Below are 55759 nucleotides of genomic sequence, written 5' to 3'. Positions count from 1 at the left end.
GCAGGGCGTGAAGGACGTCTGGGTGGTCGCGGCGCCTTGAGTCACGCGTACTGCGCGATCCCGTTCCCGAACGACCAGTTCTCCTTCACCACCTCCACGAGGGAGACGAGGACGTCCTCCCTTCGGACCCCGGGTGACGTGGAGAGCAGCTCGGCGATCCGGGCGTAGAGCGCCTTCTTCATCTCCACGGTCCGTCCCGTGTTGAGCGTGATCTGCACGACGACGAGATCGTCGCTCCGCGCGATGTCGAGATAGGACCGGTCGTAGACGAGCCCCGCGGCGTCGTGCTCGGTGATGACCTGGAAGCGATCCTTCGCGGGGACGTTCATCGTCTCCACCATGGCGCGGTGGACCGCGTCGCCGAGGGCGGTGCGGTAGGCCTCCGGCTTTCCGGCTCTGAGCGAGATGCGAACGAGCGGCATCGGGATCTCCTGGGGAAAGGACCGGGGATCTATCGCCACGCATCCCCCTGCCGAGGGCCGCACTTGGGGCACGTGGAGCGTCCCTGACGCGCCCGGCCGGCTCCGCCGCTCCTCCCGTCGGCCGAACCCACGAGAGCTGGCGTTCCCGGGCGCCGAAAGCTCGACGGCCGCAGGACGGGGCGTAGCGTTGAGCTCGGCGTCCGAGGGGAGGACGGCATGGTCGAGCGGACGGGTGGCGTGGTGATGGTGGTCGACGACGACGAGGACCTCCGGGAGCTCGTCGTCCAGGTCCTGACCGACGCGGGCTTCGAGACGGTGACGGCGAGGCACGGGCGCGAGGCCCTCGCTCGGCTCAAGGCGGGCGAGCTCACGCCCGAGCTCATCCTGCTCGACCTCGAGATGCCGGTCATGTCCGGCTGGGAGTTCCGCCGCGAGCAGCTGCGCGACCCCGTGCTCGCCCAGGTGCCGGTGCTCGTCACCTCGTCGGCCGAGCCCGGCGCGCTCGCCGCGAGCGGATACCTGGCCAAGCCGTACGCCGCTTCCGACCTCCTCCGCGCCGTCGCCGCAGTCCGGGCCGGCCGCGCGATCGCGGCCTGAGCCGCGCGCGCCGCCCGGCGGCTCGCTCGCTCGCCCGGCCGCCGGCCGCTCAATCCTTCCGGGGGCGGGTCCGCTCGCCGAGCAGCGCCTCGACCTCCGCGGCCGATCCCAGCTCCACGGCGCGCTGCGCGAGCTCCCGGGCCGCGTCGAGGCGGGTCTCGCGGATGGCGTTCTTCACCTCGAGCATCTCGCCCGGGGCGACGCTGAACGCGCGCAGGCCGAGGCCGAGGAGGAGCTCGGTGTGGAGCGGATCGCCGGCCATCTCGCCGCAGATGGTGAGCTCACGGGCGGCGGCCTCCGCGGCCTCCGCGACGGAGCGGATGAGGCGCAGCACTCCCGGGTGCAGGGGCTGGTAGTAGGGGGCGATGGTCTCGTCCTCGCGATCGGCCGCGAGCACGTACTGCACGAGGTCGTTCGTCCCGAGGCTCAGGAACTCGACCTCCCGCGCCAGCGTGCGCGCCATCAGCGCCGCCGAGGGGACCTCGATCATCGCGCCCAGCGGGACGTCGGGGTTGAAGCGCAGGCCCTCGGCGGCGAGCTCCGCCTGCACCTGCCTCACCATCCGGCGGGCTTCCCGGACCTCTTCCAGCCCGCCGACGACGGGGAGCAGGATGGAGGCCGGGTGGTCCGCGCTGACGCGCAGGAACGCCCGCAGCTGCGGCTTCAGCACCTCGGGGTGGCGGAGCAGGAGCCGGACACCGCGCTGCGCGAGCGAGGGGTTGCGGGCGGGCGGCAGGGGGAAGTACGGCAGGACCTTGTCGCCGCCGAGGTCGAGGAGACGGAAGACGACCTTCCGCGGGTGGAAGCGCTCCGCCGCCCGCGCGAGGTACTCGTACTGCTCCTCCTCGGTGGGGAACGCCGGGCGGATCGAGAACGCGAACTCGGTGCGGTAGAGGCCGATCCCCTCGGCCTCGAAGCGCAGCGCGGACTCCGTGTCCGCGAGCTTGTTCACGTTGGCGTAGAGCGGGACCGCCGTGCCGTCGCGCGTCACCGAGGGCACGCCGACGAGGTGCGTGAGCTCCTCCTTGCCGGCGCGGAGCTCCGCCTCCAGACGATCGTACTCGCGCTCCAGCGCCGGCTCGGGGTTGACGAAGACCACGCCCCCGATGCCGTCCACGATCAGCCGATCTCCCGTCCTGATCCGGAGCGACGCCTCGGGCACCCCGGCGACGGCGGGGGTCCCCAGGGAGCGCGCCAGGATCGAGCTGTGCGAGAACCGGTTGCCCCGCTCCGTCACGAGGCCGCCGACGCGGTCGAGCTCGAGGCGCGCCGTCACGGACGGCAGGAGCTCCTCCGTCACGATGATGGCGCCCGCGGGGATGACGAGGCTCGAGGGGCCCCGGCGCTCGATGAGCGTCGACAGGACCCGGCGGCCCACGTCGCGGACGTCGGCCGCGCGCTCGCGGAGGTAGGCGTCCGGGATCGCCTCGATGATCCGCAGGTACTCGTCGATCACCTCCGAGAGCGCCGCCTCGACGTTGATGAGCTTCTCCCGGACCCGGCGGAGGACCCGGTCGCGCAGCTCCGGATCGTCCACCGCGAGCGCCTGGGCACCGAAGATGTCGGCCTGGCTCTGGCCGAGCCGCTCGGTCACGTCCGCCTGGAGCGCGGCCAGCTCCGCGCCGGCGGTGGCCAGGGCTGCGTCCAGGCGCAGCCGCTCGCCCTCCACCTCGGACGGGTGGATGCTGCGCCGGGGGGCCGCGGACCGGTAGCCGCACGCGATGACGAGGGCCTTGCCCCGCGCGACTCCCGGCGACACGCCCGTGCCTCTGAGCATCTGAGGGATCCTTTCCTCGCTCATAAGCGGCGGCGGGCCGCGGCCGCCACGAAGACGGGCCGCGCCGTCCGCCCCCGCTCCCCACCCGGTCGGGCGCGCGAGCGACCGGGGAGCCCGCCTCGCGTGGGCCCGAGCGTGCACGGACATGGGGCGCGCCGCTGCCGCCGGGCCGCGCCCGGCCTTATCGAGCAGGGAGATGGAGCTCCTGCTCATTCGCCACGCCATCGCCGAGCGGGCCTCGTCGCGCGGCGAGGCGGCCGACGCGCGCCGGCCGCTGACGGCCGAGGGACGCCGGCGCATGGCCCGGGGTGCGCGGGGGCTCATGGCGCTCGTCGCGGAGCTCGACGCCGTCGTCCCGAGCCCCCTCGTCCGGGCCGTCGAGACGGCGCGGATCGTCGCGGAGGCGTTCGAGCTCTCGCCCGAGGAAGGGCTCCCGGCGCTCGCGCCGGGCCATCCGCCCCAGGAGCTGCTCGAGTGGCTCCGCGCGTCGCGCCACGGCGGCACCGTCGCGCTCGTCGGGCACGAGCCGCACCTCTCTGGCCTCGCGGCGCTCCTCGTCGCCGGCGATCCCGAGCCGCTGTTCACCTTTCGCAAAGGTGGCGCGTGCCTCCTCGAGCTCGACGGCGCCCCGCGGCCGGGGGGCGGGCGGCTGCGCTGGCTCGCGACGGCGAGGCTCTTGCGCCTGCTCGGGGCGCGGAAGGCGAGGTGACGCGCACCGTCGAGCGCGTCCAGGGAGGCGCTCGCTCGCCGCCCGCCTCGCCGGTGGCGGGTCAGGACGCCGGACCGCAGATTCGAGGCATGCCCATCTCGTCCGTTCCCGCCCGCACGGAGGGCGGATTCCACGTCGTCGTCGAGGCGCCGCGCGGCGCGACGCTCAAGCTCAAGCACGATCCGGAGCTCGACGTGATGATCGGCCACCGGCCGCTGCCGCTCGGGTTCGCCTACCCGTACGACTGGGGCTTCGTGCCGGGGACGAACGCCTCCGACGGCGACCCGGTGGACGCGCTCGTCTACTGGGACGTCGCGAGCTACCCCGGCGTCGTCCTCCGCTGCCGCGCACTCGGGGTCCTCGCGCTCGAGCAGGACGCGAAGGGCGGAGGACGGGAGCGGAACGACCGGATCCTCGCGCTCCCGCTCGTCCACCCCCGCGGCGCCGCGCTGCGCACGCATCGGGACCTCGACGGCCGGGTGCTCGAGGAGATCGAGCACTTCTTCACGTCGTCCGTGTTCTTCGAGCCGAAGAACCCCCGCGTCCTCGGATGGCACGGGCCCGAGGACGTGGAGCGGCTCCTCGCCGGGAGCTAGCGCGTGGCGAAGCCGACGGAGATCCCCGGGCTCGAGCCCGGCACGCCGCTCTCCGTGGCGGGTCCGCTCCTCGTCCGCGCGCGCCTCGACGACGTGCGCCGGTACGAGGCCGCGGCCGTGGGGACGGGCGAAGGCGAGCCGGACGTGGACGCGGTGCACGACATGCGGATCGCGTCGCGGCGGCTGCGCGCCGCGCTCCAGCTCTTCGGCCGCGGCGACCTCGCGGCGCTCGAGGACGAGGTGAAGGCGCTCCAGGACGCGCTCGGCGAGGTCCGTGACGGCCAGGTGCAGCGGCGCTGGTTCGAGCGGCACGCCCGGAAGCAGGATGGCGGCGGACGGCTCGCGGCGTGGGCCGGCGGAGGCCTGCCGAGGGCCAGCAAGCGGCTGCGCCGCGCGATCCGTGGCTGGCAGGGCGCCGTCGCGCCCTCGATCGCGCGCGCCGCGGAGGACGCGGCGGGGAAGGGGCGGCTCCAGGGGAAGCGGCTCGCGAAGGAGGTGAGGGCGCGGCTCGCGACCCTGAAGCGCCGCCTCGCGGCCGCGCGGGACGCGCGATCGCCACGGAAGGTGCACCGCCTCCGCATCGCGGCGAAGAAGCTCCGCTACGTCGCCGAGCTCGTGGAGCCCGGCTTCCCGGGCGCGGCGAAGGGGATGCTCGCCGCGCTCGTGCCGCTCCAGGAGCGGCTCGGCGATCTCCACGACACGGACGTGCGGATCGAGCGGCTCGAGCGCCTCGCCCGCCGGGGCCAGCGGCGCGAGCGCCGGGCCGCGCGCGCGACGCTCGCCGTCCTCCACGAGGAGCGCGCCCGCGAGGCCCGGGCGCTCCGGCGCGAGCTCTCGCGGTGGCGGGAGGAGAGGGTGGTCCGGGCGCTGCGGCGCGGGTTCTCGCGCGGCGGGCGGCGCGTGAAGCTCAGGGTGAAGGTCGCGGCGGCGGCGAACGGGCACGCGGCGGACGCGCCGGCGGCGTGACGACGCGGCTCGAGGTCGCGGTCGCGGCTCGCGACCGGGCCCTACCTCCGCGCTCGCTCGACGTGGATCGACGCGTGGAAGACGGCGCGGAAGAGCGACGCCTCCCGGGCCACGTCCCACAGCTCGAGGTCCACGGGGCCGCGGGTCCGCGCGAGCACCCTCACGACGCCGTTCTTCCGGGCGGCCCGGACGGAGACGACCGGCTGGTGGTGGCTCCGGTCGAGCGCGTCCGCGACGCGCAGCAGGGCGACGAGCCGCCGCACGAGCCGGAACTCGCCCGCGGGGAGGTCCTCGAGATCCGGGCGGTGTCGCTCCGGCGGGCTGCGCCGGTGATAGCGGGCGACGAGCGCGACGAGGAGCCGCTCGCGGTCGGACAGGCCGGGGATGTCGGCGCTCGAGACGAGGTAGAAGGTGTGCTTGTGGTGGCGGGTCGGCGAGACGGCGTGCCCCACGTCGTGGAGGAGCGCCGCCGCCTCGAGCAGCCCGCGCGCGCTCGCGGGGAGCGCGTGCAGCTCGGCGAGCTGATCGAAGAGATCGAGCGCGAGGCGCGCCGTCTGCCGGGCGTGGCCCTCGTCGAAGTTGAACCGGCGGCCGAACGCGAGCGCCGCCGCGGCGCGAGAGGCCTGGGCGGCCGCGACCGCCGCCGGCGACCGGCGCGCGAGGTCGACGAGGATGCCGTTGCGGAGCCCGGTGTCGACCGCGGCGATCGAGTCGAGGCCGAGGTGGCGCATCGCCGCCTCGAGGATCACGGCGCCCGCGACGATGATCTCCGCGCGGCGGGGCTCGAACCGCCTGCGCCGCTCCGCGATGGAGTCGGAGGCGAGCTCCTCGACCGCGCGCTTCACGTCCCGGAGCGTCATGCGGCGGCCCTCGCCGTGGGCCGCGACGATGGCGTTGATCGTCCCGGACGACCCGAGCGCCACGTTGCCGTGCGGCAGCCGCCGGGGAACGGAGTCGCGGAACGCCTCGTCGGCGAAGCTGCGCATGGCCGCGAGCCGCTGCGGCGAGACCTTCCCCGCCGAGCCGAAGATCTCGGTCAGCCGGACCGCGCCGAGCCCGACGCTGTAGAGATCCTTCGCCTCCTCCCCCACGGCGGTCGCGACCTCGGTCGACCCCCCGCCGATGTCGAGGACGAGCGAGCGCGCGCGCCGGGGCCGGCCGTTCAGCACGCCGCGGCAGATGAGGCGGGCCTCCTCGCGCCCGGAGACGACCTCGAGGTCGAGCCCGGTCTCGCGCTTCACGCGCTTCACGAGGTCGTCGCGGTTCCGCGCCTCGCGGACGGCGCTCGTCGCGACGGCGCGCACGGTGGCGTGGTAGCGGCGGCAGAGGGCCGCGTACCGGCGGAGGGCCGAGAGGAGCCGGTCGGCGACCTCGCGCGACATCGAGCCGGTGGCGAAGACCCCCTCGCCCGGGCGCACCGGATCGCGCTCCTGGTGGAGGGTCTCGAGCGTGCCGTCCGGCAGCGGGCGCGCGATCTCGAGGCGCACCGCGTTCGTCCCCACGTCGATGGCCGCGAGGATGCGCTGTCCTTCGTGGTCGTGCGCCAATCGGCCTCCCGCGTCGAGTCTATTCGCCCGCACGGTCGCAGGAACGGCCGGGATGCGAGTGGGCTCACACGGGCCGGGTGGCGGACCGCGCCGCTCGGCAAGGGTTCTAGCACCGGGAGTGCCCCGAGGGTCCTCGATCCCCCTTACGTTCCAGTCCGGAACGGCGTGGAACACGCGGGGCCGCGATCGTGCGCCGGCGCGCCGGGCGCGCGGTCGGAGGCGCCCCGCGGGAAATCGCTGGGCCGGAGCGGCGAGCGCAAGAGCGCCGCGCCGGTGTGTCGCGCCACGCGCGGAAGGCACGCGAGGTGCACCGCCCGGCGACCGAACCCCGTCCCGAGGAGCCTCTCCCGATGACCGGATCGCCCCGTGAGCTCGACCTTCGCAAGCTGCCGCCGGAGCTGCGGCACGGCCTCGTGTTCCAGACCTTCGACGCGCTCGGACCGGGCGAGGCGCTCGTGATCGTGAACGACCACGACCCGGCGCCGCTGCTGCAGCAGTTCCGGTTCGTGCGGCCCGGCCAGGCGGTGTCCGAGTACCTCGAGCGCGGCCCGGCCGACTGGCGCGTCCGCATCGCGAGGAGAGCGAGCCCTGACCACGGACGGCGCGGGCCGGCCCCGCGCTCGCGGAGCCGGCCCGGACTCACCGCGCGCCAGGCGTCCTCACCTCGACGCGCTCTTCGGCGCGTCCTTCACGAGCTCGACGTCGAGCGTGATGGCGATCTCGTCCCCGACCGCCGGGCCGGCCTCGACGAGCTTGTTCCAGGAGAGGCCGTAGTCCTTGCGGCTGATCTTCGTGACGGCCGAGACCGCGCGGCGGGTCTCGCCGTACATGCCCTTCACCTCGGGCGACGTCGTCACGTCGAGGGTGACGGGCTTCGTGACGCCGTGCAGGGTGAGGTCGCCCGCGACCTTCAGCTTGTCCTTGCCCGCCTTGGTGACCTTGGCCGACTTGAAGGTGATGGCCGGGTACTTCGCCGTGTCGAGGAAGTCGGGCGACTTGAGGTGCGCGTCCCGGTCGGCGACGCGGGTGTCGATGCTGTTCGCGTCGATCGTCACCTCGACCGTGGAGCGCGCCGGATCCGCGTCGTCGAGCTGCGCGACGCCCGAGTACTTCGTGAACTCGCCGCGGACCGTCGAGATGACGAGGTGCTTCACGGCGAAGCCGACCTGCGAGTGGGACGCGTCGACGTTCCAGGCGGCAGGCGCGGCGAGCGCGAGCATCGGGGCGACGGCGAGCAGCGAGGCGAGGAGCTTCTTCATGTTCGGCCTTCCTTCGGGAGAGCGTTGGGGGCCGCGGCGGCGGTTCTCAAAGGCGGGGTGGGGGACCTTCTCTCGGCCCTGTCCCGCTGCCGCTCGGCACGGGAGCATTCTTGGCGGCGTTCCCGATGCGGCGCAATCGGCACGCGAGCACATGTCTGTTCCAGCGGGGGAACGGTCGGTCCTGCCCGGTCGGCGCGACCTGCGGACGGTCGTGTTCCGCAAGTCCGCCGTGACCGGGTGGTGGTACGGGTTCGGCGTCGTAGAGGCGCCGCAGAGCGCCCGCGCCGAGACGCCGCCGGGGAAGGCGGGCGCGACGCGGTGACGGCGGGGCGCGGCGCGCTCGGCGCGACGAGCCGCGCCGCCGTCAGGGCTTGATGAACGTCCCCGCGCGGAGCTCCGCGAGCGCCTCGGCGATCTCCTCGCGGGTGTTCATGACGAACGGGCCGTAGCGTGCGTACGGCTCGCGGAGCGGCTGCGCCGACAGGAGCAGGAAGCGCGCGCCCGCGCCGCCGGCGTGGACGCGGACGACGTCACCGTCCTCCAGGATGGCGAGGTGCGGGGCGCGGATGGCGGGCCCGCGCGAGGGCGCGGCGCCGCCCACGCTCACCTCTCCCTGGAAGACGTAGAGGATCGCGGTGTGGCCGCGCGGCACCGGCTGCTCGAAGGTCCGGCCGGCAGGGAGCGCGATGTCGAGGTAGGTCGGTCCCGCGAAGATCTCGCGGACCGCGCCGGGAACGCCGTCCACCTCGCCCGCCACCACGCGGATGCGGGCGCCGTCGGGGCGCGCGACCTCGGGGATCGCGCTCGAGGGCACGTCCTGGTAGCGCGGCCGGGTCATCTTGAGCTTCGCGGGCAGGTTCACCCAGATCTGGAAGCCGTCGAGCCGGCGCGGTCCGATCTTCGGCATCTCCTCGTGCAGGATGCCGCTCCCCGCGGTCATCCACTGCACGTCGCCCGCCCCGATGACGCCCGAGCTCCCGAGGCTGTCCCGATGGGCAACGCTGCCGTCGAGCATGTAGGTGATGGTCTCGATGCCCCGGTGCGGGTGCATGGGGAAGCCGGCGACGTAGTCGTTCGCGTTTTCCGACCCGAAATGGTCGAAGAGGAAGAACGGGTCGAGGTGGTCGAGCCGCTCCGTGGCGATGCTGCGCTGGAGCCGCACGCCTGCGCCGTCGCTCGTCGCGACGGGGGTCACCACGTCCTTCAGTCCTCGCTCGATCATGGGTCTCTCCGACGGGATCCATAACCGCCGAGGCGATCGGGACAAGTCGCGCGCGCGCACCACCGTGTCCCGCGGCGCGGAACAATCCCGGCTCGAGGCTCCTCGCGCGAGGGCCGTTCGCTCGCCCCGCGCGTCGCACCCGGCGGCGCGGCCCTGCCCGCCAGCCGCGATTGCGGGGCCCCGCGAGACGCGAGGAGCGTTACCCTTCGCCCGAGGAACCGCATGCGCCTTCCCGGAAATGGAGCTCGAGGCCGCCGGACCGAGCGCGAGACGAGCGTGGAGGGGCGCCCGCGGCTCGGCCGGAACGTGATCGCGCTCGCGGTGGTGAGCTTCCTCACCGACGTCTCGAGCGAGATGATCTACCCGCTCCTGCCGCTCTTCCTGTCGAGCGTGCTCCACGCGAGCGCGAGCGCGGTGGGGCTCATCGAGGGAACTGCGGAGACCACCGCCGCGCTCCTCAAGCTCGCCAGCGGGTGGTGGTCGGATCGGGTCCGGAGGCGCAAGCCGCTCGTCCTCCTCGGCTACGTGATCTCCTCGTTCGCGCGCCCGCTCGTCGCCGTCGCGCAGGCGGCCTCGCAGGTTCTCGTCATCCGGGTCGTGGACCGCGTCGGCAAGGGCGTGCGGACGTCGCCGCGCGACGCGCTCATCGCGGACTCGGTCGCGCCGTCCATCCGCGGCAGGGCCTTCGGCCTCCACCGGGCAGGCGACCACGCGGGCGCGGTCGTCGGGCCGCTCATCGCATTCGCGATCCTGACGTGGTGGACGGGCGCGCCGCTCCGGCGCGTCTTCTGGCTGGCGGCGATCCCCGGCGTGCTCTCGGTGCTGGTCCTCGCATCCGCCGTGTCGGAGGTGCCGCGCGAGGTGGACGGGAGGCGCGAGGCCCCCGCCGCGTCAGGCCCGCTGGGTCGAGGGTTCTGGCGCTACCTCGTCGTGCTCCTCGTCTTCACGCTCGGCAACGCGACCGACGCGTTCCTCCTCCTGCGCGCCTCCCAGCTCGGCGTGAACCAGGCGCTCACCCCGATCCTCTGGGCGCTGCTGCACGTCGTGAAGTCCCTCTCCAGCACCCCCGGCGGCGCGCTCTCGGATCGGGTCGGACGCAAGCCGCTCATCGTCGTCGGCTGGGCGGTCTATGCCCTCGTCTACTTCCTCTTCGGCCACGCGAGCGCAGCGTGGCACGCGTGGGCCCTCTTCTCCCTGTACGGCGTCTACTTCGGGCTCACCGAGGGAGCGGAGAAGGCGCTCGTGGCCGACCTCGTCCCGCCCGACCGGCGCGGCGCCGCGTTCGGCTGGTACAACCTCGCGATCGGGCTCGGCGCGCTCCCGGCCTCGGTGATCTTCGGCGTGATCTGGGACCGGCTGGGATCTCCCGCCGCGTTCGCCTACGGCGCGACGCTCGCGTTCGTGGCGGCGGTCGCGCTCCTCGTGGTCGTGCCCGGCAGGCGCGAGGCTCGTGGACGCTGACGGGCGAGGGGGTCGAGCGCCGGCAGGGCGCGCGAGAAGGCGAGGGCGGAGCGGTGGGGCGCTCGGGTCCCGGGACGCGGGGCCCGCCGACGGTCGTCAGGGACGCGTGGCGGCCTTCGGGCGGGCCTCTCCGAACCGGAGGGCGGTGTCGACGGGGAGCTTGCGGAGCTGCTCGATCCGTAGCACGGGAGGCGACCACGAGACGGCGATCCGGACCTCGACCTTGTCCCCGACGCGCACGTCGTCGAGCGCGACCTCCGGCGAAACGTCGAACGGCATCACCATCGAGCCCATCCCCACCACCGTCCCCGCCTCGTTCGCGAAGTCGTCGATGGGCTCGTGACGGATGGAGACCTGCCGCGCCGCGGCGGAGAGCCGCACGATCTCGCCGCGCACGGTGTAGCGCCGCGCGTTCGCAGGCGCGGCGTCTCCGGAGCGTGCGCCACCCTCGCGGCAACCCGGGCCCGTCGCGAGGAGCGCGCCCGCGAGCGTCAGCATCACCGGAGAGAGCCACTTCAGCCACGCGGTGCGGGTCGGACCGGAGGTCATCCCGTCATCTTCATCGCCGCCTGCCGCGGCCGCATGCGGCATGGTGTCACCTCGCGTGCTCCCCCGGCCCCTCCGCGATCAGGTCACGCAGCACGACGGCGCCGTTGTGCTCCCGGTCGCGCGCGCCGTAGACGAGCGTCACCGTACGGTGCGCTGCGCGGCGGCCGAGCTCCGCGAGGAGCGCCTGCGCCGGGCCCGTCCCGAGCTCGGCGTGGTAGCGCCGCGCGAACTCGCGGAAGCGGGCGGGGTCGTGCCCGAACCAGCGCCGGAGCCCCGGGCTCGGCGCGAGGTCCTTCGCCCACAGGTCGAGCGCGAGCGCCTCCTTCTTCACGCCGCGCGGCCAGAGCCGGTCCACGAGCACGCGGTAGCCATCGCTCCGCTCGGGCCCGTCGTAGGCGCGCTTCAATCGGATCATCCGCTCCTCGCCCGCGTTATACGGGGGCGCACACCGTCGCGCGCGAGAAACGCGACCGCGAGCCAGGAGGAGTGCGTTCATGATTTCCGAGGAGATTCGCGCAGCGCTGACGCAGGAGGGCTCGGCCGCCTTCGTGACGGAGGGGCCGGCGGGGCCGCACCTCGTCGCGACGTGGAACAGCTACCTCCGCGTCCTCGACGACACCACCCTCGCGTTCCCCGCCGGCGGCTACCGGCGGACGGAGGAGAACGTCCGGAGCGGCAGCGGGGTGCAGATGATCCTGGGGGCCAAGCACCCGAAGGGCGTCGGCTTCCGCCTCTCCGGACGCGCCGAGTTCCAGGTGGGCACGCCGGTCCACGAGCAGCTGAAGCGGGACTTCCCCTGGTGCCGGGCCGCCGTGCTGCTCCACGTGGCGCAGGCGGAGAAGGTCCTCGGGTAGAGCGTCGGGAGTCGGGGCGCGCGCCGCCCTCCCGGGCGGCGGACGCCAAGACCTCGCGCGCGTGAGATGCGGCCGGCTCCTGCGGCTACGCCAGGGCGGCCGTCGCGCTGCACGCCTCGGCGCACGAGCGGCACGCGTCGGCGCAGGCCATCATCTGCGCGTCGCCCGCGAACTCCTCGCAGGACTCCTCGCAGGCCTTGCAGATCTCCGCACACGTCGCGCACTGGTGGGCGTGGAACGCGGACTCGCGTGACATGAGCGCCACGCTCATGCGGCAGCTCTCCGCGCAGTCCATCAGGAGCTTCACGTGATCGGCGGCCGCGTGCTCGCCGCCCTTCTGCAGGCAGTGCGCGAGGGTCTGCTCGCAGACGCTGAAGCACGACAGGCATTCCTGGATGGACCGCCGCATCTGCTCGGCCATGTGGCTGAAGTGCGGCGTCGCCTGGAAGGTCGCCTGGAAGCCTTGCTGCCCGCTGACGGTGGCCATGTCCCCTCCGCTGGGGTTTCGAGGGTTCGGAGGGGAACATTGGGGGGACGGGCCTTCGGGACAAGCCGGGCGGAGTGCCCGGCCCGTGCGTGAGCGCTCCGGCGCCGGCTCCCTACTGCTTCTCGACCACGCCGCAGGCGATGCGCGCGCCCGAGTTGCCGGCGGGATCGGTCTTCTCGTCGTCGGGGTCGGCGTGGATGACCAGGGCCGTGCCGTCCGGGCCGAGCAGCGAGCCCTCGCCGGCGCCCAGGGTGGCGCCCTTCGCGGTGAAGGTCGCCTTCGCCTTGCCGTTCTTCCCGACCGTGAGGTTCGGCAGGTCGCCGGCGTGCACGCCCTCGGGGTTGTGGACGCCGTGCTTCTTGCCGAACGGGTTGAAGTGACCTCCGGCCGACTTGAAGTCGGGCGGCTCGCACTTCGCCGCTCCGTGGAGGTGGATGCCGTGCTTCCCCGGCGGGAGCCCGGCCACCGCGACCGCGACCTTCACGCCGCCGCGAGTCGGCGTGAGCGTGGCCGTCCCGACCTCCTTGCCGTCGGCGTCCTTCAGGACCGCCTTCGCGGCGGGAGCGGCGGCGGTGACGGTGAGTGGAACGGCGAGAGCCAGGAACAGGGAGAACGCTCGAGTCGTCATGCGCGACAGGTACGGCGGGCGTGTTGCCGCGGCTCGGACCGGAAGGGTGCGCCCTTTCGCGGGCAGTGCACCTCGATCCAGGGGCCAGGATCCGCCGAAGATCACGGCCGGCAGACCCGTGTGGCGGACGTCCGCAGAGTGTGGCGAACGGTCGCGGGCGCGGCAGAGTGTCGCGTCGTCCGATGATCCCGAACAATGGATTGGGCAATCACCGCCGATCCTCGGGCCTGACGCATTGCAATCGGGCCCCGTTCCTCTGCTACTGTCCGCCGCACGCCGCTCGGACCACGGTCACCGTTCTCCTCACAGTGCGCTCCCACGCGCACCCGCCCCGCGAGGAACACCCCATGGCGACGCCCGCCCTGAAGGCTCATCCCGACACGCTCCGCACCCTGCCCGGCGACGACGTCCGGCAGCTCATGTGGCGGTTCGCGGAACGGTACGACCTGCAGATGCTGGTGCAGTCCGCGCGCGGCGTCGCGCGCGGCCCGGTCGCGCGCCTCGTCGCGGAGGGAGGGAGGAACGAGCACGAGTGGACCGCGCGCAAGAACGAGCTCCTCGCCCACTACGACGCGTCGGGGATCACGGCGGCGTTCATGGAGCCGGAGGAGGGCGGCTTCATCGCCGGCCCGAAGAACCTCGCCCTCGCGCTCGCCGCCTTCGAGCTCGCCTGGGTGGACGCGGGCGCGGCGACCGGCGCCCTCGCCGGCTTCCTGGGCCTGTCGCCCATCCACGAGCGCGGCACGCCCGAGCAGGTGCGCCACTACATGAGCCTCGCCGCGCCCGCGAAGCCCGGCGAGGACCGGCGGCCGTGGCGCGCGGCGTTCGCGCTCACCGAGCCCATCCCCTACGTCGGCGTGGACACCGGCATGCTCTCCGGGAAGGTGAGCGTGGCGGAGTGGAAGGAGGGCGAGGAGCCCGTGCTGCGGGTCGAGAAGCGCGGCCGGTTCATCACGAACATGGGGTTCGCGAACTTCGTCACCGCCGCGGTGGACACCGACGATCCGCGCATCAAGTCCTCGTGCCTCGTCATCCTCGAGGAGACGGACGCCGGGACGTTCGACCGCGGCACCCCCACGAAGAAGCTCGTGCACCAGCTCTCCTCGACGAGCGATCCGATCTTCAGCCTGCAAGTTCCGGCGAGCCGCATCGTGGGCGGGTACACCGTGAGGGACGGCGTCATCGTCCCGAGGTTCGACCACTCCGAGGTGATCGAGGCGGTGTTCCGGCGCACGCGCGTGACGGTCGGCGTCATGACCTCCGCGAAGCTGCTCAGCGCGATCGAGCCGGTCATCCGCTACCAGCGCGGGCGGTTCCGCGGCGCCGAGCAGGCCGCGCCCGGATCGGTGCGCTACGAGCTCGGCATCCAGCAGCGCGAGGACGCGCTGCACCGGCTCGTCGAGGTCTGGGCGGCGGGCGAGGCGGGCGCGTCGCTGGGCTTCGCGACGGCTCGCCTGTTCGACGAGCTCGATCCGCTCGAGCGGCGGAAGGACGCCGCGCTCGCGGCCCAGGGCATCTCCGGCATGAAGGCCACCCTCAAGTGGACGAAGGCCCTCGAGCAGAAGGGGCTCGAGCTCCTGGAGCTCGAGGCGCACCCCCGCGGCGAGAAGCAGGAGGCGCGCATCGCGGAGCTCCGCGCCGACGAGCTCGTCCGGTTCGCGCTCCTCGACGCGCAGGCGAACGTCCTCTGCCCCGCGACGAAGCTCTGGAACACCGGCGTCGGCGCGAGCGTGATGCGCGAGGCGGTCTCGCTCATGGGCGGCTACGGCATCACCGAGGACTGCCCGGGGTTCCTCGGCCAGAAGTGGATGGACGCCCAGCTCGAGGCGACCTACGAGGGCCCCGAGGCCGTGCAGCGCCGGCAGCTCTCGGTGACGATGGCGAACCCGCTCTTCCTCGCGCAGCTGAAGGCGTGGGTCCGCGAGCTGCGCCACGTGGCGGGCGCGCACCCGGGCACCGGGGCTTGCGCGCTCGCGTCGGCGATGGAGCTCTGGCTCTGGACGTTCCGGCACCTCGAGCGGTCGACGGACGCGGACGGCGCGAAGCTCGTCCAGTCGCCGCGGCAGGGGGTGACCTTCAAGCTCGCGGACGCGCTCGGCTGGCTCATGGCCGCGCGCAGCCAGATCCTCGACGCGGTCGTGCTCGCCGAGGAGGGCGCGCCGGTGCTCGGCGAGGCGCACGCGGGCACGGCCCGCTTCTTCGCGGACCTCTGCCACGTCCAGGCGGCGCGCGCCGCGGGCGAGGTGGGGCGCATCTGCGCCGAGCTCGTCCACGGCTACAACCGCCACCCGTCGTGGGACGCGGAGGGGTGCGCGGCGTGCTGGTCGGCGAGCGACGCCGAGGCGCTCGAGGGGATCATCCCAGGCCTCGCGGGCTGCACCGGCGACGTGGTCGCCGAGGGCGGCCACCCGGACAAGGAGGGCCCCTGCGCCTCCTGCCAGGGCATCAGCGACTTCCGGACGATGCGGGTGAAGATCGACGGGTGCCTGACGGGCGCGTTGCTCGCGAAGGACCGCGCGGCGGAGGCGCTCTCGAAGGTGATGATCCCCGAGGCGCTCGACTACCCGCAGTAGCCGCGGCGGCCTTCGTCGCCAGGGAGACGCCATTGCAGCCCCTCGGGACCCAGGAACAGCCGGAGCGCCAGACGATGTCCGTGGACATCGCCTGCGTCGGCTTCGGGCCGGCCACGGCCGGCTTCCTCACCACCCTGTCGCGCCGCCTCTCCGCGGCCGACCTCCCGCCACTCGAGAGCGCCGCGGCGCCGGGCCTGCCGCTGCAGGTGGTCTGCTACGAGCGCGCCGACGACCTCGGCTTCGGCGTGTCGGGCGTCGTGACGCGCGCCCGCGGCCTGCGCGCCGCGTTCCCGGACCTCGACGGCGCGCAGATCCCCATGGCGGCGAGGGTGAAGGACGAGCGCGTCCTCTACCTGCTCGATCCTCTCGGCGCGAGCCGCCGGTCGGCCTCGCTGCGCGCGGCGGATCGGACCATCCGCGCGCTGCGCGGCGTGCTGCCCTTCGCCGACGAGGCGCTCGAGCTCCCCTTCACGCCCGAGTTCCTGCACAAGCAGGACGGTTTCGTCTTCTCGATGGGCCAGCTCATGCAGTGGATGAGCGCCCAGGTGCTCGCGTCCGGCGCGGTCCAGCTCTGGCCGGGGACACCCGTCGCGCGGGCGCTCGTCGAGGACGGCAAGGTCCGGGGCGTCCGCCTCGTCGACCAGGGCGTCGATCGCCAGGGGCTCCCGGACGCCGCGTTCATGCCGGGCATGGACGTCCGGGCCGCGCTGACCGTCGTCGGCGACGGGCCGGTCGGCGCGGTCGGGCGCCAGCTCGACGCCGAGCTCGGCATGCCCCCCGGGAACGCGCGGCGCGAGTGGGCGGTCGGCATGAAGTTCGTGGTCGACCTCCCGGAGGACACGCGCCTCGAGCCGGGCACGGTGCTCCACACGCTCGGGTTCCCGGAGCCGGAGATCTTCGGGTTCCTGTACGTCCACCCGGATCACGTCGCGTCGGTCGGCATCTTCGTCCCGAGCGGCTTCGCGTCGCCGGCGCGCACGACCTATCGCTACCTACAGCACTACGTCCAGCACCCCGCGATCTGGCGGCACCTCGAGGGCGCGCGCCTCCGGTCCTGGGGGGCGAAGTCGCTCCTCGAGTCCGGGCGGCGCGGCGAGCCGTTCCTCGCGGGCGACGGGTTCGCGCGGATCGGCGAGGGCTCCGGCTCGACGAACGTCCTCACGTCCTCGGGCGTGGACGAGGCCTTCACGACGGGCGTCCAGCTCGCGGAGGGCGTCATCGCGCTCCTCGAGGCGGGGAGGCCGCTCACGAAGGAGGGCCTGGAGGAGGCCTACGTCGCCCGTCGCCGCGCGAGCTGGATCGAGGCGGAGGCGAGGATCGCCGAGAAGGCGCGCGACGGCTTCCAGCGCGGGTTCGTGCCCGGCCTCGTCGGGATGGCGCTCGCGGGCCTCACGCGCGGCAGGGTGTCGCTCGGCCACGAGCCGCCGCACCCGGCCGACGCGGTCGGCACGCTGGAGGACTTCTACGCGGGCCGGATCCCGGCCGAGGAGCTCGCGCGGCTGCGGGCGGAGTGCGAGGCGAGGGGCGTCCCGCTGCACGACGCGCTCATGGATCGCGCCGGCTGGCCGGCCGTGCCGCTCGACGGGAAGCTCCTCGTGTCGCAGCAAGACGCGCTCCTCATGGGCGGCAAGGTCCAGGCGCCCCCCGGCTACGCGGATCACGTCGGGTTCCGCTCCGCCGAGCGCTGCCGCGCCTGCGGCAAGCGCGTCTGCGTCGAGATCTGCTCGGCCGAGGCGCTCCGGCCGGGCGCCGACGGCGTGCCGAGCTTCGACCGCGAGAAGTGCGTCCACTGCGGCGCGTGCCTGTGGAGCTGCACCGGACGCCTCGAGGGGACCGACGAGGTGAACCTCGAGCTCCGCGCCGGGACGGGCGGGCTTCACTCCGCGGAGAACTGATCGCAAACCCCCGCCCCCGCCGCTCGCCGGCGGGCGCGCACGACGAGGAGCCCATGAGCACCGGATACCAGATCGTCGTCCTCGGGAGCGTCGTCCCGGACCCGCTCCAGACCCTCGAGCCCGCCCAGACGCCGCAGGGGCCGGGCCTCAAGAACGAGCTCATGCTGCCGCACGTGCTCGACCCGTGGGCCGCCCACGCGCTGTACGAGGCGGCGAACCTCGCGGCGCGAACGCCGGGCTCGAAGGTGACGCTCCTCTCGCTCGGCCCGAAGGCGAAGCTCCAGCAGGTCATGATGGCGGTCGGCCAGCGGGTCCCCTTCGAGCTCGTCGCGCTCGACGGCCCCGCCGGCGGCTTCACCGATCCCCACGAGGTCGCGGCGAGGCTCGCCGACGCCGTGAAGGCGCTCCCCGGCCTCGATCGCTCCCGGCTGCTCCTGTTCGGCGGCTGGGAGTCGGCCTCGCGCGGTGCGGGCGTCACCCTCCAGCTCGTCGGCGAGCGGCTCGAGATCCCCGATCAGTTCCAGGGCGTCGACCAGCTCACGCCAGGTCCGGACGGCGCGTTCGAGGTGCTCGAGCGCGTGGAGGGCGGGAGGCACCAGGTGTCCTCCTGCGCCGGCGCCCCCGCGGTGCTCGGCTGGGCGACCGGCAGCCTCGGCGAGCCCAAGAACAACCCGCAGGTCGGCATGGCCAACATGCGCGCGATCATGCCCGCCCTGCAGAAGGCCGCGCCCGCGCCGGTCGGCACGGGTCGCGTCGAGTACCTCTCGGTCGCCGTGCCGAGGACGCAGCGCGAGACCCGCATCGTGAAGGACATGAGCCCCGACGACGTCGCGCGCGAGCTCGTCGAGTGGATCGCCCAGGACTAGCGCGAGGGAGCCCGACCATGGACACCGTCCTCCTCCTCACCCACACCGAGGCCGATGGCGGCCTCCCGCGCGCCGCGCTCGAGGCGCTCTCCGCGGCGCGCGCTGTCGGCGGGCCGCTCGCCGTCGGCCTGTTCGGCGCCTCCGTCGAGCGGGCGGCCGCGGCGCTCGCGGGCGCAGGCGCCACGAAGGTGCTCGCCGTCGAGGGCCCCGCCTTCGACGACCCGCGTTACGGCACCGACGCGGCGGCCGCCACGGCGCTCGCCAGGGCCTCCGGCGCGACCGTCGTCGTCGCGCCCGCGACGAGCCGAATGGCGCGCGTGGCGGCCGGGGTCGCGCAGCGGCTCGGCGGGCGCGTGGACACCCACGTGACGCAGGTCGCGTCCGACGGCGGCGTCGCCATCACCCGCTGGTTCTACAAGCAGCGCATCGAGGCGAAGCTCCGGCGCGAGGAGCGCCCCTGGGTGCTGCTCGTCGATCCGGGCGCGTACCCCGCGGCGACGGTCGAAGGCGGCGCCTCCCCCGTGGTCGAGCGGCTCGCGCTCTCCGCCGACGGCCTGACGCGGACCAAGGTCCTGGGGCTGCGGGCGCCCTCGTCGGGCGAGCAGACGATCCGCCCCGACGCGAAGCTCCTCTTCGTCGCCGGGGCGGGCTGGACGAAGAAGCAGGCGTCCGGGAAGCCCGAGCCGGAGCGCGCCGAGCAGCTCATCCTCGGCCTGCTGCGAAGCGCCGGCGCCTCGCTCGGCTCGTCCAAGTCGCTCGTGGATCAGGCGGGGGAGGGGCAGAAGGTGTTCGAGTTCATGACACACCTGAACCAGGTCGGCCAGACCGGCTCCACCCCTCGCCATCCCAAGGGGCTCGCGACCTGCTGCCACGGTGAGGAGCCGCACGTCGTCGGCTGGCGCTTCATCCGCGAGCGGCGCGCGGTGAACCTCGACGCGGGCTGCGGGTGGGCGAGGGGCAAGGCGGACGTGCTGTACGTGGCGGACGCCTTCGCGGTGATGGAGAAGGTGAACGCGCTCCTCGCCGCGAAGAGGTGACGAACCTCGACCGGCCGGCGCCGGACCAGCCCCGCTCCTCTCGCGTCGCCGGGTTCGCGGAGCCGGCAGACGAGCGCTCGCGCCAGGCAGCCCTTTGCCGACACCGCCCGGACGGTGTATGGCTACGCCCGCATGAAGACGCTCACCGAGCTCAGCGGATCCCTGATTAGGACGGCGGCGGCCGCGGTCGCCCAGGCCCGGCGTTCACTCCCGGCCGAGGAGAAGCCGGCCGCCCCCGTCGCCGCGGCCGCCGAGGCGCCGGCCCCGGCCGCGCCGGAGGGCGCTGTCGCCGAGGCGCCCACCGAGGCGCAGGAGGCCGCGCCGGTCGAGGCCGCTGCGCCCGCCGAGACGGCGGAGGCAGCGCCCGCGGCGACGGCAGAGGCGCCGAAGCCCGCGGCGGAGGGAGAGAGCGAGGCGGTCAAGGCCGCGCTCGACGCCGCAGTGGCGACGGCCACGGGCCTGTCGGGCGATCGGCTCGCCATGCTTCGCGCCGCCGTCGAGGTGGTGGGGCGCCGGGCCGAGGACGTGCGGCTCGTCCGCGTGTTCGGCGTCGAGGAGCCGGTCCCGGGCGCGAAGACGAGCGGCGGTCACCAGTACCTCGTGGACTTCTTCCCGCAGAGCATGAAGCAGACCGTGAGCTCTCCCCGCGACGAGCGCGGCGGCCGCGGTGGCCGTGGCGGTCGCGGTGGACCCGGCGGCGGTCGGGGAGGCGGCGGTGGCGGCCGCGGCGCTGGCGGCACCAAGGCCGGCGCGACCGGCGGCTTCTCGATGGACTCGCTCCGCGAGGATCGCAAGAACGAGCGCGGTCGCGGACGGCCGGGCGGCGGTGGCCGGAGGCCGGGTGGCGGCGCCGGTGGCGGTCGTCCGGGCGGTGCCCCGAAGAAGTAGCCTCGCGCAAGGACCCACCCGACGAGCATGCACGATCCCCTCGCACCGCTCCTGGCGGACGGCGTCATCGAAGAGGTCTGCGCGCGCCTCAAGAGCGGCAAGGAGGCGGACCTCTGGCTCGTCCGCCACGGCGGCGAGGTCGTCGCCGCCAAGGTCTACAAGGCGCGCGAGGCGCGGAGCTTCCGGAACAACGCCGGCTACAAGGAAGGGCGGCAGGTCCGCGACTCGCGCATGCAGCGCGCGATGGACCGGGGCAGCCGCTTCGGGCAGGCCGCCGCCGAGGAGGCGTGGAAGGCGAAGGAGGCCGACGCGCTCCACGCGCTGCACGCCGCCGGCGTCCGGGTCCCCAGGCCGGTGATGTTCTACGAGGGCGTGCTCCTCATGGAGCTCGTCGTCGACGCGAACGGACACCCAGCGCCGCGCCTCGTGGACGCGCAGGTCGCGCCCGAGGAGGCGGCGGCGCTCTACGCCGACCTGCGCAGCCAGATCGTCCGGATGCTCGGCTGCGATCTCATCCACGGCGATCTCTCGCCCTACAACATCCTCCTCGGCTGGAACGGCCCGGTGGTGATCGACTTCCCGCAGGTGGTCGGCGCCGCGCACAACAGCCAGGCGGAGTCGTTCTTCCAGCGCGACCTCGAGAACGTGCGGCGGTTCTTCGCCGGCATCGCCCCCGAGCTCCACGCGGCCTCCGGGGACGGGCACGAGATCTGGCGCGCGTACGTACGGCGCGAGCTCAGCTCCGACTTCGTGCCGAGTGGCCGGCCGCCGGAGCCCGCCCCGCGGGGAGGCGAGAGGCAGGGACAGCGGCACGGGCGCGGCCACGGCGAGCGTCACCCGCAGCGGCCGCAGCAGCAGGAGCCGCGGCGGGATCGCGTCTGGCAGGAACGGCGGGAGCGGCCGGCGCACGCGCCCCCGGCGCGCGAGACCCACGCGCCCGCGCAGCCGCGCGCCCACCACGAGCCCTCCGGGTCCGGGGCGCGGCAGATTTCGCACCTTTCGCCCGGCGCACGCCACGAGCCGACCACGCAGCAGGCCGGACAGCGTCCGGCGCAGCCCGGACAGCGCCAGCAGCAGCCCGGACAGCGCCAGCAGCAGTCCGGGTCGCGCCAGCAGCAGCAGTCCGGGTCGCGCCAGCAGCAGCAGTCCGGGCCGCGCCAGCAGCAGCAGTCCGGGCCGCGCCAGCCGCAGCAGCCCGGGCCGCGCCAGCCGCAGCAGCCCGGACAGCGCCAGCCGCAGCAGCAGTCCGGACCGCGCCAGCCGCAGAACGCGCCGCGCGCGGGCGGACCGCGGCAGCCTGGACGTGGCGGACCGGGCCGTCGCCGCGACGCTCCCGCGCCGGAGGTGATCCGCGTGAGTCGTCCGCCGCTCGGCCCGGCTGCACCCGTCGCACCGCAGCAGGGCAGACCCTCCGGTCCGCCTCCCGGCGCTCCGCGCGGGGAGGGGCCGTCCCCCCAGCACGAGCGCCGTCACCCGCACCGCAGGCGCGGGTAGAACACCGGTCGAGCCGGCGAGGCGCCCGGCGCGTCAGCGTCGCTTCGGCTTCGCCTGGAGCTCGATCGCCACCGGCGTGCTCTTGTCGAAGTCGAAGCGCGCGCGGATCTCGTCTCCCTCGCGCAGGTCCGACAGCTTGGCCGGACGGTCGTCGAGCGTCACGCGGGTCTCCTCCGCCACGTGAAGCTCTGCGGCGGGCGCGCCCTCGCGCGCGATGGTGACGCTGCGCCCCATCCCGAGGAGCCCATCGCCGACCGACTTCACGGTGCCCTTCACCTCGAACGGATGGTCGCTGGCGATGGGCGAGCGAGCGGCCGCCGGGCTGGCGGGCCGCTGGGTCTCGCGCGTGGACGTCGCGCAGCCCGCGAGCCCCGCGGCGAGGACGAGCGCCGACACGAACAGTGACAGTCGCATGATCTTCTCCCTCCCTGCAGAGAAGGTGGCCTCGCGCTCGGCGGGCGGCCACCGGCGCTGGCCCGTGCGCCCCGCGGCGAACGCTTCAGGCGCCCTCGACGCGGTCGCGGAGCCGGTAGCCGACGCCCGGCTCGGTGACGAGCAGGCGGGGCCGGGCGGGGTCCGCCTCGACCTTCTTGCGGAGCTCGGCCATGTGCACGCGGACGTAGTGCGCCTCCGTCGCGTTCGGACCCCACACCTCCCGCAGGATCTGACGGTGGGTGAGCACCTTTCCGGCGTGTCGCGCGAGCAGCGCGAGGAGGCGGAACTCGGTCGGCGTGAGCCGCACCTCGCGACCGTCCACGGTCACCTCGCGCCGGGCGAGGTCCACGCGGAGCGGTCCGGCCTCGATCACGGCGGGCTCGCCGGGCCGCGCCTGGGCATGCCGCAGCGCGACCCGGAGCCTGGCGAGCAGCTCGTTCACGCCGAACGGCTTCGTGAGGTAGTCGTCCGCGCCCGCGTCGAGGGCGTTCACCTTGTCCTCCTCGCGGCCTCGCGCCGACAGCACGACGATCGGCGCCGTCGTCCACTCGCGCAGGCGCCGCGCCAGATCCACCCCGTCGCCGTCCGGCAGCGTGAGGTCGAGGAGGTAGACGTCGGGGGTGTGGCTCGTCGCGAGCTGCTCGGCCTCGCGCGCCGTCTCGGCCTCGAGGAGCCGGTACCCCCGCGAGGTGAGGGCGGCGCGCAGGAACCGGCGCACCTGCGCCTCGTCGTCGACGACGAGCACGAGCGGTCCGGTCGCCGTCATGCGCTGCCTTCCGCGGGCTCGGCGGGCGGCGGCCGCTCGGACGGCAAGGGCAGGGTGAGCCGGAACACGGCGCCCCCGCCGGGGCGATTGGCGGCGACGAGCCTGCCCCCGTGCACCTGGGCGATGGCGCGGGCGATGGGCAGGCCCAGGCCGACGCCCCGGACCCCGGCGTGCGCGCCGCGGTGGAACCGCTCGAAGATCCGCTCCTCGTCGCCCGAGGGGATCCCGGGGCCGCGGTCCGCCACGTCCACGGAGAGCGTACCCCCGTCGCGCTCCGCGCGGATGTCGAGCGGCGAGCCCGGGGGCGTGTACTTCGCGGCGTTCTCGAGGAGGTTCCTGAACAGCTGCTCGAGCAGCACCGGATCGATCGAGACGAGCGGCAGATCGTCCGGCAGCGTGGTCGTGACGCGCCTCCCCGCGAGCCGGCGCTCGAGCCGGGTGAGCGCCCCGCCGATCACCTCGACGAGCGGCACCCACTCGCGCTTCGGCTCCACGGTGCCGGAGTCGAGCCGGGTCATGTCGAGCAGGTTCGCGACGAGCCGCTCGAGCCGCTCCGCCTCCTCGCAGATCGCGTCAGTGAGATCCCTCCGCGTGGCGGCATCCAGCTCCGCCTCGGCGCGCAGCGTCGAGGCGGCCCCGGTGATGGCCGCGAGCGGCGTCCGGAGATCGTGGGAGACCGAGGAGAGGAGCCCGCTGCGCAGCTCCTCGGTCTTCGCTCGCAGCGCAGCCTGACGCGCCTCCGCAGCGAGCCGCACGCGATCGAGGGCGAGCGCCACCTGGCGCGCGAGCGCCTCGAGCAGCGTGTGCTGCTCTGCGCCGAGCCCGCGCTCGCCCTCGGTCCGCAGGGCGAGCACCGCGAGGACGTCGCCCCACGCGCGCACGGGTGCGCAGATCACCGGCTCCCCGGGGAGGGTGTCGGTCCCGCGCCCGGCGGGCTGCCCGTGCGCGGCGACCCACTGCGCGACCGCGCGCTCGGACGGGCTGAGCGCCGCCTCGCGCGGAACCGCCGCGAGGTCGGAGAGATCGCCGTCGCCACGTACGCGCAGGAACACGACCTCGACGTCGAACGCCTCGGCGATCGCCCTGGCGCACACGGCCGCGACGCCCTCGTCGTCGAGGGCCGCGCCGAGCTCGCGGCTGATCCCATACAGCGCCGAGGTCCTGCGCTCGCGGCCGACCGCCGCCGCCTGCTGCTCGCGCAGCCGCAGCGTGAGGGTGCCGATGACGACGCTCACGCCGAAGAGCATCACGAAGGTGAGGAGGTAACGCGCGTCGGACACGTTCAGCGTGTACGGCGGCGGCACGAAGAAGAAGTCGTACGAGACGACCGCCAGCGCCGCCGCCAGGACGGAGGCGCGGCGTCCGGTGGTGAGCGCCGCGATCATCACCCCGAGCAGGAACAGCATCTCGACGTCGGGGACGCCGAGGAGCGCCCGCGCCGCGCGCGCCACGGCGGTGGTCAGCGCGATGACGACGAGCGCCCGCAGGTATCCGGCGCCGCGCGCGGGCGCTCGCTGCACCGCAGAAACGCGCTCGTGATCCTCGTCGGCCCCGCCGGCGAGCACGGTCACCTCGATGTCCCCGCTGCCGCGGATGATGTCGTCGAGGAGGGAGCCGCGAAGCCGGTCGCGCCAGCGCGGGTGGCGCGGCTTGCCGAGCACGATGCGCGTGACGTTGCGCCGCCGGGCGAACTCCAGGATCGCGTCCGGGACGCCCACCCCCGTGAGCCGCGCGACCTCCGCGCCGAGCGACTCGGCGAGGCGCAGGTGGGCCTCGAGGCGTTCGCGATCCTCGTCGCCGAGCGGCGGCCTCCCCGAGGCCTGCACCGACGCGGCGACCCAGGGAGCTCGCAGGCCCGCCGCGATCCGGCGCGCGGCGCGGACGAGCCGGGCCGAGTCGGGCGCGGGGCCGACGCACACGAGGACGCGCTCCGCGGTGGGCCAGGGCACGTCCACCCCGTGCTCCGCGCGATACTCGAGGACGTCGGAGTCCACGCGCTCCGCCATGCGGCGCAGGGCGAGCTCGCGGAGCGCGAGCAGGTTCCCGCGCTGGAAGAAGTGCTCCCGGGCGCGCTCCGCCTGCTCGGGCAGGTACACCTTGCCTTCCCGGAGGCGCTGGAGGAGCTCCTCCGGCGCGACGTCCACGATCTCCACCTCGTCCGCGCGCTCCAGGATGGAGTCGGGCACCGTCTCGCGCACGGGGACGTGCGTGATCTGCTCCACCACGTCGTTCAGGCTCTCGACGTGCTGGACGTTGAGGGTCGTGTACACCTCGACGCCCGCGTCGAGCAGCTCGACCACGTCCTGCCAGCGCTTCGCGTGGCGCGAGCCGGGGGCGTTCGTGTGCGCGAGCTCGTCGAGGAGGAGGATGCGGGGGCGGCGTGCGAGCGCGGCGTCGAGGTCGAACTCCTCGAGCACCCGGCCGCGATACGGCAGCGCACGCCGCGGCAGCATCTCGAGCCCGAGCATGAGGCCGGCCGTGTCGTAGCGGCCGTGGGTCTCGATCGCGCCGATCACCACGTCGACCCCCTCGGCCTCGAGGTCCCGCGCGACCTGCAGCATGCGATACGTCTTGCCCACGCCGGGCGCGAAGCCGAAGAAGATCTTGAACCGCGTGCGCGCCTCGCGCCGCGCCTCGGCCGTGACGCGCGCGAGGAGCGCGTCCGGATCCGGGCGCCCCGGCTGCCGCGTCATGGCCGCGCTCCAGTCACCTCCGAACCCAAGCCATCACTGACCGAGCCCGTCAAGCGCCAGGTTGAGCGCGAGGACGTTCACCCGGGGAGCCCCGAAGAGCCCGAGGAGCGGCCGCTCGACGTGCGCCTCGACGAGCGCGCGCACCCGGTCCGGCGGAAGGCCGCGCGCGCGCGCGATGCGCCGCACTTGATAGAGCGCCGCGGCGGGCGACACGTGCGGGTCGAGCCCGCTGCCGGAGGCGGTCACGAGATCCACCGGCACGGGCGCGACGTTCCCGGGGTCGGCCGTCCGGAGCGCCTCGACGCGGCGGCGAACGGCCGCGACGAGCGCGGGGCTCGTCGGGCCCAGGTTCGATCCCGCGGACGCGAGGCCGTCGTAGGGCACGCGGGTCGTCGCGGAGGGCCGGCTCCAGAAGTACCGCGGCGAGGTGAAGGGCTGCCCGACGAGCGCCGAGCCGGCGGGGCGAGCGCCGGCGCTCACGACGCTGCCGGTCGCCTGCGCGGGGAACAGCACGCGCGACAGGCCGGTCACCACGGCCGGGTAGACGCCGCCGAGGAGGAGGGTGAAGGCGGCGAGCAGCACGGAGACGGCGCGGATCACGGGCACCTCTAGGCCAGGTGGAGCGCAGCGAGCGCGAGGTCGATGAGCTTGATGCCCGCGAAGGGCAGGACGAGCCCCCCCAGCCCGTAGAGCAGCAGGTGCCGCGCGAGGATCGCGCTCGCCGGCGCGGGACGGTAGGCGATGCCGCGGAGCGCGAGCGGGATGAGCGCGACGATCACGAGCGCGTTGAAGATGACGGCCGACAGGATCGCGCTCGCGGGCGAGTGGAGCCGCATGACGTCGAGCGCGCGGAGGGGCGGGTAGGTCGTGGCGAACGCCGCGGGGATGATGGCGAAGTACTTGGCCACGTCGTTCGCGATGCTGAAGGTCGTGAGCGCCCCGCGCGTCATGAGGAGCTGCTTTCCGATCTCGACGATCTGGATGAGCTTCGTCGGGTTCGAGTCGAGGTCGACCATGTTGCCGGCCTCCTTCGCCGCCTGCGTGCCCGTGTGCATGGCGACGGCGACGTCGGCCTGGGCGAGGGCAGGCGCGTCGTTCGTGCCGTCGCCGGTCATGGCCACGAGGTGGCCCTTCGCCTGCCAGCCGCGGATGTGCGCGAGCTTCATCTCCGGCGTGGCCTCGGCCAGGAAGTCGTCGACGCCTGCCTCCGCGGCGATGGAGGCCGCGGTGAGGGCGTTGTCGCCGGTGATCATGACGGTGCGGATCCCCATCCGCCGCAGCTCGGCGAACTTCTCCGCGATGCCGCCCTTCACGACGTCCTTCAGCTCGATCACGCCGAGCGCCCTGCTCCCGTCGGCGACCACGAGCGGCGTCGCCCCGCGGCGCGCGACGTCCTCGGCGATCGTGCGCACGGTGTCCGGGAGGCGTCCACCCTCCGCCTCGACGAACCGGGCGACGGCGTCCAGCGCCCCCTTCCGCACGCGGCGGGCGCCGACGTCGACGCCGCTCATCCGCGTCTGGGCGGCGAAGGGGACGAACAGCGCGCCGGGCTCGAGCGTCCGCCCGCGGAGCCCGTGCCGCTCCTTCGCGAGCACCACGATGCTGCGCCCCTCCGGCGTCTCGTCCGCGAGGGACGCGAGCTGCGCCGCGTCGGCGAGCGCTCGCTCCGCGACGCCGTCGCCCGGCAGGAACGCAGTGGCCTGGCGGTTCCCTAGGGTGATCGTCCCCGTCTTGTCGAGGAGGAGCACGTCCACGTCGCCGGCGGCCTCGACCGCTCGGCCTGAGGTGGCGATCACGTTCGCGCGGATCATCCGGTCCATCCCGGCGATCCCGATCGCTGAGAGGAGCCCGCCGATGGTCGTGGGGATGAGGCACACGAGGAGCGCGACGAGCACCGTCAGCCCCACCGGCGCCCCGGCGCCGGCCGTCCGGACCGCGTGGACCGAGAACGGCAGGAGCGTGGCGGTCGCGAGGAGGAAGACCAGCGTGAGCGCGGCGAGCAGGATGTCGAGCGCGATCTCGTTGGGGGTCTTCTGGCGCTTCGCGCCCTCCACGAGCCCGATCATCCGGTCGAGGAACGACCCGCCAGGCTCGGCGGTGATGCGGACCACGAGCCAGTCGGAGAGGAGGCGCGTCCCGCCCGTGACCGCGCTCCGATCTCCGCCGCTCTCGCGGATGACGGGGGCGCTCTCGCCGGTGATGGCGCTCTCGTCCACCGACGCGATCCCCTCGATCACCTCGCCGTCGCCGGGCACGATCTGGCCAGCCTCCACCCAGACGACGTCCCCCGGGCGGAGGCGAGCGGCGGGGACGTCCTCGCGCGGCGAGGCGCGGGACGGGGTCGCGAGCCGCGTCGCCACCACCTCGCGGCGGGCGCGGCGCAGCGTGTCGGCCTGCGCCTTCCCGCGCCCCTCGGCGATCGCCTCGGCGAAGTTCGAGAACAGCACGGTGAACCAGAGCCAGGCGGCGGCGGCGAGGATGAACCCGGCGGGCGCGTCGCCCCGCCCAGTCACGAGCGCGTGGAGGAAGAGCGCGGTCGTGAAGGCGCTGCCGACCTCCACCGTGAACATCACGGGGTTGCGGACCAGGGTTCGCGGGTCGAGCTTCCGCAGCGCGTCGAGCAGAGCGGCCCCGACGACCGTTCGTGGAAGCAGCGTCCGGCTTCGGGCAGGCGGATGGGCGGCGACGTCCATGGATCACCAGGAGTGGAGCTGCAGGTGCTCCACGATCGGCCCGAGCGCGAGCGCAGGCAGGAACGTGAGGGCGCCCACGAGGAGGACGGTCCCCACGAGCAGCCCGGCGAAGAGCGGGCCATGGGTCGGGAGCGTCCCTGCGCTCGGCGGAACGGTGCGCTTCTGCGCGAGCGCTCCCGCCATGGCGAGGACGGGGACGAGCACCCCGTAACGACCGACGAGCATCGCGACGTCCGTCGCGCGCGTCCAGAACGGTCCGTCCGCGGTCAAGCCGCCGAACGCGGAGCCGTTGTTGTTCGCCGCCGAGGAGAAGGCGTAGAGGAGCTCGCTGAACCCGTGGGCCCCGGGGTTCGCCGCCGCGGCCGCCGCGGAGGGGACGAGGCACGCGAGCGCCGTACCGCCGAGGACGACCGCCGACGGCAGGAGGATGGCGACGCTCGCCAGCTTGATCTCCCGAGCCTCGATCTTCTTGCCGAGGTACTCGGGGGTGCGGCCGACCATCAGGCCGGAGACGAACACCGCCACGACGACGAACAGGAGCATCCCGTACAGCCCGGAGCCGACGCCGCCGAACACGACCTCGCCGAGCTGCATGAGCCACATGGGCCAGAGGCCGCCGAGCGGCGTGAGGCTGTCGTGCTGCGCGTCGACGGAGCCGTTCGACGCGGCCGTCGTCGCCGCCGCCCAGATCCCGGCGTCCACCGGTCCGAGGCGCGCCTCCTTGCCCTCCATGTTTCCGCCCGCCTGGAGCGGCCCGGGCTGCTCGTCCACGCCGACCGCCGTGATCGCCGGGTTACCGGCCTGCTCGGCGGCGACGGTCGCCATGGTGAGCGGAACGAGGATGACGAGCATGGCCGAGTACAGCGTCCACGCGTGCCGCCGATCCCCCACCCACCCGCCGAAGGTGAAGCACAGCGCCGCCGGCACGAGGAGGATGGCGAGCGCCTCGGCGAGGTTCGTGAGCGGCGTCGGGTTCTCGAAGGGATGCGTCGAGTTCGCGGCGTAGTAGCCGCCTCCGTTGGTGCCGAGCTGCTTGATCGCGACCTGCGAGGCCACGGGGCCCATCGGGATGGCCTGCTCGACGACCGGCCGACCGCTCGCGTCGGGCACCGGGTCGCGGAGCGGCCATCGCCCCACGCCACCGAAGGACTGGACCACCCCCTGCCCGGCGAGCAGCAGGGCGAGGCCGAGCGACAGGGGGAGCAGGACGTGCAGCGTGCTCCGCGTCAGGTCGACCCAGAAGCTGCCGAGCCCCTGCGTCGAGCGGCGCACGAGCCCGCGCGTGAGCGCGGCGAGCACCGCGATCCCCGTCGCCGCCGAGAGGAAGTTCTGGACCGCGAGCCCTGCCATCTGGACGAGCGGGCTCAGCGTCGCCTCGCCGCCGTAGCTCTGCCAGTTGGTGTTGGTGACGAAGCTCACGGCGGTGTTCACGGCGACGTCGCGCGGGACCGCGGCGAGCCGCCCCGGGTCGAGCGGCAGCGCCGGCTGGAGCCGCTGCAGCGCGTAGAGCAGCAGGAGCCCGGCACCGTTGAAGGCGAGCACGGCCGCCGCGTAACGGCGCCAGCTCATCTCCTCCGCGGGATCGACGCCGGCGAGCCGGTAGACCGCGCGCTCCACGGGGCCCAGCAGACGTCCCACGAGCGGGGCCTCGCCGCGCATCGCGCGGCCGATCCAGCCGCCGAGCGGGACGGCGAGCACGGTGAGCGCGCCGAAGAACACCGCGATCTCGGCGTACGCCGCCCCGGTCACGAGAGCCTCTCCGGGAAGAGCAGCGCGAACACGAGGTACACGGCCAGGCCGAGCGCGAGCGCGCCGGCGATCGAGGTGAGGATCGTCACGCGGTCCTCCGGGCGCGGGCGAACGCCCGGACCTCGAGCCAGAGCTCCCGGCCCGTGACGAGCACGCACGCCGTCGCGAAGCCGAGCGTCGAGCCGCCCCAGCGGCCAAGGTGAGCGATCTCCCCGATCACGGGGACGAGGTTCACGGCGAGGAGCATGGCCAGGAGCACCAGATCTCCGCGGGCGGGCACGGACGCGGCCGCGGTGCCCTCTCGCGAGGTGACGACGAGTCGAAGTCGGCCGGGTCGTGACGGCATGGTCTCTCCTCACCCTGGAGCGTACGGGCGGGGAGGTCAGCGCCGGGTCAAGCTTCGTCGCCGCGCCGTCAGCGTCCCGTCAACGAACACGGCGGCCGGCGGAGGTCGCGCTCGCCCGGCACCGGGCACCTTGACGCCGCCTTGATACGGGCATGCGCAGTCTTGATGCCGGGCCGAGGTCCCGGCCGCGAAGCTCTCCGTGCACATGGCAAACCCCCCGCTAGAGCCCCTCCAAGGACGCAAAGGGAACGGCGCACCGGCGCCGGCCGAGACGGCACCTTCCCAGGCGGAGAGCCCGGCGACCCTCGGCGCCCGCCTTCGACGCGTGCTGTTCGGAGCGCCGAGGGACGTCCAGGACCCGCGCACGCATCACGGCATCTCGCTCGTCGCGCTCCTCGCGTGGGTGGGCCTCGGGGCCGACGGGCTCTCGTCGTCCGCCTACGGTCCCGACGAGGCATTCCGGGCGCTCGGCCACCACACGTCGCTCGCGGTCGCGCTCGCGCTCGCCACCGGCCTCACGGTCCTCATCATCTCGGTCGCCTACGGGCAGATCATCAAGCGCTTCCCCTTCGGCGGCGGCGGGTACGTGGTCGCGACCGAGCTGCTCGGGGCGCGGGTGGGGGTCGTGTCCGGGGCGGCGCTGCTCGTGGACTACGTGCTCACGATCTCCGTGTCGATCGCCTCGAGCGGGGACGCGATCTGGAGCTTCCTCTCCGGCGGCTCCAGCCCGTGGAAGCTGCCCGCCGAGATCGCCGCCATCGCGCTGCTCGTCGTCCTCAACCTCCGCGGCGTGAAGGAGTCCGTCTCCTTCCTCGCGCCGATCTTCGGCCTGTTCCTCGTCACCCACGTGATCCTGATCGCCGGCGGCGTCGGCTCGCACGTCACCGAGGTGCCCCGCGTCGCGGGGGAGGTCACGCATGGCCTGCGCGCCGGCGTCGCCGAGCTCGGCGCGGTGGGCCTCTTCGCGGTCTTCCTCCGCGCCTACTCGATGGGCGCCGGGACGTACACCGGCATCGAGGCCGTCTCGAACGGCATCCAGATCATGCGCGAGCCGAAGGTCGCGACGGCCCGCCGGACCATGACCTACATGGCGGTCTCGCTCGCGGTGACGGCCGCCGGGATCCTCGTCTGCTACCTGCTCTTCCGCGCGGCGCCGGAGCCGGGCAAGACCATGAACGCCGTGCTGCTCGAGCGGTTCGCCGGCGGCTTCCGGCCCGGCGGTCTCGCCGTCGGCCACGGGTTCGTGGTCGTCACGCTGCTCGCCGAGGCCGCGCTCCTCGTGGTGGCCGCGCAGGCCGGCTTCATCGACGGTCCGCGCGTGATGGCGAACATGGCCACCGACTCATGGCTGCCGCACCGGTTCGCCCAGCTCTCCGACCGGCTCACCACGCAGAACGGCGTGCTGCTCATGGGCGCGGCGTCGCTCGCGACGCTCTACTACACGCGGGGAGACATCACCCGGCTCGTCACGATGTACGCGATCAACGTGTTCGTGACGTTCTCGATCTCCCAGTTCGCCATGCTGCGCTACTGGCGTCGCACCCGGACGGCCGGCCGCCGGCGCGGGCTCGCCATCCACGGGGTCGCCTTCGCGCTCTGCGCGTCGATCCTCGCGGGCACGATCTACGAGAAGGGCGAGCAGGGCGGCTGGATCACCATCGCCGTGACGGGGCTCGTCGTCGGGCTCTGCTTCGTGATCCGGCGGCACTACCGGGCCGTGCAGGACAGCCTGAAGCGGCTCGACGCGATCCTCGAGGTCCTGCCGCCGGCGCCGGGTGGTCCCCGGCCGGCCATGGACCCGCGCGCGCCCACCGCGGTGCTCCTCGTCGGGGGCTACAGCGGCCTCGGCGTGCACGCGCTCCTCACCGTGCAGCGCACGTTCCCCAACTTCTTCAAGAACTTCGTCTTCATCTCGGTCGGGGTGGTGGACTCCGCCGCGATGAAGGGGATCGAGGAGGTCGATCGCGTGCGGGCGCGCACCCAGGCGAGCCTCGAGCAGTACGTGGAGCTCGCGCACCGGCTGAAGCTCGCCGCGGACTGGCGCATGGACCTCGGGACCGAGGCGGTGGACGTGGGGGAGCGGCTCTGCGCGTCCATCGCCCAGGAGTTCCCGCGCGCGGTGTTCTTCGCCGGCAAGCTCGTCTTCCAGAAGGAGCGCTGGTTCCAGCGGCTGCTCCACAACGAGACCGCCTACGCGCTCCAGCGCCGGCTCCAGTTCCGCGGGCTCTCCGCGATGGTGATGCCGGTGCGGGTGCTCGCCGACGGGGGGTGAGCCGGCGCGGCGCTCCATCCCCGAGCCGCCGCGCCCCGACCGCCCCCCGGGAGCTCGACCGCGACGAGACCGCAGCCGACGTCGCGGGTCGCGTCAGGTGGTCGCCGGGATGCCGCCGGGCGGCACCCGGTGGGCCGGCGAGCGGCCCCAGGCGCGCAGGCGCAGGCCCAGCGCGAGGAGCAGCGCCCCGAACAGCACGGCGTACGCGCCCACCCAGAGCGCGAGCGCGAGCGCGCCGGCCGCAGGAGCGGCGAAGAGCAGGACGCCGAACGCCACGGACAGCGCGCCGGAGAGGCCGAGCAGCCACTCTCCGCGGATGCGCTTGCGCAGGCGCACGGCCGCGACGATCTGGGCGAGCCCCGTCACCACGGCCCAGCTCGCCACGACGAAGACGAGCGCTAGGGCGCCGATGCCGGGCCAGCCGAGCGCGACGGCGCCGGCGAGGATGCTCAGGATCCCCTCGAAGGCGAGCGATCCCCAGCGCGGCTCGCCGCTCGGGCGCCGGAAGGCGAGCGCGAGGAGGATCGCCCCGTTCACGATCGCGTACACGCCGAAGAGCACCACGAGGGCGAAGAGGCTCGCCTGCGGAGCGACGAACGTCAGGACGCCGAACACGATCGCCGCCACGCCGCGGAGCGCGAGGGCCCACCACCGATCCGCCAGCAACAGGTACGTCATGGCCGCTCTCCTCTCGACGAGGCGAGGCGGCCGGGGCACGCGGCCTTGGCGACCGCCGCGCGAGCGTCGTGTGGTTTCCGTTGCGAGGGGATCCTGGGGACGGGCGCGGGGCCCCGCAAGGCAGCGAACGCCCTGGCGCGCGCACGCGCCGCGGCCTGTCCGCGCGCTCGGGCGCGGTCGAAGCGGTGCGGGACGGAGCGAAGGGTCCTACGAGCTCACGACGGCGACGCGACGGATGGTCTCGACGAGGCGCTCGATCGCGAACGGCTTCTCGAGCACGTGCTGCACGTCGATCCCGAGCGGCGCCTGGCCGGTCATCACCACGACCGGGATCTCCGCGAGCCGGGGGTTCCGCTTCTGCAGGTCGCGGAACTGCCAGCCGCTCATGGTGGGCATGCCGAGGTCGAGCACGATCGCCACGGGGCTGAGCCCGGTGTCGAGCTGCGCGAGCGCCTCCGCGCCGTCGCGCGCGAGATCGACCGAGAACCCCTCGTTCGAGAGTCGGTGCGCGAGGGCATCCCGGAGATCCTGATCGTCGTCCACCACGAGCACGCGCTGCCGCATGCCGCCCGTTTGCCACGCTCCGGCCGCGCGGGCAAATTCAGGCAGGCGGGCGGTCGCGCGCCGCGCGCGGCGCGGAGCGAGACGCCATCTCGCGGTGCTCGAGGGCGCGAGGCGGCGGAGCTGCGTCCCTGCGTGTTCCGGCGCTTCGCACCCAGCTCCGCGCCACGTCGACCCGGCAATCGACGCGACCGCGTCTCGCCCGCGCGCACGCATCCCCTCGTGGAGATGCGGCGATACGTCAGGTCGGATCGGGTCAGCGCGCCGCGCGCTGCTGCGCCTGGATGGCGGTGAGGGTGATCGTGAAGACGATGTCCTCGACGAGGCAGCCGCGGCTGAGGTCGTTCACGGGCTTCGCGAGCCCCTGCAGCATCGGGCCGATGCTCACCACGTTGGCGCTGCGCTGGACGGCCTTGTAGGTGACGTTGCCGGTGTTGAGGTCGGGGAACACGAACACGGTGGCCTGGCCCGCCACCTCCGACTTCGGCGCCTTCTGGCGCCCGACGGCGGGCACGATGGCGGCGTCGTACTGGAGGGGCCCGTCGATCGGCAGGTCCGGCCGCTGGGCGCGCGCGAGGTCGGTCGCGCGCTTCACCTTCTCGACGTCGGCGCCCGCGCCGCTCGTCCCGGTCGAGTAGGAGAGCATCGCCACGCGCGGCTCGATCCCGAACGCGCGCGCGGAGTCGGCGCTCTGGATGGCGATGTCGGCGAGCTGCTCGGCGGTGGGGTTCGGGTTCACCGCGCAGTCGCCGAACACGAGCACCTGCTCGGGCAGGCACATGAAGAAGACGCTGGAGACGAGCTCGCAGCCGGGCACCGTCCGGATGATCTGAAGCGCCGGGCGGATGGTGTGCGCGGTGGTGTGGAGGGCGCCCGACACGAGGCCGTCCGCCTCGTCGAGCGCCATCATCATCGTCCCCACCATGATGCTGTCGCCGAGCTCGCCGGCGGCGACCTCGGGCGTCATGCCCTTGCTCCGGCGGCGCTCGACGAGCGGCTCCACGTAGCGCGGCGCGATCTTCACCGGGTCGACGATCTCGAGCGACGCCGGCAGCGTCACGCCGTGCTTCCGGGCGACGTCCCGGACCTCGTCGGGCGCCCCGAGGAGCACGCAGCGCGCGATCCCGCGCTCCTGCACGATCGAGGCGGCCGCGATGGTGCGCGGCTCGGTCCCCTCGGGGAGCACGATGCGCTTGTTCGCCGCGCGCGCCGCCTCGACGAGGCGGTGGCGGAACGCGGGGGGCGAGAGCCGCCGCTTGCGCTGCGCGCGGACGACCCCCGAGAGCCACTCGCCGTCGATGCGGTCGGCGACCGCGTTCATGACCCGCTCCACCCGCTCCACGTCGTCCGGAGGGATCTGCAGGTTCATCGCCGCGACGGCGCTCGCCGCCGCGTAGCTGCCGTCCTCCACCGCGAGCACGGGGAGGCCCGTCGCGAGCGCCGGCTCGCACATGGCGAAGACGTGCTCCTCCGGCACGACGCCGCCGGTGAGGAGGAGCCCCGCGAGCGGCATGCCGTTCAGCACCGCCAGGGAGGCGGCGACGACGATGTCGCTCCGGTCACCGGGGGTGATGATGAGCGTCCCGGGGCGGAACACCTTGATGGAGCCGGGCACGCTCATCGCGCACAGCGCCACGCTGCTGATCCGCCGGTGCTCGTGATCGCCCGCGCGCAGCACCCTGGCGCCGAGGGCTCCGGCGAGATCCTTCACGCGGGGCGCGGCGAGGTCGCCGCGGGAGGGGACGATCCCGATGGGCCGGAGCTTCTCGCCGCGGAGCGCGGCCGCGTAGGCGTCGAGCTCGGCGGCCGGCACGTCCTCCGCCTCGGCGGCGGCGTCCACCCAGTGCGTGCGCCCCTCCGCCGTGGGGGAGGCGCCCGCCGCGCCGGCGCCCGTGACGCGGTTCAGGACGCAGCCGACGGCGCCCCCGTCCACGTCGGCGCCGAGGCCGCGGGCCGCGATCGCCACCGCGTTCGCGAGCTCGGCGGGCGTCTCGCCGCGCGGCGAGCCCACCACGACGAGCTCCGCGTCGAGCGCCTTCAGCATGAGCGCGTTGACGCGCGTCGAGTAGACCATGCCCGGCTCGGGCGCCATCCCCTCGACGACGAGCACGTCCGCGCCCTCGGCGGCGCGGGCGCAGAGCGCCACCACGCGCTCCATGAGCGTCTGGTCGTCGCCGGTCGCGAGCAGCTCCTCCGCCTCCGCGCGGGCGATGGGCTCCGGCGGATCGAGCTGGGCGCCGAGCCGCACGAGGGCCGCCGCGCGGTTCTCGCCGCGCGGGGCGATCGGCTTCGCGAACGCGACGCGGACGCCGAGGCGGTCGAGCGCGCGGACGAGGCCGATGCAGACGGTGGTGACGCCGACCTGGCGGCCGGCGGGGGCGACGAGGAGGGTGCGGGGCATTCGGACCTTCGGGAGGCAGCGGGGGCTAGGCGGCGCAGCGCCGGGCGGCGACGATCTGGGCGGTGTCCATGGCGATCATGAGCTCCTCGTTCGTGGGCACCACGATGACCCGCGGCCCGCCCGGCCGCGTGATGACGCCCCGGTTGCCCTTGCCGGCGACCGCGTTCAGCTCCGGATCGAGCGTGAAGCCGAGGAAGCCGAGGAGCTCGACGACCTTCGCGCGCACGAGGGTGGCGTTCTCGCCGATGCCGCCCGTGAAGACGAAGGCGTCGAGCCGCCCGAGCGAGACCACCATCCCGGCGGCGGCCTTGGCCACCGAGTAGCAGAACTTCTCGATGGCCAGGGCGGCGCGCTCGTGCCCGCTCGCCGCCGCGTCCTGCAGCGTGCGCATGTCGTTCGACAGGCCGGAGATGCCGAGGAGGCCGGAGCGCTTGTTGAGCTGGTCCATCACGTGGCTGGCGTCGCGGTGCAGGGCCTTCTTCATGTGCGCGATGATCGACGGGTCGATGGACCCGGAGCGCGTGCCCATCACCACGCCGTCGAGCGGCGTGAGGCCCATGGTCGTGTCGACGCTCTGGCCGTTGCGGACCGCCGCCAGCGAGCAGCCGTTACCGAGGTGGGCGGTCACGATGCAGTGGTCGTGCGGCGGCAGCTCGAGGAGCTGCGCCGCCTGCTCCGAGACGTAGCGGTGGCTCGTGCCGTGGAACCCGTAGCGCCGGACCTCGTGATGCTCGAACCACTCGTACGGCACCGCGTACAGGTAGGCGCGCGGCGGCATCGTCTGGTGGAAGGCGGTGTCGAACACCGCCACCTGCGGCAGCTCGGGGAAGAGCTCCTGGGAGATCTCGATGCCGCGCAGGTTGGGCGGGTTGTGCAGGGGGCCGAGCGGGATGCACTCGCGGATCTTCGCGACCACCTCCTCGGTGATCGGCATCGAGCCGGAGAAGCGCGCGCCGCCGTGCACGACGCGGTGGCCCACGCCGGCCAGCCCCTCGGCGAGCCCGATGCCCCGGAGCAGCTCGACCACCGCGCGCAGCGCCTGGTCGTGATCGGCGTGGTTCAGGTCGCGGCTGTGGCGGTGGCCGTCGAGCTTCCAGTCGAGCGTGGCGTGCGCCGAGTCGAGGCGCTGGGCGATGCCCGAGATGCGCTCCGCGCCGGACCCGGAGTCGATGACGGCGAACTTCGCCGACGAGCTTCCGCAGTTCAGGACGAGGATGTTCAAGGCAGCCTCCGCGGTACGGGATCCACGAGCCGACACCGGCTCGGCCGCGCCCCGTTCCCGAGGACGCGACAGGATGGACGACGATTGATCCGGGATCCGTAAGCCTCGCGGACGACTCGATGGCTTCGGACCAACACGATTCGCACATCGCGATCGGCGCGCGCAAGAGGTCGCGCCGGGATTTTTCCGCATCCCTCGCGCGGACGACGCATCGCGTCGCTACCGCGATCGGGGCGACTCGAGCGATCGAGGACGAGCGCGAGCCCCCGCGGCGGCGACGCGAGATTGACCGCAATCAAACGGCAATGGCCCGGCGAGGTCCTCGAGCGGCTCGCTTTCCGGGCGCTCGCCTACCAGAGCCAGGTGCCGGGAGAAGGATACGGCTCGCGCCGATCGAGGTACCGGAGGCCTTTCACGCAGCGTACGATGAGCCAGATCGCGACGAAGGCGAGCAGCGCGACCCCGATCACGGCGAGCGAGAGGAGCAGGCCCAGGAACGCGTAGAGGAGGCCGATCCAGAACGTCCGGATCTGCAGCCGGAAGTGCGTCCGCAGCCCCTCGGGCGCATCGCCCTGGTAGACGTACGCGATCACGACGCCGACGAGCGAGGTCACGCCCACGACGAGCGACGCGAGGTACAGGACGTACACGAGCTTCGCCATGGACTCCGCCTTCGCGACCTGCTCGGCGGTCGCGGCGGGGAGGGCGGTGCTCTGGGTGGGCTCCATCGAGGCTCCGGGCTGAAGGCGGTGGACGTGCGCCGGATGTTACCCGGAGCGCGCCGTCCGACGCCGTCCATTCGACGAAGCCCCGGCCCGCTCCGCCGAGGCTGTAGAATCCTCGCCACAGCCATCCTCGAACCTCCACGACAGAGGCACCCTCATGAAGCTCGCCGTCTCCCTGCTGTGCCTGCTCTCGCTCCCCGCGATGCCGCTCGCGGCGCCGCCGGCGGGGGATCCCTTCGCCGGCGTCCGCTTCCTGTTCGGCGACTGGCTCGCGAGCGAGGGCAGCGGCAAGCCCGGCGAGCAGACGGCCGGGAGCTTCTCGTTCTCGCTCGGCCTCGACGGGCACGTCGCCGTCCGCCACGCGCGCGCCAAGTTCGCCCCGAAGCCCGGGCAGAAGCAGGGGGCGAAGCACGAGGATCTGATGGTCCTCTCCCCCGGCGCGGCGGGGCTCCGCGCCACCTACTGGGACGACGAGGGGCACGTGATCGAGTACGGCGTGCGATCCGAGCCGGGCCGCGCCATCTTCGAGTCCGCCGCCCCGGCGGCCCCCGGCCCGCGGTTCAAGCTCGTCTACGAGCAGAAGGCCGGGGACGTCGTGGAGGTCACGTTCTTCGTCGCCCCGCCCGGCGGGGAGTACCAGCGGTACGTGAGCGGCCTGGCGCACCGCAAGTGATGCGCCGGGCACACCTGAATCGCGGGCCCGCCCCGGCGGCGGCCGGAGCCGCGCGGGGCCGATGAACGACGGCTCGCGATGCGCGAGCACCTTCGGCGTCGCGCATCGCGCCGTCGTTCTGCGGATCCGGATCGGTCGTTCAGCTCGCCGTGGCGCGCTGCGCGGGGGCGGGCGCGCCCGCCTGGCGGCGCTCGTCCACCGCCTCGCGCAGGAGCGCGCGGGCCTCGCGCAGCGCCTCGACCGTCTGGTCCCAGCCGAGGCAGGGGTCCGTCACCGAGCACCCGTACCTGAGCTGCGAGAGCTCCGCCGACATCGGCTGGCTCCCCGTCTCGAGGAAGCTCTCCATCATGACGCCCACGATGGAGCGGTTCCCCTGGCGGATCTGGCTCGCCACGTCGCGCATCACGAGCGGCTGGAGCTCCGGCTTCTTCCAGGAGTTCGCGTGCGAGCAGTCGATGACGATCGTCTGCGGGAGCCCGGCCTTCGCGAGCGCCTGCTCGGCGATGGCGACCGAGACGCTGTCGAAGTTCGGCCGGCCGCCGCCGCCGCGCAGGACGAGGTGGCCGTACCGGTTGCCGCGGGTGCGGATGACCGACGAGCGCCCCTGGTCGTTGATGCCCAGGAAAGCGTGCGGCCGCGCGGCGGAGAGGATCGCGTTCACCGCGCCGTCGACCTCGCCGTCGGTGCCGTTCTTGAAGCCGATGGGGGTCGAGAGCCCGGAGGCGAGGTTCCGGTGCGTCTGCGATTCGGAGGTCCGCGCCCCGATCGCCGTCCAGGTGATGAGATCGCCGCGGTAGTGGGGCGCGATGGGATCGAGCGCCTCGGTCCCGGTGGGGAGCCCGAGCTCGGCCACCTCCAGGAGGAAGCGGCGGGCCAGCTCCATGCCCTCCTTCACCTGGAAGGAGTCGTTCATCCGCGGATCGTTCGTGAGCCCCTCCCATCCGACGGAGGTGCGGGGCTTCTCGAAGTACACGCGCATGACGAGGTACAGCGTGTCGGAGACCTCGCCCGCGAGCTCGCGCAGGCGCCGCGCGTAGTCGAGCCCGGCGTCGGTGTCGTGGATCGAGCACGGGCCCACGACGACCGCGAGCCGCGGGTCGCGGCGGTCGAGGATCGCCTCCATCGTCCGGCGCCCCTCGGCCACCGTCCGCGCGGCGCGCTCCGAGGCCGGGATCCGCAGCTTCACCTCCTCGGGCGGCAGCATCGCGTCGAATGCGGCGACGTTCAGGTTCTCCAGGGCGGGAGGACCGCGGTGCCCCGCCGACGTGAGCTCCACGCGGACGAAGCCGGCGATCATGTCGCGGTACAGCGTCTCGACGAGCTCGGGCTCGATGCCTTCCTCGCCGGCGAGCGCCCGCACGTTCCGCACGACCTGCTCCTCGCGGGCGGGGTCCTTCACGCCGTCTGCGGCGCTCTTGAAGCGGGCCGCCTGGAGCGCGTAGCCGCGGCGCTCGGCGAGCAGGGCGACGATGCGGCGGTCCACGTCGTCGATGGACGCGCGCACGTCGCGCAGCGTCATGCAGTCCGGCAGCGAGATTCCACGTTTCTTTTCGTCGTTCACGGCTGAGCCCTCGGGCGAAGGTGGCGGCCGTCCGGAGCGGCGGACGGAGTGAGGCGGGAGCAGGAGCGAAGCGTCCCCCCCGTCCAGGCCCGAGCGATCTCGATGGTGCGGGGTGGTCCTTCGCTACGCGTAGGAGCCCACCCAGCGCCCAGGCCGGGGCGGGGGGCTGCTAAATCGATACGCGCTCACGAACCGAAGGATCACCGAGCCACCATATCCGGCCCCGTCGCGTTTCACAACCACCGAGCGGTGGGGCCCGGCGAGCGGTCGGAGGTCGGGGAGGGATCCCGGGCCGTTGCGGGCTCAGGCGGGCGGCTTCTCCGGCGCCTCGCGCCGCACGATCCAGAGCGCCGCCGGCAGCGCGGTGAAGTCGGCGAGCATGGCGAGGAGGAACGCGCCCGCGGTGACCATCCCGAACTGGCGGAGGGGCGGGAACCGCGAGAGGGCGAGCGCGAGGAAGCCCGCGGCGTCGATGAGGGTCGCGAACACGATGGCGCGGCCGGCCACGCGGAGCGTGTGGCGGAGCGCGCCGTCGAGCCCCCCGGCCCCCTCGCCCTCGTGCAGGTGGTGGACGCTGTGGTTCTGGTCGTTGTGGGTGGGCCCGCGCCGGGGGGTGGCGACGTGGATCGTCGCCACGTTGAGGGACGCGCCCGCGAGGCGCATCGCGAGGAACGTGACGAGGATCGCGAACACCGATGGGATCATGGCCATGAGCCGCGCCGACGCCGACCGGAACACCGCGAGGAAGGCCGCGAAGATGAGCGCGGCGGTGATGGCGAAGCTCTCGCCGAGGGTCGGCACGAGGCTCGCCCCGACCTTCCCGGCGAGGATCGACTCCCCGACGACCCGGAGCTCGGCGCCGCGCAGCGCGGGCGCCTCCGCGACGGTCCGTTCCCACGCATCGCGCGCCGCGGCGGTGAGCGCCGCCACGCCGGGCCCGTCGCCGCGCTCGAACACGACGGTGAGCTGCGCGCTGGCGAGCGTCCCGACGTCGACGAAGCCGCGGAGCTCGGGCCCGGCGAGGAGGAGCTGCTCGAGGTCCGCGACCGCCGCGGCGAACGCGGCCGGTTCCTCCGGGAGCGACTCGCCCTGGCCGGCGGCGTAGCGACGCAGCCGCAGGATCGAGGTCGGTCCGACGACCGAGGTGACGCCGGGGATCGCCTCCACGCGCCGGGTGAACCGATCGAGCGGCCGGAGCACCTCGGGGTCGGTGACGGCGCCGGGCGGCGTCCGCACCCACAGGCGCGCGACGTTCAGCCCTCCGACGTTCCGGCGGAAGAACACCAGGTCCCGGTGCACGGGCGAGGCGGGGTCCACGTACTCGAGCACGTCGAGCCCGACGCCCATGGGCGCGAGGCGCCCGGGCACGCCGAGGAGCGCCACCAGCCCGGCGGCGGCGAGGCCCAGCGCCCCGGCGACGAGCGGCCAGCGCCAGCGCCAGGTGAACCGCGGCAGGGCCGCCGCGAGCCGGTCGTACAGGTGGGCGCGGATCTCCACGGTCCGCCGCGTGGGCGTCCGGAGCGCGCGCTGGAGGGCGGGGAAGAGCGTGAAGACCACGACCCAGGCGATCGCGAGCCCGGTGGCGGTCCAGATCCCCATCTCGCGCACCGGGCGGATGCGGGAGACGGCGAGCGCCGCGAAGCCGAGCACGGCGGCGGCGCTGGACGCGGTCACCGGCAGGAGCTTGTTCGCGAGCGCGGCGAGCTGGTGACGGGCGGGGTCCACGCCCTCGGGGGCGTCCACGAACCGCGAGTGCAGGTACACGAGCGAGGCGAGCGTCGTCACGAGGACCGTGAGCGGCACGAGGGTCGAGACGATCGTGAAGGGGAACCCGAGGAGCCGCCCCGCGGCGGTGGCGAGGGCCACCGCCGCGCCCAGCGTCAGCAGGAGCGCCACGAGCGCGCGCACCGAGCGGTAGAGGAACAGCGCGACCGCGACCACGAGGAGCCCGAACACCGGGAAGTTGCGCCGCGACGCCTCGCGCGACTCGCGCTCGATCCAGGCGTCGACGTAGGGCCCGCCCACGCGGCGCACGCCCGTGAGGGCGTCGCCGCGCGACCGCTCCACCGCCGCGTCGATCCGGGCGAGCGCGGCGTCGCGCGCGGCGGACGTCGCCGCGTCGAACGTCACCGCGACCCCCAGGAAGCGGTCGCCGACGAGCCCCTGCCGTGCGAAGAAGCCGGTCCCGCTCGCGAACCGGCGGAGCGCCTCGGCCGCGGCGGGGTCGGCGGTCGGCGACGTTCCCGGGCGCGCGCGCGCGTACGCGTCGAGGATCGAGACGGGCGTCGTGCCCGGCAGCGCCCGCAGGGCGTCCTCCACGGCGGCGACCTGCGCGAGCGCGCGCGGGCGAAAGGGCTCGTCCGCCTCGAGGAGCAGCATGACGGTCGGGCGCTCGGGGAAGATGCGCTGGAACTCGCGGGTCGCGACGAAGTCCGGGTCCGAGGGGACCACGAGCCGGTCGATGGCCCCCTCCGACGGGATCCCCGCGGCGAGCCACGCGGCCACCGGCACCGCGAGCGCGTAGAGCACGAGGATGGGGACGCGGAGCGCCACGATCGCGCCGAAGACGCGCTCGATCCGCGAGCGGGGCATCCGCGGGAGAGTAGCACCGCGCGCGCCCGCGCCGCGGCTCCCGTCGCGGTGGGGGCGCGCGGCTGCGGCGACGGGCCGCGCGCGGGCGGACACCCTAAGTGTCGCGACCCCGGTGGGCTCGCCTCGCTCATGACGTTCCGGGACGCCCGACGCGCGCATACCGTGCGGGGATGCGCGGCGTCTCGCTCCCGCTCGTCCTCGTGCTCGGCCTCGCGCTCGCCGCCTGCGCGCCGGCGCTCCGGAAGCCCGCCGTCCTCCCGCCGGCCACTCGCGGGGCAGGGGCGGCGGACGCGGCGAGGCTCCTCGCCGACGCGGACGCGGCCTTCGCGCACAGGCCCGATCCGGCCGCGGTGCGCCGCGCGGAGGCGCTGTACCGCGAGGCGGCGCAGGCGGACCCCGGCGCCGTGGAGGGACCCTACGGCGCGGCGCGCGCCGTGATCTGGCTCGCCGAGCACGAGCGCTCCGCCGCAGAGCGCGCGCGGCTCGCGACCTCCGCGGTCGAGCTCGGCCAGCTCTGCGAGGCGCGCGCGCCGGAGGAGGCGCGCTGCGCGTACGCCCTCGCGCTCGGGCTCGGCATCCAGGCGCGCGAGCGGAGGAGCACGGCCGCGGAGGGGCTGAAGCTCATGGTGGAGCGGCTCCGCCGCGCCGCCGCGCGGGACCCCGCGCTCGACGAGGCGGGGCCCGAGCGCGTGCTGGCGCTCCTCCTGCTGCGCGCGCCGGGGTGGCCGCTCGGGCCCGGGGATCCCGAGGCGGGGCTCGCGGAGGCGAAGAAGGCCGCCTCGCGCGCCCCGGAGTTCCCGCCGAACCTGCTCGCGCTCGCGGAGGCGCTCGCCGCGAACGGCGATCCCGCAGCGGGCCGCGCCGCCGCCGGGCGGGCGCTCGCGCTCGCGGTGCGGCGCGCGGCGGCGGGAGAGCCGGACGCGCCGGAGTGGGTGTCGGAGGCGCGGCGGCTGCTCGCCGCGCCGGCGCAGGCGCCCGACGCGCGGGAGCCCCGCAGCGAATCGAGCTCCGCCGGACGAAATATCGGCTGAGCCCGCGCGTACCGGAAGAAAGCGATGCTCACCTTCCTCGTCTGGCTCGCGCTGCTCCTCGTGTGCTGGCCGCTCGCGCTCGCGGCGCTGATCCTCTATCCGCTCGTCTGGATCCTGCTGCTCCCGTTCCGGATCCTCGGCGTCGCGGTGAACGGCGTGCTCGCGCTCCTCGGGGCGATCCTGCTCTTCCCGGCGCGGCTCTTGCGAGGCCCGAGCGCGCTCCGTTCGCGCGGAACGGCGTCATGACCTCGCGAGCGAGGTGATCGCGCTGCGCGGCCGCGACGCCCGCGGTCCACCCGCGGGCGAAGCGAGCGCGCCCAAGAGGCGCGTCCTCCGTCCGATCAGAAGCTCAGGAACAGCATCGCGCTCCCGAGGAGCGCGATGAGCGCGGCGCCGACCAGCGCGTAGTCGGTCCCGTGCTCGCGCCAGGCGTTCCGCACGACGGATGCGAAGGGCATGGTGACCTCCGTTCTTCCTGCGGCGGCCGGGGACTTCGCCGTCGGTGCGAGTGGGCGCCTGCTGCGCAATCCTGTCCATGCCTCGAATGCGTGTGACATTGATCGCTATCAATTGAGACCTGCGCTCAAACGCGCACCCCGAGCCCTGGAGAGCGCAGTGAATTCGGCCGGATGCCTCTTCCGCGAATACCGGAAAAGCCTCGAACCGCCTGTGGATAGCTAATTCGGGGCACATTGCGGAGGGGTGCGGTGTTGTGGTTGCTTTGCGTCGTGACGCAAAAATGGGCTGCGACATTTTCGTCGTTGCGCAAGATCTTCGCGATCGAGCGCCTCGGGCCGCCCTCCCCGGCGCTCGCGGCGGGCAGGGGGCGCGGCCTCTTGCGCACGCTCCTCTCGCCGGAGCCGCTCCCCAAGGATCCGGAGGTGCCGCGGCCCGCGAGGCGCGGCTGGCTCCGGCTCCTCTTCGCGGTGGAGCCGCTCTCTCGCGCCCCCGCCGCGCCGCCGCGCGCGCGCCGCGCCCGCTGGATGCGCTGGCTCTTCGGCCTCGAGCCGCTCGACCCGCCGTAGGAGGAGGCGCCCATGGAATCCGCCCGACACGTCTTCCGCGTCCTGTTCCTGCTCCTCGTGGTCGTCGTGATCTTCTCGGTCGGCCGGACCTTCCTCGTGCCGAAGTCGTACGGGGCCTACGGCCCGTACCGCTTCGACAACGTCGCGGAGCAGGCCGCCGTCCGCCCGCCGCAGCACGGCGGCTCGGCGTCGTGCGGCGCGTGCCACGCGGAGCGGCTGAAGGCGGTCACCGCCGGCGCGCACCGCAAGGTCGGCTGCGAGGTGTGCCACGCGCCGCTCGCGAGGCACGTCCGGGACGGCGCCAGGAGCGCGCCGATGCCGGTGGACCGGTCGTTCACGCTCTGTGCGCGGTGCCATCGCCGAATCGAGGGGCGCCCCGCCGCGTTCCCCCAGATCGTCCTCGCCCAGCACCAGGGCGGCGTCGAGGGGACCGCCTGCATCGACTGCCACGAGCCGCACTCCCCGAAGCTCTGACAGGAGGCCACGATGGACGAGACCGAGAGCGACGCCCGCGCACCCGCCCCGCCGCCGGCGCCGGAGCCCGTCGGCCGCCGGGAGTTCCTCGCGAACGCGCTCCGCCTCGGCGGCGGGGTGCTCGTGTTCCTCTCCGGCGCCCCCGCGCTCGGAGAGGACCACGTGGCGGAGGGCTACGACTGGACGCAGCACCGCTACGCCTACCTCATCGACACCGAGAAGTGCATCGGCTGCGGCTCCTGCGTCCGCGCGTGCAAGGCCGAGAACGGCGTCCCCGACGGCTTCTTCCGGACGTGGGTGGAGCGCTACGTCGTCTCGCCGGAGGCCTCGCACGTGGACTCGCCGAAGGGCGGGCTCGACGGGTTCCCCCCGATCCAGACGCCGTTCACGCCGACCAAGTCCTTCTTCGTCCCGAAGATGTGCAACCACTGCAAGGAGACGCCCTGCGTCCAGGTCTGCCCGGTCGGCGCCTCGTACCGCACGCAGGACGGCCTCGTGCTGGTGGACGCCGAGCGCTGCATCGGCTGCGGCTACTGCGTCCAGGCGTGCCCCTACGGCAGCCGGTTCCTGTCGCCGACGACGCACACCGCCGAGAAGTGCACCTGGTGCTACCACCGCGTCACGAAGGGCCTGAAGCCCGCCTGCGTCGAGGTCTGCCCGACCGCCACGCGCCAGTTCGGGGACATGCGCCGCGAGGACGATCCCGTCCGGCTCGCCATCGCGCACGGGCGCGTGAGCGTGCTGCAGCCGCACCTGCTCACGGAGCCGCAGTGCTTCTACCTCGGCCTCGACAAGGAGGTGCGGTGATGCCGGAGATCAGCGGCTACGCGTTTCCGAACGACGTGCACGTCCACTGGAGCCTGATGATCGTGATGTACCCGTACATCACGGGCTTCGTGGCGGGAGCGTTCATCGTCACCGCGCTCTACCACCTCTTCGGCAAGAAGGAGTTCGAGCCGGTGGCGCGGCTCGCGCTCGCGACCTCCTTCTGCTTCATGGCCATCGCGACGTTCCCCCTGAACCTCCACCTCGGTCACGCCGAGCGCGCCTTCAACGTCGTCGTGACGCCGCACTTCTCCTCGGCGATGGCGGGCTTCGGCCTGCTCTACTCCGGGTACTTCGTCATCCTGCTGCTCGAGGTCTGGTTCGTGTACCGGCGCGAGATCATCGAGACCGCGCGCCGGAGCCGCGGCGTGAAGCGCGCGTTCTACGCCGCCCTCGCGCTCGGCACCTACGACACCTCGCCCGAGGCGCTCGAGGTCGATCACCGCGCGGTGAAGCTCCTCTCCGCGTTCGGCCTGCCCGCGGCGTGCATGCTGCACGGCTACGTCGGCTTCATCTTCGGCGGGATCAAGGCGAACCCCTGGTGGTCGACGCCGCTCATGCCGGTCATCTTCCTGCTCTCGGCGGCGGTGTCCGGCATCGCGCTGCTCGTGCTCCTCTACCAGGTGACCGCGAAGCTCGGGCGGCGCCCGATCGAGCGGGAGACGGTGCAGGCGATGGCGCGCTGGCTCTGGTTCTTCCTCATCCTCACCGTCACCCTCGAGCTGCTCGAGATCGTGCTGCTCGCGTACGAGAACTCCGACGCCTGGCACATCATCTCCCAGCTCCTCACCACGCGGCTCGAGTTCTCCTTCATCTCCGTGCAGATGATCGGCGGGAGCCTCGTCCCGTTCATCCTCCTCGCGATCGTGGTGACGATGAACGCCTACCTGCACGACCGGGTGCGGAACACGCTCGCCTCGGTCGCCTCGCTGCTCCTCCTCGTGCAGGTGTTCTCGATGCGCTGGAACGTCGTCATCGGCGGGCAGCTGCTCTCGAAGTCGTTCCGCGGCCTGCGCTCCGGGTACCAGCCGTCGCTCTTCGGCCGGGAGGGGGTCATCGTCGCGATCGCGCTGTTCGTCCTGCCGTTCGTGCTCCTGTGGGTGTTCGATCGCGTGCTGCCCATCGAGCGCGCGGCCCCGCCGGCGGAGCCGAGCCGCGAGCCCGCGGCGGAGCCCGCGCGCCGCACGGCGTGACGCGCGCGAGGGCCGCCGGGGCGGGTCCGGCGTCCTCGCTCTACCGGGGAGGCGCCCGTGACGGATCGGCTGGCGGAGCTCGAGGCGAGGCACGCGGAGACGGAGGAGCGGCTCCGGCGCCTGGAGCAGCGCCTGGCGGCCCTCGAGGGCGCTCCGGGCCGGGCGCGCGCCGCGGGCCGCGCTGGGACCCCCCGGTCGCCCGCCGCCGCGCCGCCGGGCCAGGAGCTCGCCGCGGCGCTCGGGAGCGTCTCGCTCGTGGGGCGTACGCTGCTCGTCCTGGCGGGGGCCTTCGTCCTGCGCGCGCTCGCCGACGCGGGGACGCTCCCGGCCGCGGTCGGCGTCGCCCTCGGCCTCGCGTACGCCGCCACGTGGCTCGGGTTCGCCCTGCGGGCCGGGGCGAAGGCGGGCGCGACGGCGAGCGCCGCGTTCCACGGCACCGCCGCCGCGCTCGTGGGCTTCCCGCTCGTCTACGAGGCGGCGTCGCGCTTCGGGCTCGCCTCTCCCCCGGCGGCCGCGGCGCTGCTCACCCTCTTCACCGCCGCGGCGCTCGCCGTCGCGGCGCGGCGCCGGCTCGAGGCGCTCGCGTGGATCGTGACGCTCGGAGGCATCGCCACGGCCGTCGCCCTCGCGGCCGCCACCGGGCGGCTCGGCCCCCCCGCGCTCTTCCTGGTCCTCCTCGGCGTCGCGACGCTGTGGCTCAGCTACGTGCTCGACTGGTTCTCGCTCCGCGCGCTGCCGGCGGTCGCCGCCGACCTCGCCGCGGCGGTGCTCGCGGTGCGGGTGGGCCTCGCGCGAGGCGGGGAGGGGGCCCTCGCCGCGTTCGCCGTGCTCACGCCGCTCATGGCGCTCTATCTCGGGACCGTCGCCACCCGCACGCTCCTGCTCCGCCGCGACGTGCTGGCGTTCGAGATCGCCCAGAGCGCGGCGGCGATCGCCGTCGGCCTCGGCGGCGCGGCGTTCGTGGCGACCCGCTCGGGCGCCGGCGCGTCCGCCATCGGCGCTGCGGTCACGGTGCTCGGGCTCGCCGCCTACGCGGTGGCGTTCGCGTTCCTCGAGCGCCCCCTGGACCGCCGCCGGAACTTCGTCTTCTACACCTCCGCGGCGGCGCTGCTCGTGCTCGCCGGGACGGGCCTCCTCCTCGACGGGCCCGCCCTGCCCGTCGCCTGGATCGCGCTCGCCGTCGCCGCTGGCGCGCTCGGAAGGCGACAGGGCCGGCTCACCCTCGCGGCACACGCGGCGGGGTACGCCGCGGCGGCCGCGATCGCGAGCGGGCTCGTCGCCCACGCGGCCGAGACGTCGCTCGCGTCGCCGCGCGTCCCGTGGACGCCGGTGACGCCTCCAGCGCTCGCCGTCCTCGCGGGGCTCCTCGCCGTCGCCTGGATCGGCGCCGAGGGAGGCAGGCACACCCGCGCCCAGCGCGTGCCGCGGATCGTGCTCCTCGCGACGCTCGCCGCGGGGCTCGCGGGGGTGGCGATCGGCTGGATCGCCCCCGCGGTCGCGGGCCTCCCCGGCCCGGGCGCGGACGCCGGCGAGCTCGCGGCGGTCCGCACGACGCTCCTCGTCTGCGTGACGCTCGGCCTCGCGTCGCTCGGCAGGCTCCCGGCCTGGTCCGACGGAGCCGCGCTCGCGTACCCCGCGCTCGCCGCCATCGGGCTCAAGATCGTGCTCGAGGATCTCCCCCGAGGACGGCCGGCGACGCTGCTCGTGGCCTTCGCCTGCTACGGCGCCGCGCTCATCCTGGTCCCGCGCATCCGCCGGCGGCGCGCGGAGGCGCCGGCAGCGCGGAGCGCCGCCTGAGCCACCCGAGCTCCTGAGCCCTGTGCCCTGACCCTCGCCCTGAGCCCTGCCCTGAGCCCTGAACGGGGCCCGGCGGCCGTGCCCACTCCGGGGCTCCCCTTGTTTGCGACTCCTACCTTCAGTGTAGGCTCCTCGCTCCCTTGCACGGACCTCCGGCGCGTAGGTGAGCCCACGCGTGCCGGGCAGGTGAAGGACGCGGCGAACTCGCACTCCGAGGACCGAAATGGCCAAGAAGAACGCCTTGCTGCTCTTGCCCCTGCTGGCGCTCGCCTCGCGAGCTCTCGCAGACGACGTCGTTGCCCTCGAGCCGTCCGGCCCCGCGCCTTCCGCGGAGACGGGCGCGCTCGTGGACGAATCCGCGCACCTCTGGTTCGTCGAGCTCGCGGGCCCGCCCACCTCGGAGGGCTCGAGCCTCGCCACGGTGCGCGCCCAGAAGAGCGCGTTCCGCGCGGCCGCCGCGAAGGCGGGCGTCCGCTACTCCGAGCGCTTCTCGTTCGACGTGCTCTTCAACGGCGTCTCCGTGTCGGTGCCGCCCGCCCAGCTCGGACGCCTCGCGCGGATCGCGGGCGTGAAGGCGGTCTACCCGGTCGAGACGATCGCGATGCCGGAGCCGGCCGAGGTCTCCGAGCCGGACCTCCTCACCGCCATCGCCATGACCGGCGCCGACGCCGCGCAGGAGGAGCTCGGGTTCACCGGGCGCGGCGTGAAGGTCGGCGTCATCGACACCGGCATCGACTACGATCACGTGGACCTCGGCGGCGACGGGGTCCCGCGCGCCAACAGCCCGTTCCCCGGCAGCCGCTTCGTCGCCGGCTGGGACTTCGTCGGCGACGCGTTCAACGCCGACTCGAGCTCGGCGACGTACGACCCGACGACGGTCCCGGACGCGTACCCCGACGACTGCGCCGGCCACGGCACGCACGTCGCCGGGATCATCGGCGCGAACGGGAGGGCGCGCGGAGTCGCGCCGGACGCGCAGCTCGGCGCCTATCGCGTCTTCGGGTGCAAGGGCTCGACCAGCGCGGACGTGATGATCGCAGCGATGGAGGCGGCGCTCGCCGACGGCATGCAGGTCGTGAACATGAGCATCGGATCCGCCTACCAGTGGCCCCAGTACCCGACGGCCATGGCGGCGACGCGCCTCGTGAACCTCGGCGTGGTGGTGGTCGCCTCGATCGGGAACAGCGGCGCGAACGGGCTGTGGGCCGCCGGCGCCCCGGGCCTCGGCGAGAAGGTCATCGGCGTCGCGTCGTTCGACAACACGCACGCCATGCTGAACGAGCTCACGATCTCGCCGGACGGGACGGCCATCGGCTACACGAACGCGACCGCCGCTCCGCCGGCGCCGTACACGGGCACGCTCCCGATGGCCCGGACCGGCACCGCGAGCTCGACGGCCGACGCCTGCGCCGCGCTTCCGTCCGGAAGCCTCGCCGGAAAGGCGGCGCTCGTCCGGCGAGGGACGTGCTCGTTCTACCAGAAGGCCTTGAACGCCCAGAACGCGGGCGCGGCCGCGGTGGTGCTCTACAACAACACCACGGGCCGCGTGAGCCCCACCGTCGCCGGGGCGGTCGCGATCACCATCCCGGTGGTCGCCGTCTCCGCCGCCGAGGGGGCGCTCATCGACTCCAGGCTGGCCGCCGGCTCCGTGGACCTCACCTGGACGTCGGACCTCGGGAGCTTCCCGAACTCCACCGGGAACCTCATCTCCGACTTCAGCTCCTACGGCCTCTCGCCCGATCTCGCCCTGAAGCCCGATCTCGGCGCGCCCGGCGGGTACATCTACTCGACCTACCCCCTGGAGCTCGGTGGCTACGCGAGCCTCAGCGGCACCTCCATGTCGTCGCCGCACGTCGCGGGCGCGGTGGCGCTCCTGCTCGAGGCGCGGCCGAGCACGCCGTCGCAGCGGGTCCGGACGATCCTCCAGAACACCGCAGAGCCGAAGCTCTGGTGGCGGGACCCGACGCTCGGTTTCCTCGAGACGGTGGGCCGCCAGGGCGCGGGCATGCTCCGGATCGATCGCGCCATCCTCGCCACCACCAGCGTCGAGCCGGCGAAGCTCTCGCTCGGCGAGAGCCAGGCGGGGCCGGTCGCGCGCACGCTCACGGTCACGAGCTCCGCCGACGCGCCGGTCACCTACGCGCTCTCGTTCGTGAACGCCCTCTCGGCGCGGGGGACGTTCTCGCCGGTGTTCAACACGTCGAACGCGAGCGTCTCCTTCGGCGCGCCGACGGTGACGGTCCCCGCGCAAGGGAGCGCGACCGTCGAGCTCACCGTGACGCCTCCGACCGGGCCGGACAAGGCGCAGTACGGCGGCTACGTGGTGCTCACGCCCTCGGGCGGCGGCGAGATCCTGCGGGTGCCGTACGCCGGCTTCGTCGGTGACTACCAGTCGATCAAGGTCCTCACGCCGGCCGGCGCCGGGCTGCCGGTGCTGGCTCAGCTCGTGGAGTCGAGCTACGAGGCGCGGCCCGACGGCGGCACGTTCACGATGGCGGGCGACGACGTCCCGTTCGTCCTCGTCCACCTCGATCACCCGTCGCGCGCCCTGCGCCTCGACGTGACCGACGCCGCGAGCGGCAAGGCGTGGCACACCGCGCTCGCCGAGGATTACCTGCCGCGCAACGCGACGAGCGCCGGCTTCTTCGCGCTCGCCTGGGACGGCACGACCGCCGCCGGCACGAGGAGCTACGTCGTGCCGAACGGCAGCTACCTCGTCACCCTGTCCGTGCTGAAGGCGCTCGGGGATCCGGCGAACCCCTCCGACTGGGAGCGCTGGACGTCGCCCGTGGTCACCCTCGCGCGGCCTTGATCGCGGGGCCGTCGACGCCGCGCCGGTGTCCGGCGCCGCGCGCACGGAGTCGCCGATGAAACCGTCGGGCCGGTCCAGCGCGGACCGGCCCGACGCGTCTCTGGCCGCCGTGAGGGCTCCTGCGCGGCAAACCGCCACGCGCGTGAAAACCGAACTCGGGTGAAGCTCGAGCACCGCCGGGGGCGGAAGCGGCCCGAACGGGCGCTCGGGTGGATGTCGGGGGGCCGGAGACGCACGTGCCGGCGTCGGGTCCAGGTCGCTACGATCCGCGGTGGATACCGCTGATGCTCGCTCGTGTGATCTCGCCTCGCGGCCGCGCGTCCCTCCTCGCCCTGGCGGCGGTCTGCGGCATCGCGCTCGCCCGGCCGGCGGGTGCGGACGCGCCCACGTCGCCGCGGGAGCGAGACGCGGCGCAGGCCGAGGAAGGGATGGACTGCGGCGGCGCGAAGCCCGCGGCGGGCGCGGCGCAGGGGGAGGGGGGTGACGACTCCCCCGGCGCCGCGAGCGCGAAGCCGGCGGCGAGCGCGGGGGGCGCGAGGCCCGCCGGAGCGGGGGAATCCGAGGACGGCGCGGGATCGGTAGCGAGTGGCGTCCCGGACCTCACGTTCCGGTCGCCGCAGCGCCGAGGGCTGCTGCCGAGAGGGCACCTCCTCCCCGCCCTCGAGACGGGCGTCATCACGGGCGTGATGCTCGGCTGGAACGTCTCCATCGGCGGCGCGCCCTGGGCGCGAGTGACCGCGCACACCATCGGACGGAACCTCCGGGGCAGCTGGGTGCTCGACGAGGATCGCTTCTGGATCAACCAGATCGGTCACCCGTTCCAGGGCATCTTCCCGTACAGCGCGGCGCGCTCGTCGGGCCTGGGGTTCTGGGCGTCGACCCCGTACCCATTCGTCGCGAGCGCGATCTGGGAGATCGTCGGCGAGACCACGCTCCCGTCGGTGAACGACCAGATCACCACGCCGCTCGCCGGGGTCGTGCTCGGGGAAATGTTCCACCGGGTGTCGGGCATGATCCTCGACGGGCCCCGCAGCGGCTGGCGCCTCGCGGCCGCGACGACCTTCGCGCCCATCGAGAGCATGAACCGGGCCCTCGTCGGCACGGACCCGCCGGCTCCCACGCCGCGCTCGCGCGTGCAGCTCCGCGTCGGCGCGCTGTCCTTCGATCCGGACCTCCGCGCCGGCGGGAACGAGGGGGTGGTGCCGGAGCTCGGCGTCCGCCTGAGCTACGGCCTCCCCGGCGATCCGCGCTTCCGGTTCGAGCGGCCGTTCGACCACTTCGAGCTCGAGTCCACGTACTCGACGGAGAAGGACCCCCTCGCGACGCTCTTCGCCCGCGGCGTGCTGGCCGGGCGGACGTTCGAGGGAGAGCGGGTGCGAGGCCTCGCCGGCGTCGCGCTCCAGTTCGACTTCTCGGCGCTGCGTCGCCACAGCGTCTCCACGAGCGCGGTGGGGCTCTCCGCGGAGGGGCGCTGGGAGCTGGCGCCGCGCGTCGCGCTCGAGGGCGCTGCGACCGCGTCGGCGGTGCTTCTCGGTGCCGCCGGCTACCTGGGAGGCCGGCCGGTGCACGATCGCAGCTACCGGATGGGCCCGGGGGGACAGGCGCACCTCGAGGCCCAGCTGCGGGCGCTCGATCGCATCGCCGCGCGGCTCGTAGCGCGTCAGTACCTCATCGCCGGCCTGGGATCCCTCCCCGGCCTCGAGCGCGTCTCGACCGTCACGGGCGCGCTCGAGCTGCGCGTCGTCGGCCCGCACGCGCTCGGCGTGGAGGGGCTCCTCTCGCACCACGCGGGCGACGCGGGGGGAGGCGCGCCCGCGCGCTCCGAGACGGGCACGGAACTCCGCGCGTACTACGCGTTCACGGCCGGGGTGCGGTGAGCCCCCCGCCACGCGGCGTCAGGGCTGATACGCGAAGCACCGCCAGAAGAAGAAGCGCCGGACCGTCCGGCCGTGGCGCACGATGGGGAGCTCGCCCGCGGCCTCGCAGCGCTGGAACGGGAGCTCGTCCGGCGCCCGGAACTTGAGGTCGTCGCAGAAGTAGACCGCGTCCCGTCCGCGGAGCGCCTCCGGGGAGGTCCACTCGTCGTACTGATCGCGGCGCCCGCCGAGGCGGGTCACCTCGAGGCCGTCGCCGCCGTAGAAGGCGGCGAGCGCGGAGAGCTGGAGTCGCCGCGAGAACACGAACGGCCGCGCGCCAACGCCGGAGGCCTGGAGCCCGCGCAGCCGCGCGCCGACCTCCTCCCAGCCGACGAGGTCCGTCGCGAAGTCGAGGCGCGGCGGGAGCGGCAGCGCGAGCGAGATCGCCTGGACGTAGAACAGGAGCGAGAGGGCGAGGCCGAGCCCCGCGGGCGCGAGGCGCACGAGCCGCGAGCGGCTCTCGAGCAGCGCCGCCGACGCGGGGATCATGAGGGTCAGGAAGGCGGGGCCGAACCAGTTCGGGTTCACGTAGGTGAACAGCGAGGCCACGGTGAAGAAGGCGAGGGAAGGCGCGGCACACCCGAAGACGAGCGCGGCCGCAGCGCTGCCCGCGCGCGCGGCGCGCCCGCTCCGCGCGAGCCCGACGAGGCACGCCGCCCAGACGAGCGGGGACAGGCTCTGCTGGGCGGCCAGGAAGCGCGGGACGGTCCGCCACGGGCGGAACGCGCCGCCGTGGCGCTCCACGAGCTGGAACAGGAACGACTCCCAGCCGTGCCGGGCGTTCCACAGCACGACCGGCGCGAACGCGAGCGCCGCGATGGCGAGCGCGAGGTACGGCTCCTTGCGCCGCAGCCACGCCCGGTGCGGGGTGAGGAGCAGGAAGAGGAGGATCCCCGGCAGGAGGAAGACGTCGGTGTACTTGGACAGGAGGCCGAGCCCGGCCGCGAGGCCGGCCGCGTACCACAGGCGCGGCGCTCCGTTCACCGCCCGCCACGCGAGCCAGGCGGTGAGGATCCAGAAGAACGTGGCCGGCGCATCCGGCGTGGTGAACACGGCGCCGAGCCCGAAGAGCGGCGCGGCGTTGCAGAGCAGGACCGCGCCCCACGCCACGTCGCGCCGGCCCGGGACGAGGTCGAGCGACAGGCGGAGGAGGACGAGCGAGGTGGCGGCGGTGAAGAGGAGGGCCGGGAGGTGGACGGCGAGGGTGTCGTGCCCGAGGAGGCGCGTCGAGACCGCCAGGATCCACGCGACGAGCGGCGGGTGATCGTAGTAGCTCGCGGCGAGCCGGCGCGACCACTCCCAGTAATACGCCTCGTCGTTGAACAGCCCGAGCCACGGGAGGATCGCGAGCCGGAGGAGGAAGAGGGCCGCGACGGCCGCGGCCGCGACCACGTGCGAGCGCGCGGGCGCCCGGACCGGCACGCTCGCGCGGGCGGGCGCGGCCGCGGAGCGCGAGACGAGGGGCGCTCCGCCCACCCCCGCGCGCGCGACG

The 55759-nt window shown here is 74.1% G+C and carries 50 protein-coding genes and 2 pseudogenes (1 of these 52 cut by a window edge); 26 read left to right on the top strand and 26 right to left on the bottom strand.

The features are described 5' to 3' along the window. Window positions 1-40, top strand: partial view of a hypothetical protein gene (locus MNY60_RS09515; protein WP_242360503.1) — the 3' end only. Its footprint begins 371 nt before the window's first position; 40 of the gene's 411 nt are visible here — the last part of the coding sequence; the start codon falls outside the window, past its left edge; it ends in the stop codon at window positions 38-40. Between the two features lies 1 nt (window position 41). Here the strand turns inward: MNY60_RS09515 and MNY60_RS09510 are convergent, their stop codons facing one another. After that, on the bottom strand, window positions 42-422 hold the full coding sequence (locus MNY60_RS09510; protein ID WP_242360502.1) for a tautomerase family protein: 381 nt from the start codon (window positions 420-422) through the stop codon (window positions 42-44). Window positions 423-638: 216 nt separating this feature from the next. Here MNY60_RS09510 and MNY60_RS09505 point away from each other — a divergent pair, with 216 nt between their 5' ends. Further along, the gene (locus tag MNY60_RS09505) at window positions 639-1019 is read left to right on the top strand and encodes a response regulator (protein WP_242336322.1); all 381 of its coding nucleotides are present in this window, start codon (window positions 639-641) and stop codon (window positions 1017-1019) included. Between the two features lie 49 nt (window positions 1020-1068). On the opposite strand, the gene ptsP is transcribed toward MNY60_RS09505, so the two are convergent. Next, a complete protein-coding gene (gene ptsP, locus MNY60_RS09500; RefSeq protein WP_242360501.1) occupies window positions 1069-2796 on the bottom strand; it encodes a phosphoenolpyruvate--protein phosphotransferase in 1728 nt (575 codons plus the stop codon). A gap of 196 nt (window positions 2797-2992) precedes the next feature. Between ptsP and sixA the strand changes: the two genes are divergently transcribed. From sixA to MNY60_RS09485, 3 genes are all read left to right on the top strand, one after another. Next, window positions 2993-3505: a phosphohistidine phosphatase SixA gene (gene sixA, locus MNY60_RS09495; protein ID WP_242360500.1), complete on the top strand. Its 513-nt coding sequence runs from the start codon at window positions 2993-2995 to the stop codon at window positions 3503-3505. 89 nt (window positions 3506-3594) lie between these two features. Continuing rightward, window positions 3595-4101: an inorganic diphosphatase gene (locus MNY60_RS09490; RefSeq protein ID WP_242360499.1), complete on the top strand. Its 507-nt coding sequence runs from the start codon at window positions 3595-3597 to the stop codon at window positions 4099-4101. Window positions 4102-4104: 3 nt separating this feature from the next. Then, complete coding sequence (locus MNY60_RS09485) at window positions 4105-5067, top strand: CHAD domain-containing protein (RefSeq protein WP_242360498.1); 963 nt, start codon at window positions 4105-4107, stop codon at window positions 5065-5067. 41 nt (window positions 5068-5108) lie between these two features. Here the strand turns inward: MNY60_RS09485 and MNY60_RS09480 are convergent, their stop codons facing one another. Further along, on the bottom strand, window positions 5109-6614 hold the full coding sequence (locus tag MNY60_RS09480; protein WP_242336337.1) for a Ppx/GppA phosphatase family protein: 1506 nt from the start codon (window positions 6612-6614) through the stop codon (window positions 5109-5111). Window positions 6615-6964: 350 nt separating this feature from the next. On the opposite strand from MNY60_RS09480, the pseudogene MNY60_RS09475 reads away from it, so the two are divergent. Continuing rightward, a pseudogene (locus tag MNY60_RS09475) lies at window positions 6965-7180 on the top strand (DUF2249 domain-containing protein); the annotation flags it as partial. Window positions 7181-7273: 93 nt separating this feature from the next. On the opposite strand, the gene MNY60_RS09470 reads toward MNY60_RS09475, so the two are convergent. Further along, window positions 7274-7873 (bottom strand): YceI family protein, encoded by a 600-nt coding sequence (locus tag MNY60_RS09470; protein WP_242360497.1) that lies wholly within the window; start codon window positions 7871-7873, stop codon window positions 7274-7276. A 151-nt stretch (window positions 7874-8024) separates the two neighbouring features. Here MNY60_RS09470 and MNY60_RS09465 point away from each other — a divergent pair, with 151 nt between their 5' ends. After that, the gene (locus MNY60_RS09465; RefSeq protein WP_242360496.1) at window positions 8025-8195 is read left to right on the top strand and encodes a hypothetical protein; all 171 of its coding nucleotides are present in this window, start codon (window positions 8025-8027) and stop codon (window positions 8193-8195) included. Window positions 8196-8237: 42 nt separating this feature from the next. Here the strand turns inward: MNY60_RS09465 and MNY60_RS09460 are convergent, their stop codons facing one another. Further along, window positions 8238-9095, bottom strand: coding sequence for a pirin family protein (locus MNY60_RS09460; RefSeq protein ID WP_242360495.1), 858 nt, complete (start codon window positions 9093-9095; stop codon window positions 8238-8240). A gap of 222 nt (window positions 9096-9317) precedes the next feature. On the opposite strand from MNY60_RS09460, the gene MNY60_RS09455 reads away from it, so the two are divergent. Continuing rightward, complete coding sequence (locus MNY60_RS09455; RefSeq protein WP_242336349.1) at window positions 9318-10556, top strand: MFS transporter; 1239 nt, start codon at window positions 9318-9320, stop codon at window positions 10554-10556. A 96-nt stretch (window positions 10557-10652) separates the two neighbouring features. On the opposite strand, the gene MNY60_RS09450 is transcribed toward MNY60_RS09455, so the two are convergent. Both MNY60_RS09450 and MNY60_RS09445 read right to left on the bottom strand, forming a co-directional pair. Continuing rightward, window positions 10653-11105: a copper-binding protein gene (locus MNY60_RS09450; protein ID WP_242360494.1), complete on the bottom strand. Its 453-nt coding sequence runs from the start codon at window positions 11103-11105 to the stop codon at window positions 10653-10655. A gap of 46 nt (window positions 11106-11151) precedes the next feature. Continuing rightward, entirely contained in the window at window positions 11152-11520 is a 369-nt protein-coding gene (locus tag MNY60_RS09445; protein WP_242360493.1) for a DUF488 domain-containing protein, read from the bottom strand. Window positions 11521-11599: 79 nt separating this feature from the next. Between MNY60_RS09445 and MNY60_RS09440 the strand changes: the two genes are divergently transcribed. After that, the gene (locus MNY60_RS09440) at window positions 11600-11959 is read left to right on the top strand and encodes a pyridoxamine 5'-phosphate oxidase family protein (protein WP_242336358.1); all 360 of its coding nucleotides are present in this window, start codon (window positions 11600-11602) and stop codon (window positions 11957-11959) included. A gap of 85 nt (window positions 11960-12044) precedes the next feature. Here MNY60_RS09440 and MNY60_RS09435 read toward each other — a convergent pair whose 3' ends face one another. Then, window positions 12045-12446, bottom strand: coding sequence for a four-helix bundle copper-binding protein (locus tag MNY60_RS09435; RefSeq protein WP_242360492.1), 402 nt, complete (start codon window positions 12444-12446; stop codon window positions 12045-12047). A gap of 112 nt (window positions 12447-12558) precedes the next feature. Then, a complete protein-coding gene (locus tag MNY60_RS09430) occupies window positions 12559-13074 on the bottom strand; it encodes a superoxide dismutase family protein (protein WP_242360491.1) in 516 nt (171 codons plus the stop codon). A gap of 347 nt (window positions 13075-13421) precedes the next feature. On the opposite strand from MNY60_RS09430, the gene MNY60_RS09425 reads away from it, so the two are divergent. The 6 genes from MNY60_RS09425 (at window position 13422) to MNY60_RS09400 (ending at window position 21827) form a co-directional block, all read left to right on the top strand. Beyond that, window positions 13422-15647: an acyl-CoA dehydrogenase gene (locus MNY60_RS09425; RefSeq protein ID WP_242360490.1), complete on the top strand. Its 2226-nt coding sequence runs from the start codon at window positions 13422-13424 to the stop codon at window positions 15645-15647. 74 nt (window positions 15648-15721) lie between these two features. Beyond that, the gene (locus tag MNY60_RS09420) at window positions 15722-17542 is read left to right on the top strand and encodes a 4Fe-4S ferredoxin (protein ID WP_242360489.1); all 1821 of its coding nucleotides are present in this window, start codon (window positions 15722-15724) and stop codon (window positions 17540-17542) included. A 53-nt stretch (window positions 17543-17595) separates the two neighbouring features. Further along, window positions 17596-18408: an electron transfer flavoprotein subunit beta gene (locus MNY60_RS09415; protein WP_242336372.1), complete on the top strand. Its 813-nt coding sequence runs from the start codon at window positions 17596-17598 to the stop codon at window positions 18406-18408. 17 nt (window positions 18409-18425) lie between these two features. After that, a complete protein-coding gene (locus tag MNY60_RS09410; protein ID WP_242354902.1) occupies window positions 18426-19445 on the top strand; it encodes an electron transfer flavoprotein subunit alpha/FixB family protein in 1020 nt (339 codons plus the stop codon). 132 nt (window positions 19446-19577) lie between these two features. After that, on the top strand, window positions 19578-20333 hold the full coding sequence (locus MNY60_RS09405) for a translation initiation factor 2 (protein WP_242336378.1): 756 nt from the start codon (window positions 19578-19580) through the stop codon (window positions 20331-20333). 27 nt (window positions 20334-20360) lie between these two features. Continuing rightward, on the top strand, window positions 20361-21827 hold the full coding sequence (locus tag MNY60_RS09400; protein WP_242360488.1) for an RIO1 family regulatory kinase/ATPase: 1467 nt from the start codon (window positions 20361-20363) through the stop codon (window positions 21825-21827). Window positions 21828-21860: 33 nt separating this feature from the next. Here the strand turns inward: MNY60_RS09400 and MNY60_RS09395 are convergent, their stop codons facing one another. The 8 genes from MNY60_RS09395 to MNY60_RS09360 form a co-directional block, all read right to left on the bottom strand. Next, the gene (locus MNY60_RS09395) at window positions 21861-22241 is read right to left on the bottom strand and encodes a hypothetical protein (protein WP_242336384.1); all 381 of its coding nucleotides are present in this window, start codon (window positions 22239-22241) and stop codon (window positions 21861-21863) included. An 85-nt stretch (window positions 22242-22326) separates the two neighbouring features. Further along, window positions 22327-23028, bottom strand: a complete 702-nt coding sequence (locus MNY60_RS09390) for a response regulator (protein WP_242336387.1) — start codon at window positions 23026-23028, stop codon at window positions 22327-22329. Beyond that, a complete protein-coding gene (locus MNY60_RS09385) occupies window positions 23025-25721 on the bottom strand; it encodes a sensor histidine kinase KdpD (RefSeq protein WP_242360487.1) in 2697 nt (898 codons plus the stop codon). The genes MNY60_RS09390 and MNY60_RS09385 overlap by 4 nt, the downstream gene beginning before the upstream one ends. A gap of 33 nt (window positions 25722-25754) precedes the next feature. After that, window positions 25755-26321, bottom strand: coding sequence for a potassium-transporting ATPase subunit KdpC (gene kdpC / locus MNY60_RS09380; protein WP_242336393.1), 567 nt, complete (start codon window positions 26319-26321; stop codon window positions 25755-25757). A gap of 8 nt (window positions 26322-26329) precedes the next feature. Next, on the bottom strand, window positions 26330-28414 hold the full coding sequence (gene kdpB, locus MNY60_RS09375) for a potassium-transporting ATPase subunit KdpB (protein WP_242360486.1): 2085 nt from the start codon (window positions 28412-28414) through the stop codon (window positions 26330-26332). A gap of 3 nt (window positions 28415-28417) precedes the next feature. Further along, window positions 28418-30163, bottom strand: coding sequence for a potassium-transporting ATPase subunit KdpA (gene kdpA, locus MNY60_RS09370; RefSeq protein ID WP_242360485.1), 1746 nt, complete (start codon window positions 30161-30163; stop codon window positions 28418-28420). Further along, a complete protein-coding gene (gene kdpF, locus MNY60_RS09365) occupies window positions 30160-30252 on the bottom strand; it encodes a K(+)-transporting ATPase subunit F (protein WP_242360484.1) in 93 nt (30 codons plus the stop codon). The genes kdpA and kdpF overlap by 4 nt, the downstream gene beginning before the upstream one ends. Next, window positions 30249-30509 (bottom strand): hypothetical protein, encoded by a 261-nt coding sequence (locus MNY60_RS09360; protein WP_242360483.1) that lies wholly within the window; start codon window positions 30507-30509, stop codon window positions 30249-30251. The genes kdpF and MNY60_RS09360 overlap by 4 nt, the downstream gene beginning before the upstream one ends. A gap of 325 nt (window positions 30510-30834) precedes the next feature. On the opposite strand from MNY60_RS09360, the gene MNY60_RS09355 reads away from it, so the two are divergent. Beyond that, on the top strand, window positions 30835-32781 hold the full coding sequence (locus MNY60_RS09355; RefSeq protein ID WP_242336408.1) for an APC family permease: 1947 nt from the start codon (window positions 30835-30837) through the stop codon (window positions 32779-32781). A gap of 93 nt (window positions 32782-32874) precedes the next feature. On the opposite strand, the gene MNY60_RS09350 is transcribed toward MNY60_RS09355, so the two are convergent. From MNY60_RS09350 to MNY60_RS09330, 5 genes are all read right to left on the bottom strand, one after another. Then, window positions 32875-33459 (bottom strand): HdeD family acid-resistance protein, encoded by a 585-nt coding sequence (locus MNY60_RS09350; RefSeq protein WP_242336411.1) that lies wholly within the window; start codon window positions 33457-33459, stop codon window positions 32875-32877. Between the two features lie 207 nt (window positions 33460-33666). Then, window positions 33667-34023 carry a response regulator gene (locus tag MNY60_RS09345; RefSeq protein WP_242336414.1) on the bottom strand — a complete coding sequence of 119 codons (357 nt, stop codon included), beginning with the start codon at window positions 34021-34023 and terminating at the stop codon, window positions 33667-33669. Between the two features lie 253 nt (window positions 34024-34276). Next, on the bottom strand, window positions 34277-36421 hold the full coding sequence (gene pta / locus MNY60_RS09340) for a phosphate acetyltransferase (protein ID WP_242336417.1): 2145 nt from the start codon (window positions 36419-36421) through the stop codon (window positions 34277-34279). 25 nt (window positions 36422-36446) lie between these two features. After that, window positions 36447-37643, bottom strand: a complete 1197-nt coding sequence (locus MNY60_RS09335; RefSeq protein ID WP_242336420.1) for an acetate/propionate family kinase — start codon at window positions 37641-37643, stop codon at window positions 36447-36449. A gap of 350 nt (window positions 37644-37993) precedes the next feature. After that, window positions 37994-38371 carry a hypothetical protein gene (locus tag MNY60_RS09330; RefSeq protein ID WP_242336423.1) on the bottom strand — a complete coding sequence of 126 codons (378 nt, stop codon included), beginning with the start codon at window positions 38369-38371 and terminating at the stop codon, window positions 37994-37996. A 154-nt stretch (window positions 38372-38525) separates the two neighbouring features. Between MNY60_RS09330 and MNY60_RS09325 the strand changes: the two genes are divergently transcribed. Further along, window positions 38526-39041, top strand: coding sequence for a hypothetical protein (locus tag MNY60_RS09325; protein WP_242336426.1), 516 nt, complete (start codon window positions 38526-38528; stop codon window positions 39039-39041). Window positions 39042-39180: 139 nt separating this feature from the next. On the opposite strand, the gene MNY60_RS09320 is transcribed toward MNY60_RS09325, so the two are convergent. From MNY60_RS09320 to MNY60_RS09310, 3 genes and pseudogenes are all read right to left on the bottom strand, one after another. Further along, window positions 39181-40338, bottom strand: a complete 1158-nt coding sequence (locus tag MNY60_RS09320) for a 3-deoxy-7-phosphoheptulonate synthase (protein WP_374109400.1) — start codon at window positions 40336-40338, stop codon at window positions 39181-39183. Beyond that, window positions 40324-40560: pseudogene (locus MNY60_RS24455) on the bottom strand (chorismate mutase); the annotation flags it as partial. The pseudogene MNY60_RS24455 and the gene MNY60_RS09320, both read right to left, overlap by 15 nt. A gap of 345 nt (window positions 40561-40905) precedes the next feature. Next, complete coding sequence (locus tag MNY60_RS09310; RefSeq protein WP_242360482.1) at window positions 40906-43194, bottom strand: RND family transporter; 2289 nt, start codon at window positions 43192-43194, stop codon at window positions 40906-40908. Between the two features lie 170 nt (window positions 43195-43364). Between MNY60_RS09310 and MNY60_RS09305 the strand changes: the two genes are divergently transcribed. The 9 genes from MNY60_RS09305 (at window position 43365) to MNY60_RS09260 (ending at window position 54228) form a co-directional block, all read left to right on the top strand. Next, window positions 43365-44225: a hypothetical protein gene (locus tag MNY60_RS09305; RefSeq protein ID WP_242336432.1), complete on the top strand. Its 861-nt coding sequence runs from the start codon at window positions 43365-43367 to the stop codon at window positions 44223-44225. A gap of 24 nt (window positions 44226-44249) precedes the next feature. Further along, on the top strand, window positions 44250-44471 hold the full coding sequence (locus MNY60_RS09300) for a hypothetical protein (protein ID WP_242336435.1): 222 nt from the start codon (window positions 44250-44252) through the stop codon (window positions 44469-44471). Between the two features lie 515 nt (window positions 44472-44986). Next, window positions 44987-45250 (top strand): hypothetical protein, encoded by a 264-nt coding sequence (locus MNY60_RS09295; RefSeq protein ID WP_242336438.1) that lies wholly within the window; start codon window positions 44987-44989, stop codon window positions 45248-45250. 12 nt (window positions 45251-45262) lie between these two features. Next, window positions 45263-45724 carry a cytochrome c3 family protein gene (locus MNY60_RS09290; RefSeq protein ID WP_242336441.1) on the top strand — a complete coding sequence of 154 codons (462 nt, stop codon included), beginning with the start codon at window positions 45263-45265 and terminating at the stop codon, window positions 45722-45724. A gap of 12 nt (window positions 45725-45736) precedes the next feature. After that, window positions 45737-46531, top strand: coding sequence for a 4Fe-4S dicluster domain-containing protein (locus tag MNY60_RS09285; RefSeq protein WP_242336444.1), 795 nt, complete (start codon window positions 45737-45739; stop codon window positions 46529-46531). Then, window positions 46531-47742: an NrfD/PsrC family molybdoenzyme membrane anchor subunit gene (gene nrfD / locus MNY60_RS09280; RefSeq protein WP_242354914.1), complete on the top strand. Its 1212-nt coding sequence runs from the start codon at window positions 46531-46533 to the stop codon at window positions 47740-47742. The genes MNY60_RS09285 and nrfD overlap by 1 nt, the downstream gene beginning before the upstream one ends. A gap of 57 nt (window positions 47743-47799) precedes the next feature. Next, the gene (locus MNY60_RS09275) at window positions 47800-49539 is read left to right on the top strand and encodes a hypothetical protein (protein WP_242360481.1); all 1740 of its coding nucleotides are present in this window, start codon (window positions 47800-47802) and stop codon (window positions 49537-49539) included. Window positions 49540-49762: 223 nt separating this feature from the next. After that, window positions 49763-52351: a S8 family serine peptidase gene (locus MNY60_RS23755; RefSeq protein WP_277956931.1), complete on the top strand. Its 2589-nt coding sequence runs from the start codon at window positions 49763-49765 to the stop codon at window positions 52349-52351. 284 nt (window positions 52352-52635) lie between these two features. Then, the gene (locus MNY60_RS09260) at window positions 52636-54228 is read left to right on the top strand and encodes a DUF3943 domain-containing protein (RefSeq protein ID WP_242360480.1); all 1593 of its coding nucleotides are present in this window, start codon (window positions 52636-52638) and stop codon (window positions 54226-54228) included. Between the two features lie 18 nt (window positions 54229-54246). On the opposite strand, the gene MNY60_RS09255 is transcribed toward MNY60_RS09260, so the two are convergent. Beyond that, on the bottom strand, window positions 54247-55759 hold a 1513-nt coding region (locus MNY60_RS09255), incomplete at its 5' end, for a glycosyltransferase family 39 protein (RefSeq protein ID WP_242360479.1).

Source organism: Anaeromyxobacter sp. SG17 (assembly GCF_022690695.1).
GTDB classification, from domain to species: domain Bacteria; phylum Myxococcota; class Myxococcia; order Myxococcales; family Anaeromyxobacteraceae; genus Anaeromyxobacter; species Anaeromyxobacter soli.
This window is presented reverse-complemented; position numbering and strand designations above follow the sequence as displayed.

What these genes read in the sequence shown, in the direction of transcription:
- ptsP (WP_242360501.1), bottom strand. Translation starts at nt 2,796, where the DNA reads ATGCTCAGAGGCACGGGCGTGTCGCCGGGAGTCGCGCGGGGCAAGGCC.
- MNY60_RS09305 (WP_242336432.1), top strand. Translation starts at nt 43,365, where the DNA reads ATGCGCGGCGTCTCGCTCCCGCTCGTCCTCGTGCTCGGCCTCGCGCTC.
- MNY60_RS09510 (WP_242360502.1), bottom strand. Translation starts at nt 422, where the DNA reads ATGCCGCTCGTTCGCATCTCGCTCAGAGCCGGAAAGCCGGAGGCCTAC.
- MNY60_RS09425 (WP_242360490.1), top strand. Translation starts at nt 13,422, where the DNA reads ATGGCGACGCCCGCCCTGAAGGCTCATCCCGACACGCTCCGCACCCTG.
- MNY60_RS09330 (WP_242336423.1), bottom strand. Translation starts at nt 38,371, where the DNA reads ATGGAGCCCACCCAGAGCACCGCCCTCCCCGCCGCGACCGCCGAGCAG.
- MNY60_RS09410 (WP_242354902.1), top strand. Translation starts at nt 18,426, where the DNA reads ATGGACACCGTCCTCCTCCTCACCCACACCGAGGCCGATGGCGGCCTC.
- MNY60_RS09310 (WP_242360482.1), bottom strand. Translation starts at nt 43,194, where the DNA reads ATGCCCCGCTCGCGGATCGAGCGCGTCTTCGGCGCGATCGTGGCGCTC.
- MNY60_RS09420 (WP_242360489.1), top strand. Translation starts at nt 15,722, where the DNA reads ATGTCCGTGGACATCGCCTGCGTCGGCTTCGGGCCGGCCACGGCCGGC.
- MNY60_RS09285 (WP_242336444.1), top strand. Translation starts at nt 45,737, where the DNA reads ATGGACGAGACCGAGAGCGACGCCCGCGCACCCGCCCCGCCGCCGGCG.
- MNY60_RS09325 (WP_242336426.1), top strand. Translation starts at nt 38,526, where the DNA reads ATGAAGCTCGCCGTCTCCCTGCTGTGCCTGCTCTCGCTCCCCGCGATG.
- nrfD (WP_242354914.1), top strand. Translation starts at nt 46,531, where the DNA reads ATGCCGGAGATCAGCGGCTACGCGTTTCCGAACGACGTGCACGTCCAC.
- MNY60_RS09430 (WP_242360491.1), bottom strand. Translation starts at nt 13,074, where the DNA reads ATGACGACTCGAGCGTTCTCCCTGTTCCTGGCTCTCGCCGTTCCACTC.
- MNY60_RS09300 (WP_242336435.1), top strand. Translation starts at nt 44,250, where the DNA reads ATGCTCACCTTCCTCGTCTGGCTCGCGCTGCTCCTCGTGTGCTGGCCG.
- MNY60_RS09385 (WP_242360487.1), bottom strand. Translation starts at nt 25,721, where the DNA reads ATGACGCGGCAGCCGGGGCGCCCGGATCCGGACGCGCTCCTCGCGCGC.
- MNY60_RS09395 (WP_242336384.1), bottom strand. Translation starts at nt 22,241, where the DNA reads ATGCGACTGTCACTGTTCGTGTCGGCGCTCGTCCTCGCCGCGGGGCTC.
- MNY60_RS09360 (WP_242360483.1), bottom strand. Translation starts at nt 30,509, where the DNA reads ATGCCGTCACGACCCGGCCGACTTCGACTCGTCGTCACCTCGCGAGAG.
- MNY60_RS09400 (WP_242360488.1), top strand. Translation starts at nt 20,361, where the DNA reads ATGCACGATCCCCTCGCACCGCTCCTGGCGGACGGCGTCATCGAAGAG.
- MNY60_RS09455 (WP_242336349.1), top strand. Translation starts at nt 9,318, where the DNA reads ATGCGCCTTCCCGGAAATGGAGCTCGAGGCCGCCGGACCGAGCGCGAG.
- MNY60_RS09260 (WP_242360480.1), top strand. Translation starts at nt 52,636, where the DNA reads ATGCTCGCTCGTGTGATCTCGCCTCGCGGCCGCGCGTCCCTCCTCGCC.
- MNY60_RS09460 (WP_242360495.1), bottom strand. Translation starts at nt 9,095, where the DNA reads ATGATCGAGCGAGGACTGAAGGACGTGGTGACCCCCGTCGCGACGAGC.
- MNY60_RS09290 (WP_242336441.1), top strand. Translation starts at nt 45,263, where the DNA reads ATGGAATCCGCCCGACACGTCTTCCGCGTCCTGTTCCTGCTCCTCGTG.
- MNY60_RS09415 (WP_242336372.1), top strand. Translation starts at nt 17,596, where the DNA reads ATGAGCACCGGATACCAGATCGTCGTCCTCGGGAGCGTCGTCCCGGAC.
- MNY60_RS09390 (WP_242336387.1), bottom strand. Translation starts at nt 23,028, where the DNA reads ATGACGGCGACCGGACCGCTCGTGCTCGTCGTCGACGACGAGGCGCAG.
- kdpB (WP_242360486.1), bottom strand. Translation starts at nt 28,414, where the DNA reads ATGGACGTCGCCGCCCATCCGCCTGCCCGAAGCCGGACGCTGCTTCCA.
- MNY60_RS09440 (WP_242336358.1), top strand. Translation starts at nt 11,600, where the DNA reads ATGATTTCCGAGGAGATTCGCGCAGCGCTGACGCAGGAGGGCTCGGCC.
- MNY60_RS09490 (WP_242360499.1), top strand. Translation starts at nt 3,595, where the DNA reads ATGCCCATCTCGTCCGTTCCCGCCCGCACGGAGGGCGGATTCCACGTC.
- MNY60_RS09345 (WP_242336414.1), bottom strand. Translation starts at nt 34,023, where the DNA reads ATGCGGCAGCGCGTGCTCGTGGTGGACGACGATCAGGATCTCCGGGAT.
- MNY60_RS09450 (WP_242360494.1), bottom strand. Translation starts at nt 11,105, where the DNA reads ATGACCTCCGGTCCGACCCGCACCGCGTGGCTGAAGTGGCTCTCTCCG.
- MNY60_RS09405 (WP_242336378.1), top strand. Translation starts at nt 19,578, where the DNA reads ATGAAGACGCTCACCGAGCTCAGCGGATCCCTGATTAGGACGGCGGCG.
- MNY60_RS09465 (WP_242360496.1), top strand. Translation starts at nt 8,025, where the DNA reads ATGTCTGTTCCAGCGGGGGAACGGTCGGTCCTGCCCGGTCGGCGCGAC.
- MNY60_RS09470 (WP_242360497.1), bottom strand. Translation starts at nt 7,873, where the DNA reads ATGAAGAAGCTCCTCGCCTCGCTGCTCGCCGTCGCCCCGATGCTCGCG.
- sixA (WP_242360500.1), top strand. Translation starts at nt 2,993, where the DNA reads ATGGAGCTCCTGCTCATTCGCCACGCCATCGCCGAGCGGGCCTCGTCG.
- MNY60_RS23755 (WP_277956931.1), top strand. Translation starts at nt 49,763, where the DNA reads ATGGCCAAGAAGAACGCCTTGCTGCTCTTGCCCCTGCTGGCGCTCGCC.
- MNY60_RS09435 (WP_242360492.1), bottom strand. Translation starts at nt 12,446, where the DNA reads ATGGCCACCGTCAGCGGGCAGCAAGGCTTCCAGGCGACCTTCCAGGCG.
- MNY60_RS09445 (WP_242360493.1), bottom strand. Translation starts at nt 11,520, where the DNA reads ATGATCCGATTGAAGCGCGCCTACGACGGGCCCGAGCGGAGCGATGGC.
- MNY60_RS09505 (WP_242336322.1), top strand. Translation starts at nt 639, where the DNA reads ATGGTCGAGCGGACGGGTGGCGTGGTGATGGTGGTCGACGACGACGAG.
- MNY60_RS09320 (WP_374109400.1), bottom strand. Translation starts at nt 40,338, where the DNA reads ATGATCGCCGGCTTCGTCCGCGTGGAGCTCACGTCGGCGGGGCACCGC.
- pta (WP_242336417.1), bottom strand. Translation starts at nt 36,421, where the DNA reads ATGCCCCGCACCCTCCTCGTCGCCCCCGCCGGCCGCCAGGTCGGCGTC.
- MNY60_RS09350 (WP_242336411.1), bottom strand. Translation starts at nt 33,459, where the DNA reads ATGACGTACCTGTTGCTGGCGGATCGGTGGTGGGCCCTCGCGCTCCGC.